Below are 55,775 nucleotides of genomic sequence, written 5' to 3'. Positions count from 1 at the left end.
AGCGACATCCACGCTAGCCGCGCCCCCCGCGCCCGTCTCTGAGGCACGCTGCACCTGTCGCTCGGCGTCGTAGCAGTTGTCTGGCTCTGCCTCCTAGTGTGCTGCCATGAGCACAGCGGACCTGACCGACGAGATGGTCAACCGAGTGACGTGGAAGATCCCCAACGCGCTCGCGCTGGTGGGATCGAGAGCCGGCGACGAGCGCAACGCCATGACCACCAGCTGGATCACTCAACTGTCCATGGAACCGCTGATCATCGGGATTGGGGTCGACAACACCGCCGTCACCCACCGGCTGATCTCGTCGGGCGGCACATTCACGGTGAATCTGTGGGATGCGTCCAACACTCGGCCATTCGTGAAGTTCTCCAAGCCCGCCGCCTACGAGGCAGGCGGCGACGGCAGCTCGCCGGCAACCGGCGCGCTCAACGGCTGGCCGGTGTACGAAGCCGCCACAGGAGCTCCGGTATTCGTCGACGCTGCCGCATGGATGGACTGCGAAGTACGTCACAGCGTGGACCTCGGCACGCACACGCTGTTCATGGGCGAGCTGGTGGCAGCAGCAATCAACGACGACGACGTGCGGCTCGCCTCGATGTCCGATACCCGCATGAAGTACGGCGGCGTCAAGCGCCACTGAGCGGGGGCTCGGGGCCTGCCGCGGGCGGCTTCGAGCCCGCCCGGCTACCATGGGATGCCTTACGTGCTCCGCTGCGGCGGGGATGCAGAACATGCCGCCGACCAGGGAATCCATGTGCCGAAAGTCAAAGACGACGCCATCTTGCTCGAGGGGAAGACCGTCGAAGCACTCAAGGGCGGTCATTTCCGCATCGAGCTCGACAACGGGCACGAGGTGCTGGGGCACCTGAGCGGCAAGATGCGCAAGCACCACATTCGGATCCTTCCTGGCGACCGGGTGCAGGTAGAAGTCTCCGCCTACGACCTCAGCCGCGGCCGCATCACCTACCGCTACAAGTAGATCTCGACGATCCTGAGCGGTTTTGCGGGGGCGGTTGCCCCGCGCAGGGCCACGTGAGCGCTCTACGCTCCGCGTGCGAGGCAAACTGCACGAGCGAGGGAATCGACATGAGCACAACAGCGCAGCCGTCCAACGGCACGGTGAGCTACAGCGTGGAGCGGGATTCTGCGGGGGACGTGGCGACGGTCATGCTCAACCGCCCTGAGACGCTGAATTCCATGAACGACGACTTCATGAACGACATCACAGAGGCGTTCGGGATGGTGGCGGCCGACAAGTCGGTGCGTGCGGTAGTGCTGACAGGAGCGGGACGCGGCTTTTGCTCCGGTGCCGACCTGCGAAACGCGGCTGCCGACGGTGCCGAAGGCGTCGATGCAGACGCAGCAGGGGAGGCGACCACCGACTCCATGGACAACGCATTCCATCCGGCGATCCGTGCGGTGGCTGGGTGCCCGGTGCCGACCGTTGCCCGCATCAACGGCGTGGCCGCGGGCGGGGGCATCGGCTTGTCGATGTCGTGCGATGTCGCCATCGCTGCCAGGTCGGCCTTCTTCGTGGCGACATTCGGACCCCGGCTCGGAATCGTGCCCGACCTGGGCACCACGTGGCAGCTGCCCATGCGCGTCGGCCGGGCCAGAGCATTGGGCATGTCACTGCTGGGTGAGCGCGTCACCGCCGATCAGGCCGCCGAGTGGGGCTTGGTGTGGAAGACCGTCGACGACGACGAGCTCGATGATGCGGTGGCCCAGGTGGTCGACGTGCTCCGGCGCAGCTCGCCGGCCGCCATGGCTCGGATCCGATCCGCCATCGACGGTGCCATGCAGCGAGACCTCGCCGGCCAGCTCGACGTGGAGATGGGCCACCAGGCAGTTCTGATCCCGCGCAACATGTCGCACGGCGCCGAAGCATTCCTGGCCAAGACCGACCCGTCGTTCCCAGGCGAGCGCTACTGACCCATCCGGGCTGCGCCCGCGGCTGCGCAGTGCTGGCAGACTGGCGCGATGACCGACACGCTTGAAGCTCCGGCTGCCCATGGCGCCGCAGATCCCGCCGCTGCGCAGGTTGACGCGGCCATCGACGGGCTGCTCGCCTCCCATGATCCGAAGCAGTTGAGCTACGCGGTGTTTCGCGGGGCACAGTTCGACGCTGGGCTGGCGTGGGTGCACTTCGACGAAGGCCATGGTGGGCTGGGTGTGAGCCCCAAGCTGCAGCGACGAGTGGAAGAGCGGCTGCGGGCAGCGGGTGCGAAGCCCCAGAAGCCCGTCACGTTCTTCATGCACCTCGCCGGGCCGACCATCCACACCCACGGCAGCGAAGACGTCAAGCGGCGCTTCCTGCGGCCGATGTTCACCGGTGAAGAGCTGTGGTGCCAGCTCTTCAGCGAGCCAGGCGCCGGCAGCGACTTCGCAGGGCTGGCAACCAAGGCGGTGGCCGACGGCGAGGAGTGGGTGGTCAACGGTCAGAAGGTCTGGAACACGCTGGCTCACCTCGGCGATTTCGGGATGCTGGTGACCCGCACTAATCCCGAGGTGCCCAAGCACCGCGGGCTCACCTACTTTGCACTCGACATGAAGTCTCCGGGCGTCGAAGTACGCCCGCTGCGCCAGATCACCGGGGAGGCAGAGTTCAACGAGGTCTACATGACCGACGTACGCGTGCCCGACGCGAACCGCGTCGGCGACGTCGGTGATGGCTGGCGGGTATCGCTGACCACGCTGATGAATGAGCGCAACGCCATCGGCGCCGGAGGAGCCGGCCCGCCCAAGCGGGGCTCCGGACCGATATCGGTGTTGGTGAAGCTGTGGAACCAGCGCGAGGAAGCTGACCGCGACGATGTCACCAGGGATCGACTGACCAAGCTCTGGACTCGTGCCGAAGTGCTGCGGCTCACGAACATGCGAGCCGGCGCCAACCGGCGCAAAGGCAACCCGGGGCCCGAGATGTCGATCGCCAAATTGGCGTTCGCCGAACTCAATCAAGCCTTGATGACCTTCGCAGTCGACATGATGGGCCCTGACGGGCTCATCGGTTACGACTACACGTTCCGCCGTCCGGGCGACCTCTCGGTGGACGGCGCCGACGGCGGCGTCCAGCACGGATTTCTGCGGGTACGCGCCAACTCCATCGAGGGCGGCACCTCAGAGATCATGCGGAACATCCTGGGCGAGCAGGTACTCGGCTTGCCGGGCGAGCCTCGCGTCGACAAAGACGTCCCCTGGGTCGAAGTGCCGCGCAACTGAGCAACGACGCTGCAGGCAGACCGTCTACCGGCGCGCCACGCACATCAGCCTTCGCCGCCGCTTTGCCTTTCCGGGGACGCGGCAATGCCGGACCGAGTCGAAACCCGGCCCGGCGATTGCCAGCTCAGATGTAATCAGGCCATATCAGCTCTTCGCCTCGGTGAGCATGTCCTGCACGATCAGACCCAAGTCGCCCATCTGCGGGATCAGCTCCAGCCGCTCGTACACGTCCGGCGGCGGGTAGATGCCCGGATCCTCCAGGATCTCGTCGAGGATGTACGGCGTTGCAGCCTCGTTCGGGCTGCCGTAGTAGGTGTAGTTGGTAAGCGTGGCGCCGTTCTCAGCGTCGAGCAGGAAGTTGATCATGGCGTGTGCTGAGCACACGTTGTCTGCGTTGTGCGGAATGGCCATGGTGTCGACCCAGCGAACGCCGCCCTCGGCGGGGATCGTGTACACGTGGGTCTCGTACGCGTCGGTCTCGAAGAAGGTGGAAGCGAAGCCGCCGCTCCAGCCGTGGGCCACGTCGACCTCGCCGTTGACGAGGTCGTCGCCGTAGGTCACCGAGTCGTACTTCACCAACCGGTCATTCGTCGCCTTGAGCAGAGCTCCTGCTTCGCGGATCGCGTCCTCATTGCCCGACTCGATGACCTCGGCAATGCTGTAGCCGAGGTACTTGAGCGCCGCTGACACGGCCTCGGGAGCGTCGTCGAGCATCGAGATACCGCCGGGCACTAGCGCCGCCGTGTCGGGATCGAAGATGACCGCCCACGACGACTCGCCGCCGATCGCGTCGAGCACGTCATAGGTCATGCCGATGCCCGTGGTGCCCCACTGGTAGGCGACGTGGTACCGGTGCTCAGGGTCGAAGGGAGGCTTGTCCCAGGCATCGTCGAGGTTGGCGAAGTTCGGCAGCGCGTCGTAGTTGAGCGGCAGCAGCAGATCCTCGGAGATCATGGTCGCAACCATGTAGTCCGACGGCACGACCAAGTCGTATATGGCCGCCTCAGATTCCACCTGGCTGAGCATCTGCTCATTCGACTCGTACACCGTGTAGTCGACGCTGACGCCTGTCTCATCCTCGAAGGCCATCAGCAGCTCTTCGTCCATGTAGTCGGCCCAGTTGTAGAAGGCGAGATCGCCGTCGGTCTCGCCGGGCTCGCAGTCATCGGCGCTGTTGTCGCTGCCTCCGCTGCCGCACGCTGCGACGAGCAGAGCTGCGGTCGCAGCGAGTGCCAGCCATCGTTTGCGGTGCTTGCGCACATTGGTCTTCGCAAGGCTGTTCATGGTTCCTCCCTTGTGGACGCCCGGACCGAACGTCGCTGTGTTGCTTGCGTTGTGATCATGGGGTGGTGCTCCTCGGGCGCTGCAGGGCCAGCGATGCCACCACCAGGGTGATCGAAGCGGCCAGCATGAGCGTCGAGATGGCGTTGAGCTCCGGGGTCACGCCTTGGCGGATGGTGCTGAACACATACACCGGCAGCGTCGTGGCGCCAGGCCCTGCCGTGAACGCCGAGATGACGACATCGTCGAGCGACAGCGTCAGAGCCAGCAGGGCACCGGCGGCGATGCCCGGAGCGATCAGCGGCAGCGTCACCCTCCTGAACGTACGCCACGGCGTGGCATACAGATCACGCGCCGCTTCTTCGAGGGTGCGGTCGAACTGATCCAGCCGGGCGCGTACCACCACAGCGACAAACGAAATGTTGAACGCGATATGGCTGAGCGCGATGGTCGTGACGCCCAAAGTGAACCTAGGGCCGATGATGTCGATCAGCTTGAATGCCTCGGCGAAGAACACCAGCAGCATGACGGCCATCGTGATGTCGGGGATGACGATGGGCAGGTACACGGTGCCGTCGAGCGCCCGCCGGCCCTTGAAGCGGTAGCGGTCGAGCGCCAGCGCCACCGCAGTGCCCAGGACTGTGGAAACGATGGTCGAGGTGACTGCCACGACAAGCGACACTCGCAGGGCACTGATCACCTGTGTGTTGCCCAGCGCCTCGCCATACCAGCGCGGCGAGAGTCCTTGCCAGACATTGACACGCTCGGAGTCGTTGAACGAGAAGACCGCGAGCACCACGATCGGCACGTACAGGAATGCGAACACGAACCAGGCGTTGGCCCGCAACAGGTGCCGGGTCGAGCGCTTGGCGCCAGCAGTGCCCAAGTTGCTCATGACTGTCGGCTTGTCATGGAGCGCCAGCCGTCGTGCGCTCGGCATTGGCGGAATTGCGCTGGTTGACAGCAACCGCCACGAGCATGGCCACGATCACCAGCACACTCAGCGCAGCGCCCAGCGGCCAATTGCGGGCAGCTTGGAACTGACGCGCCACATAGGAGCCGATGAGCAGTGTCTTGGCGCCGCCGAGGATCTCGGGCACCACATAGGAGCCGAAGCTGGGCACGAATACCAGCACGCAGCCGGCCACGATGCCCGAGCGGGTGAGCGGCACGGTCACCCGCCAGAACGCCTTCGTACCGCTCGCATAGAGGTCGCGGGCGGCCTCCACCAGGCGCCAGTCCATGCGCTCGAGCGCCACGTACAGCGGCAGCACCATGAAGGTCAAGAATCCGTACACCATGCCCAGCACCACCGCGGTGGGGGTGAACAGGATCCGGAAGGTGCCAAAGCCCATGGCCTCGCTGAGCGCAGACGCGGGGCCGTTCGAGCCGAGCAGGAAGCGGATGGCGAAGATGCGCACCAGCCCGTTGGTCCAGAACGGGATCATCACCAGTACGAGCAGCCGGGCGCGCAGCCGGGGCGGGCGGGTGGCCAAGTAATAGGCGAACGGGTAGGCAACCGCCAAGCACAGCACCGTCGTGAGGAAGGCGAGCCAGGCCGACCGGGCGATGATGCCCAGAATGACGTCGTCGGCGATGCGCTCGTAGGAGTTGAGGTTCCAGCCGCTCAGCGAGGTGCGTCCTGTGGCGGTGCGTGTGGCGAATGAGTACACCGTGATGAGGCCCAGCGGGACCATGAAGAAGATCAGCAGGTACAGCGCCCCGGGCGTGGCGACGAGCGTGCCGATTCGCCGTTGCCTGCGCTGAGCGGCGATCTCAGCCGGTGTCATGGACACAGGCGCGTCAGGCACGGCCGTCGGCTGAGCCGACGCGGGCTTCGCACGACGCAGCGTGGGCATCAGTCCGCCACCACCGTCGTCGATGCAGGGGACCAGCTGACGGCGACCGACTCGCCGGCAGCGAGTGCGGCTGAGCCGGTCTCGGACCGGGCGGTGATGGTGGTTCGGTGGTTGCCCGCACCTGATCCGTGGGCTCCTGCTGTGGGGCCGACCGCCACCGTGTACACGAAAGCATGCCCGAGATAGGTGGCGTCGGTGATGACGCCGCTGAGGCACGGGGCACCGTCGGGCGCCTCACCAGGAGCATGCAGCCGCACCTGCTCGGGTCGAACGCTCAAGGCGGCAGGGGCGCCTGGCGGCAGATCATTCGCGGCCGCGACCACCTCACCGGCGTTCAGGCGCACCGCTGAGGAGTCCTCGGTGACACATTCGAGCAGGTTGGTGCGTCCGATGAAATCGGCCACGAAGCGGTTGGCGGGATGCTCGTACACCTCCGCAGGCGTGCCCACCTGCAGCAGCCGGCCTTCCGACATCACGCCTACCCGGTCGCTCATCGCGAGGGCTTCCTCCTGGTCGTGGGTCACGAACACGAACGTGACGCCCACCTCTCGCTGCAGCACCTTCAGCTCCACCTGCATCTCCTGGCGCAGCTTGAGGTCGAGGGCGCCCAAGGGCTCGTCGAGCAGCAGCACCTTGGGGTGATTCACCAAGGCCCGCGCGAGAGCGACGCGTTGCTGCTGGCCTCCCGAGAGCTGCGACGGTCGGCGCTGTTCCATGCCTTCGAGCTGCACCAGCGCTGTTGCCTCAGCCACCTGCCGATCGGCGTCGGGGCCGCGGATGCCGCGCATCTGCAGGCCGAACGCGATGTTTTGCGCCACCGTCATATGCGGGAACAGGGCGTAGGCCTGAAACACGGTGTTGACCGGGCGACGGTCCGGAGGCCATGAGGCCACTTCCTCGCCGAAGATCGCCAGGCGCCCCTCGCTGGGGATGTCGAGGCCGGCGATCATGCGCAGCGTGGTGGTTTTGCCGCAGCCCGACGGGCCCAGCAGCGCGAAGAATTCGCCGTCGCCGATCTGCAGGTCGACGCCGTCCACGGCCACAACGTCGCCGAATCGCTTGTAGATGCCGTGCATCTCCACGGCGGGCACGCCAGCGTTCATGTGAGCCCGAGCGGTTGGTGCGGCGCCCCGGCGCGCACTGCCTGGGTGCAGATGAAGTCGTGGGCGATGGTGGCCGCGGCGAGTGCGGTGATCTCAGACACGTCGTATGCGGGGGCCACTTCCACCACGTCCATCCCGACGATGTCGAACGCGGCGAGTCCGCGCACGATCTCGAGCGCCTGTGCTGTGCTCAGCCCGCCGGCCACCGGGGTGCCGGTGCCTGGGGCGAACGCAGGATCGAGGCAATCGATGTCGAAGGTGACATAGGCGCAGCGGTCGCCCACCCGTTCTCGCACCACTTCCAGCACTGCTGCGGGCCCGTTGCGATGCACCCAAGGGGCGCCGAGCACGGCGAAGCCGAAATCGTTGTCGTTGTGGGTGCGTATGCCGATCTGCACAGACGCCTCGGGGTCGATGATGCCTTCGCGCAGCGCCCGCAGGAACATCGAGCCATGGTCGAGCCGCCCTTCCTCGTCGGGCCAAGTGTCGGGGTGTGCATCGAAGTGGATGAGCGCGAGCGGGCCGTGCTTGGCGGCATGGGCGCGCAGGAGCGGGTAGGTGACGAAGTGATCGCCGCCGAAGGTCACTGTCTGTGCGTCATGGGCGAGGATCTGCGCCGCGTGGCGCTCGATGCGCTCGACGGCCTCGGTGGGGTGGCCGTAGTCGATGAAACAGTCGCCGTAGTCGACGACGGCGAGGTAGGCGAACGGATCGAAACCGAAGGGGTAGGCGTCAAGCTCGGCGAGACCTGTCGACGCCGCTCGAATAGCACGCGGGCCGAGCCGGGCACCGGGCCGGTTGGAGGTGGCCATGTCGAAGGGGATGCCGGACACGACGATGTTGGCGTCTGCTATGTCGCGGGTGTAGCGGCGCCGCAGGAACGACAGAGCACCGCCGTAGGTCATCTCCGGGAATCGGCCATGCAGATCCTCTGAGCGGAACGCCTGATCGCCGAGCGTCTCGGCGTCGGTGCCGGCGATCAGGCCTCCGCCGCCCGTCGCGGGGTCAACGTTGTCGCTCATGCGCCACTTTGCAGATCGGGGTTGTGCCACACGATCAGCGCCGCCCAGCTGTCGGTTGCCGGATCGGTGATGTAGTTCGGCAGGCCGCACACAGCCTCGAAACCGTTCTCGAGCTGGAAGCTCAGCGTCCGGTCATACAGTCGGCCATCGCGCACCTCGGCGATGTACTCATCGGCTGTCATCTCGGTCTTGTGATTGGCAAAGCCGGGTATGACGCCGCCCGCCACAATCCCGTCCAAGCCCAGATCAATGCAGACCTGCTTGCGCAGCACGTAGAGCTCAGCGCCGATGCCACGGCGCCGGTGGGAGAGCCGCGTGGCGATGCTGGTGCCGTAGTACCAGCGGCCGTCGGGGACATGCCCGCTGCTGCTGTGGTCATCGGGGACGAGGTCGGCGATGGTGTGAATCGGGTTCGCCAAGTCGAAGTCGCAGCGGATGCCGACCCCCATGGCCACTAGCTCGTCGCCGTCGAATCCTGCGAAGCAGCCTTCGGAGAAATCGTGCGCGAGCTGAACGAACTCCGCGGCGTCGTATAGGTCGTGGGGGTCGGCGGTGGGGTGGGAGGCCAATTCCAACGCCTCGAGCTCGGCGGCCCATTCCGGCAGGATCCGGGCGTAGGCCAGTCCCGAGCGTTCGCCCACAGACACGGCTTCGATCTCACGCATGGAAACCCCCACGGGCGCTCGCGGCGCCCAGCTACCGCGCCAGACATTACTGCCGTGCCGAGAGGCAGCTGATCGTGGGGCTAGGTTCCGCGTCATGACGACGAGCGCCGATTCTGAACCGTGGTCGCTGGAGACCGCGTCGACGGTGCCGCTGTGGATCGACCGGCTAGACCCGCCGATTGCGCGCCGGTCCGGCCTCGACGGCGACCTGGACGTCGACGTAGCGATCGTGGGCGGCGGCTTCAGCGGGCTGTGGACTGCGTACTACTTGAAGCGCTTGGAGCCCGCGCTCCGTGTGGCAGTCCTGGAGCGGCACTACTGCGGTTTCGGGGCTTCGGGGCGCAACGGCGGCTGGGCGGTGGGGGAGCTTGCAGGCTCGGTTGGCGACTACGCACAGCGATCCAGCCTCGCTGCGTCGCTGCTCTTGACGCGGGCTGTCTTCGATGCGGTGGACGAAATCGGACGTGTGGCAGCCGCGGAGCAGATTGACTGCGATTACGCCAAAGGCGGCACGATCAGGGTTGCCCGCACCCGCCCCCAAGCCGAGCGACAGGCCACCGAGATTGCCGAGGCCCGCAAAATGGGGCTCACCGAGGACGAGATTCGTCTGCTCGATCCGGACGAGGCGCGTGAGCATTTCAATGCCACTGACGTCCGCAGCGGCATCCTGCTTCGCCCTTCTGCAGTGGTGGATCCCGCCAAGCTGGCGCTCGGGCTGGCCCATGCTGTGGAAGCGTCTGGGGTGGAGATTTACGAGCAGACGTGCGCAACGAGCATCGACGCCGGCACGGTGCAGATCACCGCACAAGGCGCCGCCGAGGCGTCGACGGGCGGTGTCCGCTGCGAGGTGCGGGCCCCTGTGATCGTCCGGGCCACCGAGGCCTACACCCGAGACCTGCGGGGCAAGCGTCGGGACATCCTGCCGGTGTACTCCCGGATGATCGCCACCGAGCCGTTGCCCGCTGCGCTCTTCGACGACATCGGGTTGGCCAGCCGGCCCAGCTTCGCCGACGACCGTCGTATGGTCACCTACGGCCAACGGACTGCCGACAACCGGATCGCCTTCGGCGGCACCGGGGCGCCATACAGCTTCGGTTCCCGCATCGTCCCTGCCGCGGAGTCTCTCGTATCGATGCATCGGCGCATCTGGCGAGTGCTCACCGAAATGCTGCCGCAGGTTGCTGAGGCTCGCATCACCCACCGTTGGGGCGGGGTGCTGGGCATTCCGCGCAACTGGCTGCCGGGCGTGCGTTTCGATCCCCGCACCGGCGAGGGTGTGCTCGGCGGCTATGTGGGCGAGGGCGTGGCGGCGTCGAACCTGGCGGGCCGCACGATGGCCGAGCTGATCGCGCAGCGAGAGACCGAACGCACCAATCTGCCGTGGGTGGGGGTGAGTTCTCGGCGCTGGGAACCCGAGCCGTTGCGTTGGCTGGGCGTGCGCGTCAGCCGAGCACTGCTCGGTGCGGCCGACCGCCACGAGCTGCGCTGGGACCGTCCCGACCGCCTGGCATCAGGGATCGCCAGGCTGCTGCGCGGGGGCCATTAGCACCGAGGCGGCACCAGCGTCGATAGCGGGAGCTATCAGTCGCAGTCGAGGCGGTAGGCGCCCTCGTGGGGGACCATGATGCCTGCGGTGGGTCCGCCGAAGTGGGTGCCGATCACGAGCGTCTCGCCGTCAGCCCAGTCGCCGAACGCCTCGTGACGTGTTCGTCGAGCCTCGTCGGGGTCGGTGTCGAACATTGAGCTGAGATCGGGGTCGGCGAGCTGCATCGGGACATGGGCCATGTCGCCGGTGATGATCCCCCGCTTGCCCCCGCTGGAGATCACCACCGACAGATGTCCCGGCGTATGGCCAGGCGTCGACTGGAATGACACCTCTGAGCAGATGCTGTCGGTGGCTTCCACCATGTTGGCCCGGTCGGCTGCGGCGATCGGCGCGACCGAGTCGTCGAACACTGCGTCGCTGAACAGATCGTCGTGATTGGCCCAATAGTCGTACTCGGGGGCGCAGAACATGTATTGCGCGTTCGGGAACGTCGGCACCCAGTCGCCGTCGGGACCCAAGCAGGTGTTCCAGCCGACATGATCCACATGGAGGTGCGTGCACACCACGTGGGTGATGCTCTCGGGCGGGAAGCCGGCAGCGGTCATGTCATCGAGGAACGGGCCCTGCTGTTCGTGCCAGAGCGGGTTGGAGCGCTGCTTGTCGTTGCCGACGCAGGTGTCGACGGCAATGCGGTGCTCGCCGGCGGAGATCACGCAGGTGTGGATGCGCTGGAGCAGGTAGCCGTCATCACTGACGAAATGCGGGCGAAGCCACGGTGCCGCTTCGGCTCGGGCCAGCACGCCGCCCTTGGTGACCCCGTCGAAGAGGAACCGTGGAGACGTGGGCGTGGCCGACTCCGAGACCGACGTGATGTTGACGTCGCCGATCTGCCAGCGAAGCGGCGCAGGGCGCTCAACGTTTCCGGCGTTTGGCTCAGGGAGCTCGTCTGTATCTGCAGCGCTCATGGCTGGCGTCCGACGTAGGCCAGGTAACGCTGCGCTGCGGTGGCGCCCTCGGGCACCGGCACCTCGTCGGTGATGAGCTTCCACTTGCGCGGTATGTCGCCAAGCGATTTGACCCGGGTGAGACTGCTCACGCACAAGTCCTCCGGCAGCTCAACTGCAATGCCCGCAGACTGGCTGAGATCCCACGAGTGGGTGAGCGGGTCCCACTGCACCATGCCCACGAAGTCCTCGAAGCTCATGGGGCCGAACCAGTACTGGCCTTCGGCGGACAGGTCGGCGCCGTCGAGCGCTTCGGCGAGTCCGTCTCGGGTCTCGATCCAGCGAGCGGCAGGGTCGTCGGTCTCGTCGGCCATCTGGGGCATGTTGATCTCACCGGTGCGGGCGATGTCGGCCAAGGCGTCGAGCACGCCGCACTGGTGGCGCACCAGTGCGGTCGCATTCCACGCCTCGCACGGTGTGGTGTTGCCCCAGGCATCGACGGGCACCTGCGCCACTACTGAGTCGAACAGGGCGACTGCTCGCTTGAAGTCTTCGATGGTCTCGCTCATCGGTGCCTACCTCCCAATCTCGTCGCGTTGCGACGATCTGCAGCGGACGCTGATGGTAGGCCCCTTCGAGCGAGTAGGGCGGGTTCAGTCGGTGTCAGGCCCGAGTTCGATCTGTGTTCGATCTGAGCGATCAGACCATAGTGTCGGCCACGGCCCGTACGGATAGGCGAGCCATCTCGAAACAACGCTTGCTGCTTCCCGTTCTTGCTCCCGAATCTGATGCGACTGGGTTCACGGGCCGCGCGAGCAGCGGCTTCGCCTGCCGGCTCGCCTCCATGGGCCGCGCGGATAGGCACGGCGGCGCTCGGCCCTATTCCTGCCGGCATGTGAAATCGAGCCACCAGCAGTTGCGGCTGCCGCGGCGTAGCCGGGCTGGGGAATCATGGACCTGATGGTGGCAGCGTCCGCACAGCAGGACGAGATTGTCGATGTCGGTACGACCCCGGGCTGGCGGCTGCCACGGGATGACATGGTGGGCTTCGCACCACTGCGGGCCAGCGTCGCACAGCACGCAACGTCGGTCACGGGCGACCAGCGCGCGCCACTGGGCATCAGTGACCGTGCGTACCCGGCGACCGTGCCAGAGAGGCTGTCCGTCGCCGTCGAAAACGATGCCGTAGATGTCGGCGTGGCAGGCCAGCCGCTCGAAGACTCGCTGGGGAAGAGGGCCGCTGTCGCAAATCTCGATGGCGGCGTTGTCGTCGCCCATGACTGCACGCAGATCGGCCACGACAACGACCTGGTTGCGGCGTCGCGGTCCGTCGGATGGGTTGCCCAGCGATGGGCCCACCGACTGGTCGGCACCTGGGTGACCCGAAGCGCACAGCCGATGTGCCTCTGGCAGAGTCAGAGTTCCGTTCGCCGCGTCGCTGGGCAGGTTGCATTGATGGGCCGGTGCCAAAGCGGGCAGGTCGAGGGGCCGGGGGCCTTTCCAATCCACATCGATCCGATCCCACAGCCGGTGCGGGTCTTCGTCGTACCAGCGCTGTGTCGCTCGGTGGGAACCGATGCCCAGCAGTGCTTCGAGCGCGTCCACCCGGCACTGGCCGAAGCTGCGTGGCTCAGGTGCCTCGGGGCTGCGATCGGCACGGTCGGCTTCGAAGAACCGTTGTGCGGCGTCGTCTACCACCGAGCGCAGTGCTGCACCGCCGACATCGTCCAACAGCAGCGTGGCTCGCAGCAAACCTTCGTCGGTACGTCCGAAGCTCATCGTGCGAAGGCGACGCTGGCGCTCGTAGCGCTCGTTGGGTGTGAGACCTTCGCCCCGTTCTCGTACCCATTCGCCGACGACGCGCCGCGTGCGTTCGGGGCTCGACGACGAGGCCACGGTCAAGAGATGTTCTGCGCTGTCTGCCGAGGCCGCGTCGGTCATCTCGGCTGCGGTGATCAGCGCGTCGGCATGTTCAGCGGTGATTTCGCCTGCGGCCAACGCAGCCTCGATGCGCGGCATCTTGTCCAGCATTCGGCCGCGGCGCATCGTCCGCTTCGCGGCGGGAACCGAGCGGCCCAGGCGGTGCAGTATCTGTTCTGTGTTGATGCAGTGGCTGTCGAGACGCTCCGCTTCGGCGATCAATCGAGCTTCGACCGCATCAAGCGCAGAGCGCAGCTTCGAGACAGCAGCCAAGCCAGCGGTGATCTCGTCTGGCGAGCCGCTTTCAACGGTTGATGAACCGATCATCGACGATGCTGCGTTGAGTGCCCCCACGAGAGGACGGGGCGGCGAAGGAATGGTCGCCGGCGTCGAGGCATCGGCCAGCGAGAGCGATGCTTGCCCTGCTCCGTGGTATGCCGACTCCAACATGAGACAAGTATACATACACACGTTCTCGAAAACAAACATTCGCGCGCAATAAATCGCGGGAAGTTTGGAGTTCCGCGTGCAGCGCGGTTGTTGTGGCGCTCCTCGAAACGGCCGGGCGTTGACCCGGTGTCTCAGTCGGCGTCGACGAGATTGACGCGCAGGCCGGCGAGCGCCACCTGGCTGTCGTTGACGTAGCAGTCCTGTGCGTGGGCGGCAGCCAGCACAGATTCACGGTCGACGGTCGTGACGTCGATGCCGCCAAGGCCCTCGCCGCGGCCATCGGTCTCGGGTACGAACCGGAGTGTGGCGTTGTCGAGCTGGATCGTGGGGTGGCCATTGCTGTCGGTTCCGAGGTCGATCTGAGCGATCTGACTCCAGCGCTCGGCCAAGCGGCGGGGATCGGGGCTCTGGAGCTCGGCGGCCGCAATGCTGCTCACCTTGGCCGTGTTGACGTACGGCTCCCAGTAGGCGCCGGCAGGTGTCCACGCGCCGCCGACGGCGTCGCCGGTGGGTCCGGTCATCTGGTCCATCTCGAAGAATGCGCCGCCGGTGTCTGCGGGGTGCAACTGCATGCCGACATGGCCCTCTTCAGGATGATTCATCTCGAATGCGATCCGGATGCCCATCTCGTCGACGTGGGCGCGGCGTGCAGCGACGTCGCTGACTTGGGTGATGACCATGTAGCCGGTGTCTCCGCCTCGCCGCTGCTGGTACCGGCCGGCGGCAGTGTCTGGTTGTGTCGGCGTGACGCACTCGAGGAACTGAGTGCCCACCGGCCAGAGCACGTTCTTGAGGCCGAATATGCCAACCCCCGGATCGGTGAAGCACGGCTCAAGGCCGAGAACGCTCTGGACTTCGGCGGCAGTGCGGGCCAAGTCGCCCGTAGTGACAGCAATCTGACGGAGTCGAATCCACATGCGCGTCACCATAGATGCTGAGTTGACGGCGAATCAGTGGCCCGGGCGACCTGCGAGCGCAGCGGCTGGGGACGGACGGCAAGCGGTTTGTCAACATGAAGGCCCCGCCCATGAGCGCTGCCGCAATGAGCTAACGAACGAGGATGCCTGCGAGGCGGCGCATCGCACCCCCGCAGTACGCCTGGATTCCGGGCTAAGTACCTGAGGCGCTTCGGGGCCGCCTCGCCGCGGAACGAACTGCCTGAGACGGATCAGCCTGATCGGCCTCGATCTGCGCAATGAGCTCGGTGTGCCACAGCAAAGCAGCCTCATGCGCCGACATCACGGAGTCGGGTGCGAAGTCACCAGTCTCGTCATCCACGAATCAAAGCTTGCCACGCAAGCAGGTACGGCAAGCGACAGCACATGCAGCTCGGCCCGGACCTTGGCGTGGCTGCGCGACCTCATGGACCGAGCCGGGCCGGGACCGTTCGCCGCCGGGGTGCTGCTGCACACCGGCCGCCATGCTCTCAAGCTGGGCGACCGCCTGTACCTGCTGCCCATCGGCCAGCTCTGGACCAGATAAGGGGCAGCGCCGTCTGGCGCAGGCGCGTAGCAGCCTGATCTCACAGTGCCCCGTCGAGCCATTGCCCCGGGGTGCGGCGTGGCGTCCGCAGAGCATCGGCGATCGCGTCCTGCGAAGGCACGCCAGCCAGACGAGGACACGCCGGGCGGGCATCTACGGCAATATGCAGAGACGTGTCCGCAGGCGAGTCTGCGGAGGGAGACGTGTCGCGCCCCTCCTGTAGGTTCGCCATCATGGACGACAAGCAGTATTGGGAGGGGCTGCTCGACGATTTCTTGCAGTTCCGGCGCGACGACGGCAAGGCCGATGGAACTGTCGAAGATGACAAGGCCATTGTCGGGCAATGGATCCGCTACGCGCTTGAACAGTCTGTAGAGCCCGACGAACGTAACGATGAGCTACTGCGCCAATGGGTCACAGTGGAAATGGACTTGGCAACCCGGGCGCAGGACAGCTACCGGTCCCATGTGGGCCAATGGTGGAAGTGGTGGTGGGAGGTTGAGCCTCCGCCTGGGGATCCACCCGAGCAGCTTGCGGAGTGGGTCGCGGATTTTCGATCCGATGGCTACAGCCGCGAACGCGACAACGCGCAATTGCTAGCGCGCGAACGTTTCGAGAGAGTGCTGCGCAAGCTCCCGACGATGCCGTGGGCCGACCGGCAACAGCTTAAGGAGTTGTGGCGCAAGAACCGCAACGCCGACTACGGCGGTCCCGGCCAAATCGTTCAACTCAACTCGCTGATTGATGGCGCAAACGAGGCTGAGTGGGAGGCGCTCCGCAACCAGATCACGGCACTGTGCTTTGGAGGGGTGAGCCTCGCCGAGCGGCTTCAGAAGGCTGTCGACGAGATCCGAGGTCTCGGGTGGACTACTGCGACTCGCCTCGCGGCCATCAGCGATCCGGAACGCGTCATCCCGAACTACTCGCTGCACACGAACGGAGCCTGGGCGGGCAAGCTCGACAATCTTCAGATGCTTATGGACGAGAGACTCCTCGAGGCTGACACACGGCGCCGAGCCCAGAGGGTGCTACGAGATCATCCCCAGTCGAAGCCGTCGGGCCGCGCAGTCGTGGAGGCCAACGACCTGCTGCTGGAGATCCTTCGACCGCACTTCACCGACGGCGATGTGGTCGACACATGGGGAATGCGAACCTTCCTGGACTGGCTCAGCCGGTTCGTTGCCGATCACGACGAACCGGCTGAGCCGACTGCTGCTGATGAGAATGACGACGCGTAGGTCGACGAGACCGACTTGGCTGCTCTGGCCGACGATGTGCTGTGCGATGCCAGCTTCCTTGAAGATGTCGTGGCGCTGCTCGAGGACAAAAGGCAGGTGATTCTCTACGGGCCTCCCGGGACTGGCAAGACGTACTTCGCTCGCCAGCTGGCATGGACGCTGACGGGGATTCGAGACGATGGGGAATATGAGGACGATGGTCCGTTCTCGCTGGTCCAGTTCCATCCCGCATATTCGTACGAGGATTTCTTCGAGGGGTACCGGCCCGCAGTTGACGACGACGGGCACATGACGTACCGATTGACACCGGGTCCGCTGGTCCGGCTGGCAGCGCATGCGGCAGAGCACCCGGACGAGCTGCATGTCATGGTCATCGACGAGATTAACCGGGCGAACCTGCCAAGAGTGCTGGGCGAGTTGCTGTTCCTCCTCGAGTATCGAGACGAATGGACTCAGACGCAGTACCGGCCGATCGATGGATTCACACTGCCTTCCAACTTGTGGATCATCGGCACGATGAACACGGCTGACCGGTCCATCGCGTTGATCGACGCGGCGATGCGGCGGCGGTTCCACTTTGTTCCGTTCTTCCCCAACAAGCCGCCGACGGCTGGCTTGCTGCTGCGGTGGACGCAGCGCAATGCGCCCGGGCAAGCGTGGGTGGCTGAGCTGCTGGACCGGGTCAACGGCGAGCTTGAACAGGCGCTCGGCGGCGACCATTTGCTGATCGGGCCGAGTCACTTCATAAAGTGGGGCCTCGACGAGACCAGTGTGCGGCGAATCTGGGAGTACAACATCGAGCCGTTGATCGAGGACCAACTCTTCGGCCAGCAGGAGGTGATCAGCAGATTCCGCTTCGACGCCGTTTTGACACGGCACGGACCTGATGCGAACGCACCGGACTCGGAAGGGAAAGCATCGGCCGGGCCTGTCGACGACCCTGAGGCCCAGCCTGCGCACAACGTGGGCAGTGCGAATCGCGGCGGCGGGTAGATGTCGTCCGACGCGATCGTCGTCAGCTCGGCAGTCGGTGAGAGAGCGGCAGAAGCTGGCGACAGCGAGTGCGTCGTGCTTCACGAGTGGAGCACGGAGCGGTTGCGGCTCGACGATGAGATGGCTCGCTGTCTTGGGGAGACACCGTGGGTGTCGGTGGCGACTGACCCGGAGCTTGGTTGGTGGAAGGTATCGACGCGCCAGTGGGTGGGCGCCTTCACGCTGGGCGATCTGCGCATCCTCGTGCGGCCGAAGATCAAGCCCGAGAACCTGTTCTTCCTGCTGGAAGTGGGGCTTCCGCCTGAGGCATGGCAGGCCGAAGCCATCGACTACGCAACCAATAACGAACTGCTGCCGGCGTTGGTGTCGTTCTTCGCGCGCACCGCAGAGACAACGCTGGCACGTGGGCTGTTCCACCACTACCGGCATGAGGAGGGTGACCTGCTTGCGCTGCGGGGCCGCATTGATTTCGTGCGGCAGTTTCGGCGTGGCGGAGTGCTGGTGCCGATGGCGTGCTCATGGGACGACTTCACCGCCGACGTCGACGAGAACCGCTGCCTGACCGCGGCAGTCCGGATGGCACTGCGTGTGCCCGACGTACCCCACGACGACCGGCGCCGACTTCGACGGCTGCTGGCCGCACTCGACGGCGTGGCCGAACCGACATCGTCGGCGGCGCTGCAGCGCCTTGATCGCATCCAGTACAACCGGCTCAACGAGCACTACCGTCCGGCGCTGCGGCTGGCACGGCTGATCATGGCTAACTGCACCTTGCAGGATCAACACGGCGACACCGCCGCGTCGGCATTCATGGTGGACATGAATCAGCTCTTCGAGCGGTTCGTCACTTCCCGACTGCAGCGCGAACTGCATGGACGGCTCGAGGTCGCAGCTCAATTGCGGCCGCATCTCGACATCGAGGAGCGAATACAGATCAGACCAGACCTCACCTTGCGGAGCCAAGGCGAAGCCGTCGGGGTCGCCGACCTCAAGTACAAGCTCACCGACGGCGACGCGAACGCAGAGGTCGCCGCCGCACCTCTCGCACGCCACGGCGACTACTACCAACTCCTGGCCTACACCACGGCCCTAGGCCTGAGCGAAGGCACCCTCATCTACTGCGCCGATGTCAACCGCGACCAAGCTGCCGAGCAGCAGATCGCCAATGGTTCGCTGGCCAAGTCCGACATCACCGTTCGGCATACGGGAACGAGGCTCCACGCTGTCGCTATCGACCTGTCCGGCAGCCCCAGGCACATCGATGCCCAGATCGCCGCCCTCGCCGAGCACCTCGCAGAAACGACGGCTACGTCAGTCGGTTGAAGATGCGCCTGGCGCGGCGGTGGTGATGCCGAGGGCATCGGCTGCTGCAATCTGGCGAGCGTCGTAGCTGACGAGACCAGCGAGGTCCTCACCGATCTCCAGTGCGCAGGCGAGGTAGATGGCATCCAGGGTCCGCAAATTGGTGCCTGGAAGCCTTCCTGCCGCATCGAGCATCGACGAAGCGATCTCGACCAAGTGGGTCTCGGCGAGCCGCTCTTCGCAGAGATGACGAACATGGGCATCCTCGCTCGCTACGGCTCGCCGAGCCTCGGTGCGTACTAGTGCACTCGAAACGCAGCGTCGCTCGCGTACCCAGGCGTGCAACTCGTTCGATTCTGCTTCGACCTTGATCAGCTTGACGAACGCCGAACCGTCGAGGACCCAGATGTCACCGTTCATCTCGACGCAAGTCCGCGAGTCGCTCACTCAGCGTCGGCACGCCCGGCCGTGCGGCCGGCAACGGTGGGTGCTTGTCCAAGGACGCCGACAGGCCGATGACGTTTGACTCAACGATTCCACGCTCGACGAGTCGTTCCAATGGATCGTCATGGTCCGGCAACGGACCGAGCAGCGCGAGACGCTCGCCGAACCGCGTGATCTCGAACGACTCACCCTCTCCGGCCCGGCGAAGCAGCTCACCGGCATTGTGCAGCAATTGGCTGACGTTGATCCGCTCCATGAACGAAACAGTAGCCATCGAGGCGCGGACGTCGACCTGCGATTATCGAGACCTCAAGCCGGGCCCGCGAGTGCGCGCATGCTCATGGCCGGCGTGCGCCCGGTGCTGGCGGGCGGTGGCGGTCGAGGAGGCTGTTGAGTTCGGCGCCGGCGAGGAGGCCCATCGCCAGCAGGTAGAGCCACAAGAGCAGGCTGAGCGCGCCGCCGAGCAGGCCGAAGACGGCGTTGACGCCGCTCGAGGCGAGCTGTAAGTACGCACCGAAGCCGCCTGAGACGGCCAGCCACCACACCGTTGCCAGCAGTGCGCCTGGCACCTCGCGTCGCCACCTGAGCTTGTGGAGCGGGGCGATTCGGTACACCGTCGCCGCCCAGGCGACCACTGCCACGAAGACGACTGGCCAGCGCAGCCAGTCCCACGCCGTGCTGAATGAGCTGCCCGCGCCCAACCGGTCTGCCAGCTCGGAGCCGCCGCCGAACAGCGGGCCGACCACCAGCATCGTGGCTACCACGACCGCAATCACCAACGTCAGGAATGTCAGGGCGATGCCGACAACTCGGGTCGACAGCCAACTGCGAGCGCCGTGGTGGCCACGAGTCACGTTCAGCGCACGCACCACCGCAATGAAGCCGCGCGACGACGCATACGCGGCCACCGCCACACCGACGGTGATGACCCGTGCGTCGGAACGGTCGAACAGATCGGCCACGGTGGCGTCGAGCGTGTTCTGGTCACCGAACGTGTTGCTGATCTGTTGAAGCAGCCAAGCCTCGGTATCGGTGGCTGCACCCCGGCCGATAAGGACATCCAGCGAGCCCAGCGCCGCGGCGAAAACGATGACCGCTGGGAACAGGCCCAGGAGGGCAAAGAAGGCAATCTCGGCTGACAGCCCACCGATTCGCTTGGCCGCCCAATCGTGGCGGGTCTCGTTGACGATGTTGAGCGCACTGCGAGTCAGCGAACGGGGCGGTGCAGAGTCTTCGGCTGTGCCCTCAGCCGTGCGGGGCGGTGCGGTATCTTCGGCTGCACCCTCAGCCGTGCGGTATCGCGCTTCGTCGCCGGCCGCAGCTTCGATCGCATCGTCCGCAGCGCCATGCTCGTCGTTCAGGGGGAGTCGGCTTTCACTAACTCTGCGGCCCGGGCGACCAGGCCGTTGCGATCAATCTTTGCCGTCGAGGCCAGTGGGATTTCTTCGACAAACCAGACATGTCGGGGATGTGCGTAGGCGGGCCCGTTGGCCAGCGCGTACTGCTTGACCTCGTCGACCGTCAGCGTGCGGCCGGGTTCGACACGCACAAAGGCTGCCGGGAGTTGTCCTTTCAGCTCGTCGGGCACCGGGACGACCACGGCTTGGTGCACCGCGGGGTGCTTCTCGAGCATCTGCTCGACGGCGTCGGGGTAGATGTTCTCGCCGGCGCACACGAACATGTCGTCGACGCGGCCCACGAAGTAGTAGAAGCCGTCGGCGTCGCGGGTCATCAGGTCGCCCGTGTGGTACCAGCCGTCGGTCAGCCGTTCGGACGTGACCTCGGGCAGGTTGTGGTAGCCGGTCATGACGCCGGGCGAGCGCACCCACAACTCGCCGGCGTCGCCGTCCTCACCGGTGTTGGGGTCAACCAGTCGCAACTCAACCTTGGGGTGCTGGTGGCCGACGGAAATCTTGGGCCGAGGCTTGCCCTCGGGATGGGGGCCGAACTCGAGCACGGCCTCGGTGGTGCCGTAGCCGTTGGAGACGACTGCCCTCGGGAGCAGCCGCTGCACTTCGTCGAACAGGGCTTCGGTCAGCGGGGCCGAGCCGATGAATGCGCGCTGCACCGAGGACAAGTCGGGCATTTCCTGGCCGGCGGCGACCCGGGAGGCAATCTCGGCGGTAACGAGGGCGAACATCGTCGGCACGCCTGAGCACATCGTGACGTTGTGATCTGCGATGGCGTCGATGTATTCCGAGGCAGTGAAGCCCGGCAAGAGAACCACAGTGCCTCCGTTTGCGAACGCCAGCTTGGAGGACATGGAAGCGTTCTTGTGGTACAGCGGGGCAGAGACGAGCATTACCTCGCCAGGCATGGCAGCGCCGTACTCGAGCACCGTGAAGGTGACGTTGCGATGGGTCAGCAGGACGCCCTTGGGCCGGCCCGTCGAGCCCGAGGTGTAGATCTGCACGGCGATGTCGTCGTCGTGGACATCGGCTGCGGTGCTCAACGGCTGATGGGCTGTCAAGGCATTCCATTCGGGGGTGCCGATGAGGATGTGCGCCATGCCCGGGGGCACCAGCGAGGCGTGGTCCACATCGGAGATGACCAGTTGAACATCGGCGTCGTCGAGGATGTAGGCCTGGGTCTCGGCGGGAAGCCGAGTGTTGAGCGGCACGAACACCAACCCAGCTGCTGGGGCACCGAACATCACGTCGTAGTACTGGCCACAGTTGGCAGCGAGCAGCCCGACCCTGGTGAACGGCGCCAGCCCCCGGGCCGCCAGGCCCGCCCCGCAGCGGAGTGCTCGATCCCTGAGATCGCCGGCCGTGACGTGCTCAGGCGGTGAAGCCGACCGGTCGATGAGCACGACGGCATCATCGTGTGGCGCACGTTCAAGCAATTCGGCGACGTTCATCGCCATCGCAGGCTACGACGGCGAGCCGCTGGCTGTTTGTGACGGCTCGGATGCGGCTTCGGCTTCGGCGAGTGTGTCGGCAGCGATGGTGCCGTTGGGTGCGAGCTTGACTTCGACGAGCGTGTCGAAGAAGGCCGCAGTGCCGACGTTGGGATCGGGTCCGCCGCGGGCGGCGTTGGTGAGCACGTTGACGGTTCGCCCGGCCGCATCGCCGGCCCACCAGCCGAACGGCACTGTGACGAGCCCCTCTTGCAAACAGTCGGTGATAGTGGCTTCGACGAACAGCTCGCCCCGGTCGTTGAACACACGAACACGGTCGCCTTCGGCGATGCCGCGAGCTTCCGCGTCGCCGGGGCTGATCTCCAAGCGTGGTCGCGGCGGGTTCGGCAAGTGATGGGCAAATCCGCCGTAGAAGCTGTTGAGGAATCTCTGGTGCTGCTTCGGGCTCATGAGCGACAGGGGAAAGCGCCGAGCCAGCGCAGCATCACCGCCGGGCGACTCAGTGGCCGGCTGGTAGCGAAGCGCGCCTAGCTGCAGCGGACCCAGTTGAAGGAACGGTGCTGCGGCGCCGAGCGTTGCGTCGGGTGAAACGTCGCCGACCTCGCCGATGTCGCCGGACACGCCAGTCTGGTCTGCGTTGCGGGAAGCGCCGTGCTCGCCCGCCGGCGCATCGGGTTTCTGCTGGGTCGACAGCGGCACCTCACGCGAATTCAGCGCAGACCACCCTTCGGGCACGGCCAGTCGTGCCCAGCCCTCGCGCTCGAGCCGTTCGTAGGTGATGCCTTCCAGCCAGGGGTGGCCGCTTGCGAGCAGGTCTCGTGCCACCTGTTCGTCGCTGTCGGCGAGGCCGGGGCCATCGAGCTCCAGTGAGCAGGCGAGCCGGCGAAAGATCTCGCTGTTCGCCAGGCACTCGCCGACGGGGTCAATCGCGGGCAGGTTCAGCGACACATACAGGTGACCCCATGCATTCATCAGGTCGAGATGTTCGATCGCAGTGGTGGCCGGCAGCACGATGTCTGCGTAACGGGCAGTGTCGGTCATGAACTGCTCGATCACCACGGTGAACAAGTCGTCGCGTTCGAGACCGGCGATCACCCGGTTCTGATCAGGCGCGACGACCGCCGGATTGCAGCCGTAATTCACCAGCACGGTCACAGGCGGGTCCAAGCTGACGTCGGCAAGCACCTCCCCGAGCGCCGATGCGTTCACGACACGCTGCGGACCCGAAGGCGGGGCGAGATCGGCCAGCGCCGTGTCGAAGAACACCTGCGTCGACCGCATGTAGCCGACACCCGCCACTGCCGCCAACGCAGCCACAGCCCGGTGGATGTCACGGCCGTGCTCGCGGTGCTCCATGCCGATGAGTGCGCGCAGCACGGCAGGCTGCTCGTGCGCGATGCGGTGCGCCAGGCGCGTGATGTCCGTCGCAGCGAGACCGGTGACAGCGGCTGCTTCGTCGAGGCCCAACGCGCGAGCTTCGCTGCGCAGCTCCGGCCAGTCGTCGGTGCTGGCACCCAGGCGAGCCTCGTCAATGAGCTCATCGCGGTCGAGCACCCCGATGAGCCCGAGCACCAGAGCCACGTCGGTACCCGGACGCGGTTGGACATGCCAATCGGCTCGCTGGGCTGTCATCGTGCCGACGGGATCCACCACGATGACCATCGCCCCGTTGCTGCGCGCTGTCTCGATGAACGGCCACATGTGGCGATTGGTGAGCAGTGTGTTGGTGCCCCACAGCACGATGGTGCAGGCGTTGGTGATCTCTACGGGATCGGCACCGAGCGGCAGCCCCAGCACATCGGCAGCGCCGTGCCATGCGGTGACGCCGCAGAAGTGCCGGTTTAGCCTCGTGGCCCCCAGCACGGCGAAGAAGCGGTCGGCGAGCACGCCCCGCTGCACGAGCCCCTGGGTGCCATCCGACGAGTAGGGCAGCACCGTTTCGCCGCCGTGGCGCGCCACAGCGCTGCCGATCCGGTCGGCAATTTCGGCGATCGCGACATCCCAGTCGATCGGCGAGAATCTGCCCGCGCCCTTGGGACCGGTTCGCCGCAGCGGCCGCAGCAGCCGGTCGGGGTGATACACCCGCTCAAGGAACGGGTTCACCTTCGGGCACAACTGGCCGTCGGTGAACGGATGGGCCGGATCACCGCGCAGGTGCACCGCGACGCCGTCGCGGACCGTGACCTCCCAAGCGCACGTATCGGGACAGTCGTGGTGGCACGCCCCTCGGACCACGGTCTCGGCGACGCTCACGACGAGGTGCCTCGAAGCGGCAGTAAGTACATCACCCCTAGCATGGCGTATCGGTACCCGCTCGCCCGCATCCGATTGCGAGCAGAGCGCGAACGAGGCCCTCGCCCTATGTCCCAGACGACGACTACGGCGGCACCCGTCGTCGCCCCGGACCTTGGCGAGCCGACGCTCCTGTTCAGCGGACCGTTCCTGGTCCTGAACATCAGCGCGTTCTTCTCAGCGGTGTCGTTCTCGGCCCTCTTGCCGATGATCTCGCGGCTCGTCACCGAGCAAACCGGCGGAGGGGACCTCGCAGTCGGCTTCGCGATCAGCGTCTTCGCAGTCACGGCGATCGCCGCCCGCCCGACGATCGGAAGCCTCGGCGACCGCAAGGGCCGCCGGTTTCTTGTAGTGACGGGCTGTTTCCTCACTGCGCTGATCACCTTCGGCCACATCTGGGCCAACACATACGCCGCGATCCTGGCGATGCGTCTGCTGATCGGGGCGTTTCAAGGCGCATTCTTCGTCGGCAGCGCGGCAATGGTGAGCGACTTGGCGCCTGAGCACCGTCGAGGCGAGGCGCTGAACTGGTTCTCGGTCTCGATTTACCTCGGCATGGCATTGGGTCCGTGGATGGGAGAGGCAACGAAGGACTGGGGCGACTCGTCGCTCTCCTTTGACGGCTTCGACACAGCCTTCATCGCTGCGGGCGTGCTGATGATGGCCGCAGCCGTCGTGGGCCTCTGGCTTCCTCGCGATATGCCCGGAGCGCTCGCCGGATCTGTCCCCAGCGGCAGCGGTGCCGCTGCGAACGGTATCCCTCAAGCTCGTCTCGGGCATCTGCAGAACCGACTCGCCCAGGCGGCGCGCCCGCTGGTATTCGAACTCGTCGATGGGCGGAACGGCGGCAGCTCGCAACCTGCGGGTGATGCAGTCGAGGCACCCCCTGACTCGCGCAATGTCGGGCGGATCTTCTACAAACCAGCGCTGTGGCCGGGGATCATCCTCGCCATGGGGATCATCATCTTTCCGGCGCTGCAGGGCTTCCTTCCCAAGCTCGCGATCGAGCGCGACCTCGGTGACATCGGGCCGGTGTTCGCTGTCTACGGGTTGCTCGTGCTGGTGCTGCGGGTTCTCGGACGGAAACTGCCCGACACCATGGGCACCAAGCGCACCGCGACCATTGCTCTCATCGGGGCGTCAGCCGGTATGGCTGTCATGGGCACATTCGTGACACCGCTTGGCTTGTACGTGGGGGTGGTGATCATGGCGCTCGGCGGATCGCTGCTGTACCCGTCGTTGATGCTGGCGGCGGTGGACGGCGTGCCGCCCAACGAGCGCGCTCGCGCCGTGAGCACCTTCACGATGTTCTTCGAATTGTCGGCGGGCATCGGCGGCCCAATCCTCGGGATTACCGCAGCGGTTGTCGGCGCGACGGTCGGGGCGTTCTACGCGTCGGCAGCGCTCTCGGCGCTCGGCATCGTGCTGCTGTGGATCTGGCAGCGTGGCCTAGCCGCCAACCCTTAGCAGGCTCGGCTACGCCATCGATCCGCCTTGCGAAATGCGGTCCAGGGTGCTGAGGCTGTGTCAGCTCGTGCCGAGCAGGATCATCGTGGCGACATAGAGCCCCAACAGGGCAACGCCGTCGATGCGCCCGGCGCGCTTGCCGACGAGGGCGCCGAAGTAGGCCAGCAGGACCACGGCCATCATCGCCCCGATGCCTAGGCCGGTGAGCGACGGCGAATCGATAGCGCCGGCGCCCACCAAGCCCATCGCCCCGCCCACGGCGAGGCTGTTGAACACGTTGGAGCCGAACAGGTTGCCCACGATCAGCTCGGTATGGCCTTTGCGGGCAGCTGCGATGACGGTGGCCAGTTCGGGGAGCGAGGTGCCCAAGGCCACCACCGAAAAGCCGATGAACCCGCCGCTGAGGCCCCACTGCTCAGCGAGGCTGGTGGCCCCTTCCACGGCCAGCTGGGCGCCCACGAGGACGCCGAGAAGGCCCAAGAGCGCTCTGGTGAGGTTGCCCAGCAGCCGGCCGGCGTCCTGGGCGAGGCCGTCGGGTCCCGCATCGGTCGTCGGGTCGCCGTGTGACGTGCGAACGAGCCAGATCAGCGTGAGAGCCATCAGCACAGCGAGCAGCCCGCCTTCGAGCCGGCTGAGGTCACCGTCAATCACCAACAAGGCGAAGATGGCAGCGGTTGCCACCGACCACGGAACATCGCGCCGCAGCGCGGTGCGCGAGAACGGGATCGGCACTAGCAGCGCGGCCACGCCGAGGCCCAGGCTGAGATTGGCGACGTTCGAGCCGACGATGTTGCCTACGCCGATATCGGGGTTGCCGTCGATGGCCGCCAGCGATGACACGACCATTTCGGGGGCGGATGTCCCGAAGCCCAGGACCACTGCGCCGATCACAGCGGGCCGCATGCGCAGTGCTGTTGCCAGGCGCGACGCGCCCGCAACGAAGTGATCCCCGGCCACTACCAGCAGGACCAGTCCCGCCAGCAGTGCCAGTAACGCCCAGATCATCGCTGAGCAGTTCTCATCGAACGTTGCCGGGTGCTGCTAATGGTTGTGCCGCGGGGTGCCATGGGTGCGAGCGGTGTCGCGATACTTGACCGCCGGACGCAGCACCATGCCCTCGTCGAACTGCGAAACGATCGACCGCTGAATCTCCTGCCACGGAGTATGCGACGGCGGCACGGGGTAGCCGCCGGCCGCGTCGAGATCGGCACGGCGCTGGGCCAGCTCGTCGTCGTCCACCAGCATGTCAGCGCTGCCGCGCCGCAGGTCGATCCGCACACGGTCGCCGGTGCGCAGCAATGCCAGGCCGCCTCCGACAGCGGCTTCGGGCGCAGCGTTCAGGATCGACGGGGAACCCGACGTACCCGACTGGCGGCCGTCACCGATGCAGGGCAGCGAATGGACGCCGCGTACCAGCAACGCCGCGGGCGGCTGCATGTTGACCACCTCGGCACCGCCGGGATAACCGACGGGACCGGTGCCCCGAACGAACAGCAGGCAGTACTCGTCGATGTCGAGATCGGGATTGTCGATGTTCGCCCGATAGTCCTCCGGCCCGTCGAAGACGATTGCTCGTCCCTCGAACGCATCGGGATGGTCGGGGTCTGACAGGTAGCGCTCACGGAACTCGTCGGAGATGACGCTGGTCTTCATGATGGCGCTGTCGAAGAGATTGCCCGACAGGTTGATAAAGCCGGCGTCGGCCAGCAGCGGCTCGTCTGCAGCTCGGATCACATCGGCGTCTTTGACTTTCGCGTCGGCGCAGTTCTCGCCGATGCTGCGGCCGTTGGCGGTCAGCGCATCGGGGTGCGGCAGCAACCCGGCGCGCATCAGCTCGCCCACCACCGCGGGCACGCCGCCGGCGTGGTGGTAGTCCTCACCGAGGTACTCGCCAGCGGGCATCAGGTTCACCAGCAATGGCACGGCGAAGCCATGCTTTTGCCAGTCGTCGTTGTCGAGCGGCACCCCGAGATGCGCCGCAATCGCGTTCAGATGGATCGGGGCGTTAGTGGAGCCGCCGATCGCAGAGTTGACCACGATCGCGTTCTCGAAGGCCTCTCGCGTCATGACATCGGACGGGCGAAGGTCCTCGCGCACCATCTCCACAATGCGCAGACCCGTGCGATACGCCATCTGCGCCCGTTCCCGGTACGGCGCGGGAATGGCGGCAGAACCGGGAAGCTGCATGCCCAGGGTCTCGGCCAGCGAGTTCATCGTGGTTGCCGTGCCCATGGTGGAGCAGTAGCCCACCGACGGGGCGGAGGACGCCACCAGGTCGATGAAGCCGGTGTCGTCGATCTCCCCGGCTGCATACAGCTCGCGGGCCTTCCACACCACCGTGCCTGACCCCGTCCGTCGCCCCTCGTGCCAGCCGTTCAGCATCGGGCCAACCGATAGAGCGATCGCCGGCAAGTTCACCGTCGCAGCGGCCATCAGACACGCTGGAGTGGTCTTGTCGCAGCCGATCGTGAGCACCACACCGTCGAGCGGATACCCCTGCAGCACTTCGACCATGCCCAGATAAGCCAGGTTGCGGTCGAGCGAAGCTGTGGGCCGCTTGCCGGTCTCTTGAATTGGGTGCACGCCGAACTCGAACGCAATGCCGCCGGCCTCACGGATGCCCTCGCGCACCCGCTTGGCCAGCTCGAGATGGTGCCGGTTGCAAGGCGACAGGTCTGAACCGGTCTGGGCGATGCCGATGATGGGCTTGCCCGACTGCAGCTCCTCACGCGTCAAACCGAAGTTGGCGTATCGCTCCAAGTAGAGCGCCGACATGAGCGGGTCGCCCTCGATATCGAACCAGGCCGCCGAGCGCAGGCCGCCTCGGCCGATGCCTGGATCGGGCCCGTCAGTGGGATGGATCGAACGGGGGTCAGTCGCATGTATTTCGGGTTCAGGCGCCACCGGGCCACACTACGCGCCGCCTGTGACAGCGATGAAGCGCAGAATGCCCAGAACTAGGGTGAACTGCGCTGGAATCGTGCCACTAGGGGGTTCGCATGGATCCGAGTCCGCAAGTACTGCTGGATCTGCACCGGCGCATGGTGCGCATCCGCCACTTCGAGGAAGCCGCCGGCAAGCTCGCCGAGCAGAACCGGTTGCCCGGGTTCCTGCACCTGTACGTGGGGGAGGAGGCCGTGGCCGCGGGGGTCTGCGCCAATCTCGACGACGACGACCAGATCAGCTCCACCCACCGAGGCCACGGGCACCTCGTGGCCAAAGGCGGTGACTACGGCGGGATGATGGCCGAGCTGATGGGCAAGGCCACCGGCTACTGCGGGGGCAAGGGCGGCTCCATGCACATCTGCGACCTCGACCTCGGCATGCTCGGCGCCAACGGCATCGTGGGCGGCGGCGTGCCGATCGCGGTGGGTGCGGGGTTCGCGAACAAGTACCGGGGAAGCGATCGGGTCTCGGTGGTGTTCTTCGGCGACGGTGCCTCCAACATCGGCGCGTTCCACGAAGCCGCGAACATGGCGGCTGCGCTGTCGCTGCCGGTTCTGTTCGTCTGCGAGAACAACGAGTACGGCGAGTTCACGCCGCGTGATCGCACAATGGCCATCACCGACGTGGTCGACCGTGCCGCCGGTTACGGCATGCCCGGCGCAATCGTCGACGGCATGGACGCGGTGGCGGTGTGGGAAGCGGCCAACGAGGCCGTGGGCCGGGCCCGCCGGGGCGAAGGCCCCTCGTTCATCGAGGCCAAGACCTACCGCTTCTACAACCACCACGGCGTGCAGACGCTGGGCATGAAGTACCGCAGCGACGACGAGCTCGAGCAGTGGAAACAGCGAGACCCGATCGAGCTGTTCGAGGATCGGCTCGCCGCAGCCGGCGTGCTCGACGCCAGCGGCGCCCAGGCAGTACACGCCGCAGCCGAGGCCGACATCGAGGCGGCTATCGCGTTCGCCGAAGAGAGCCCGCAGCCCGATCCCGACAGCCTGCTCGTCGACGTCTACACCCAGCCCGCATTCTCAGGAGTCTCGTCATGAGCCAGACAACCGACCCCAACGGGCGCAGCATCGCCTACGGCGCGGCCTTCGCCGAGGGGCTGGCGCAGATGATGGACGACGACCCCGACGTCTTCGTGGCCGGCGAGGATGTCGGCCGGGCCGGGGGAGTGTTCGGCTCGTTCCGGGGGCTGAACGACCGCTTCGGCGACTTGCGAGTAGTCGACACGCCCATCAGCGAGCAGGCCATTGTGGGCCTCGGCACCGGGGCCGCGGTGAGCGGTCTGCGCCCGGTGGTCGACCTCATGTTCATGGACTTCATTCTCGTCGCCATGGACCAGATCGTGAACCAGGCGGCGAAGCTGAAGTACATGTTCGGCGGCAAGGCCACGCTGCCCATGACGATCACCACCAGCGCCGGTGCCGGGCTGTCCGCGGCGGCCCAGCACAGCCAGAGCCTCGAGGCGATGCTGTGCCACATTCCCGGCCTGAAGGTGGTGATGCCGTCGAACCCCTATGACGCCAAGGGCCTGCTCATCTCGTGTATCCGCGACGACAACCCCACTGTGTTCATCAAGCACAAGCGGCTGCTGGGTCTCCAAGGCGACGTTCCCGAAGATATGTACGAGGTGCCGCTGGGATCGGCGAGCACCGTGCGATCCGGCGACGACATCACCGTGGTGACCTACGGCCGGATGGTGCATGAGGCGACGTCGGCCGCGGCCGCGTTATCCGCCGAAGGCATCGAGTGCGAGGTGATCGACCTGCGCACCCTGCAGCCCCTCGATATCGACACGGTGATCGCCTCGGCCCGCCGGACGAGCCGCGTCGCAGTGGTGCACGAAGCTGTCCGGTTCGGTGGCTTGGGCGGCGAGATTGCATCGCAGATCGCTGAGGAAGCCTTCGACTACCTCGATGCACCGATCGAACGCGTCGGCGCGCCGTTCAGCCCGGTGCCGTTCAGCCCGGTGCTCGAGAAGGAATGGGTGCCCAACGCCGAAATGATCGGCGAGCGAATCCGAGCCCTCGCCGCAGCGTGAGGCGGGCACCCGTCGGCCGGGCGGTCTCGCCGGCCGAACGGCTTGCTGAGTGGCTGTCAACGCGATGACGCGGATGGAACGACCGCCCGGCAACACAGTGGGCATCGTTGCCAACCCGCTCGCCGGCAAAGACCTCAGACGCCTGACCTCGGGTGCCACACCGGTCTCGGACGCAGTCAAGATCGGCGCGATCCGCCGTGCCGTCGTGGGTGCAATGGAGGGCGGGGCAAACCGTGTGCTGATCAGCGGCGACCGGGCGCGACTGGGGGAGCGAGCCCTGGCAGGGCTGAGGCTGCCGCGAATTGGGGAAGGCTCCGGTAGCGCTGTGGCGCACGCCGAGGTGCTCGCGGCGCATGGCTGGCATACCGGCCGTGATTCGCAACTGACCGCCGCACAGTTCCGTGACCAGGGTGTGGGGGCGGTGATTGCGCTCGGCGGCGACGGCACCCAGCGCGATGTCACCAAGGGCTGGCGAGACGTGCCGCTGGTGCCGCTGGCGGTCGGCACCAACAACGTCTTCCCGCTCCAACTTGAGGCCACGGTCGCCGGGTTCGCCGCAGGAGCAATGGCGAGCGGCTGGGCCGGCGTAGCCGACGTCACCTCGCAGGCGAAGATCATCGACGTCACGGTGGAGGGGAGCCCGCAGGCCGATGTTGCGCTGGTGGACGTATGTCTGGTGCGCGGATCGTTCGTGGGCGCACGCGCCGTGTGGGAGTCGGCATCGGTGTGCGAGATCGTCGCTGCGATCGCCGAGCCGGACTCGGTGGGGCTGTCCGCCATCGCTGCGGCTGTGGCCCCAGTTCGACGACACGAGGCCGGCGCGGCCCATGTGCGCCTGGGATGTACGCCGGGCTCGGAGTCAGCACCGGGCGACAAGCGAATCCGGGCAGCCGTGATGCCCGGCAGCTATTCCGACATCGACATTGCCCTGTGCGAGCGGCTGGCGTTCGGCCAGCCCGTCACGCTGCGCGGCCCCGGTGTGCTGGCCCTCGACGGTGAGCGAGAGATCGTGCTGGGCGCTGGCGAACGGGCAACGATCACCGTCAACCCCGACGGGCCGCACGTGATCGACGTGGGCGCAGCGGTTGCAGCGGCGCAGCGACGGCGCTACCCCTTCAGCCCCGCGCCCGCAGGACGAGGAGACCTCGATGGCCGTTGAGTTTGCGATGCCGAAACTCGGCCTGACGATGGAGTCGGGCACGATCCTGCGCTGGCTGGTGCCCGACCGCGCCGAGGTCACCGCGGGGCAGTCGGTGCTGCTGGTGGAAACCGACAAGGTCGAGACCGAGATCGAGTCTTCGGGCAGCGGCGTGCTGGCCCAGACCGGCGAGGTAGGCGAGGAGTACCTCTGCGGCGTGAGGATCGGCTGGTTGTTGGAGGCCGACGAGGAACTGCCCACTGATCCTGCGAAGGCTGGCCCGCCGGCTGCGGCCCAAGTGCAAGCCGGTGGAGTTCCGGCGCCCCCAGGCTCCGCCCAACCTGCTGTCGCCCCGGCTGGGCAAGCCTCTCCCCGACCTGCCGCCGCGCCGGTTCGAGCACCGGGTGAGCGCATCCTGGCGTCGCCAGCGGCCAAGCGAATCGCCCGCGAACTCGGCGTGGAGTTGGCAGCGGTTGCCGGGTCTGGGCCCAAAGGCCGTATCACTGAGCGAGATGTGCGAGCGGCGAACGCGGCACTCCAAGCAGGCGATCCGGCAACCGTCGGGGGATCTACGGCGCCCGGGCGAGGCCCATCGGCACCCTCGCCGGCAGCGGGGTCGCCGACGCATGGGCCGGTTGGGTCGGTGCAACCGCCGGCAACGCTCGCTGCGCGGCAGCTTGCCGACCTGCTCGGCGCCGACCTGCGTGCTGTGCACGCCAGCGCTGCCGATGGACGCATTTCACGGGCCGATGTGGCCGCCTATGTCAGAACGCTTCTGTCCGAACTGAGCTCCGGCGCTCCCACCCCTTCGGGGCGGGCCGCAGAGTCTGTGGGCGAGACTTCCCAGCAAGACAAGCCTGCAACCGGGGCCGCGACGCCCGATCCGGTGCCGCCTTTGACGCAGACGCCGTCCGAGCAGATCCCGCTGCGGGGCATGCGAGGCGTGATCGCGGAGCGCATGAGTGCGTCCCTGCGCTCGATGGCCCAGCTCACGCTCACGATGGATGTCGACATGAGTGCCGTCGTGGCGGAACGCAAGTCGCTCGTCAAAGTGGCCCGCAGTGGCGACACCGATGACCGTGCCGATGCCGGCGAACCTGAAAGCGGCGCAGCTTCGACAAGTTCAGTGGTGCCGGGCTACACCGACTTCGTGGTTGCTGCTGTCGCGGCTGCGCTGGGGGAGCACCCGCGGGTGAATTCCCAAGTCACCGACGATGCGGTTGCGCTCTTGCCACACATACATGTGGGGCTCGCCGTTGCGCTCGACGACGGCCTGCTCGTGCCGGTGGTCCGCCATGCCGACCGCCTCAGCCTCGACGACATCGCTGCGGAGACCACCCGACTCGCCACCGGGGCCCGCGACGGCACGCTGGGCTACGACGACTACCAGGGCGCCACATTCACGGTGACCGCGTTGGGCATGTTCGGCGTGGACGCTTTCACGCCGATCATCAACTCACCGAACACTGCGATCTTGGGTATCGGCCGCATCCGCGAAGACACCGTCTGGTCAGATGGCAACCCGGCAGCTCGCCCGACGCTCACGCTCTCACTGACCTGGGATCACCGGGCATTCGACGGCGCTCCTGCCGCTCGTTTCGCCGGGGCGGTTCGAGACTGGCTCGAATCCCGCTAGCACGTGCCCCATCGCCACTGCCGACCGAACTCGGCATCTGGGTCGGTTCAGATGTCGACGTAGCTGCGCTTGGCGACCTCTTCGAGCATGACCTCGGTGGCCCCGCCGCCGATCGGCAGGATGCGTGCATCCCGGCACATCCGCTCGATCGTTGATTCGCGCATGTAGCCCATGCCGCCGTGAAACTGCATGCAGTCGTACATGACGCGGTTCACGACTTCGGCCCCGAATGCCTTGACGCCCGACATCTCCTTGGTGGCGTCAATGCCGTGTTCCCAGAGCCACGCGGCGTGGTACATCGAAGCCCGCACGGCATCAACTTGCGCCTGGTTCATCGCCATGCGCTGGCGGATCGCTCCGAGGTCATACAGCGAGCCGCCGAAGGCCTTGCGCTGCTGGGCGTAGGCATTGGTCATGTCGATGGCGACCTGAGCAGCACCGATGCCCATGCCCACGATCACCATCCGCTCATTCTGGAAGTTCGCCATGGCGGCGTAAAATCCGCGGTGCTCTTCGCCGAGCAGGTGATCGTCGGGCAGCCACACGTCACTCAGCACCAGCTCCGCAGTGTCCGAGCAGCGCCAGCCGTGCTTGTCGAGCTTGCGGGCCACTTCGAAGCCCTCCGCTGCGGTCGGCACCAGGAACATGGAGATCCCGTAGCGGTCATCAGGATTGGTGCGTGCTGCGAGCGCGATCACGTCGCCGTACACCGCGCCGGTAATGAATGTCTTGGTGCCGTTGAGACGCCAACCTTCGCCGTCGCGCACTGCGGTCGTGCGCAGACCTGCCACGTCAGACCCTGCGTCGGGCTCGGTGACTCCGATGCACATCATGGTGTCGCCCGATTGGATCGACGGAAGCCAGTGCTCAAGCTGTGCTTCAGAACCAGCGTTGAGCAGGTGCGGCAACGCCATGTCGGTGTGCACCAAGATGTTCGCCTCGAAGCCGGCGAACGTCGAGGTGCCGAGCGCTTCTGCGAACGCCGCCGAAGCGAGCGGGCCGAGCCCGAGCCCGCCCCACCTCTCGGGAATCCGGAGCGAGAACATCCCAAGTTCGCCCATGCGCTTGTAGATCTCGCGCGGGACCTGCCCGGTCTCCTCCCAGGCATCGCCGGCGGGCGTGACCTCGTTGGCCACGAAGGTGACGGTCTGGGTGTAGATCGCCTGCAGCTCATCGCTCATGTAGATGTTGCGATTGACGGTCATGCTCGCTCACAGCCTCCCCGATGTGCCGTCCGCAAGGCGTCCACCAGCGGCGATCTCACGATACGAGCCAAAGCAGCGATCTCGCCGGGAATCCGAGCGGAGTCCGCGAAAGGACCGCTCAGTTGGCGGCGACTGGAGCGGAGCCCTGCTGCACCAGCTCAGCCAGCGGGTCACCGCGGCGGAAGCGCTCGAGCAGCACATCAGCGTCGAAGAGCACCCCGATCGGGTCCTCTGCGAAGACCGGTCCGTTCATGAACTCGATGCACTCATCCATCGTGGCGAAATTCTCGACCTGGAACTCCACACCGTTGCCGTCGGGATCGGCGTAGTACATCGAGGTGGTCGGCCCGTGGTTGATTGTGCGCACCGGCATGATGCCGGCGGTGCGCAACCGCTCGTAGTGGTCCATCAGGTCACTGAAGCTGCCCATCGAGTACGCAATGTGCTCGAGCGTGCCCTTGCGCGACTCGTAGCGACCCGGCTGGCCCCGGTTGATGAATGCCATCCGGTGATGTTCGTCGTCGTAGGAGATGAAACAGATGAACTCGTTCTCATGGACGACCTGTGCCGCCAGCACAGTGCACCACCAGTCGCGCACCGCCGGAATGTCGTCGGTGCGAAACACGCAATGAGCCATCTTGGTCGGCAGGCGAACGTGCGGAATGGTGGCTTGCGACGCCATGACAACTCCTCTCGGCCAACCCCTGCGGGCCTGCTTCTCGGCGCTGTCGCCATTGGCGACGGCGGCCGCTGCGCGTCAACAGTATCGGGCGTGCCGCGACGTGCTCCGGGTTGGCCTTCGGCCCGAAAGTTCAGCTGAGGTCGATGCCCTCGAGACGGCCAGTGGAGCGCCACTCGTCCAGCAGGCGAAAGAACTTGATCGGTCCGGCGCCATACATCGCCGAAAAGAAACCGTTGGGGTTCCCGAGCTTGCCCTCGTTGTTGTAGTACCCGGGCGTGCACGCCTCGTAGAACTTCACGCCGAGGCGGGCCTTGTCGGCCATCTCGTCCTGCCACCACTGCTCGGCCTCGATCGTGGGCTCGATGCGCACGCAGTCACGGTCTGCCGCTTCGTTGAGCATGTAGACGACATGGGCCGCCTGCTCGCCGAGCGCGTGCGGCACGTTGACCGTCACAGCGCTCTGGGTGAAGCCCAGGAAGAAGCAATTCGGGAAGCCGTGACTGGTCAGGCCGTGGAAGGTCTTGACACCGTCGGACCACTTCTGTGACAGCGTCTGACCGCCGCGGCCGATGATGTCGTAACCGGCACGGCGGGTGTAGGTGGTGCCGACCTCGAAGCCGGTGGCAAAGACGATGCAGTCAAGGGCGTACTCGGTACCGCCGACCACGACACCTTTGGGCGTGATGCGCTCCACGCCGAGGCCGTCGGTGTCGACGAGATGCACGTTGGGCCGGTTGAACGTGGGCAGATACTCGTCGTGAAAACAGGGCCGCTTGCAGAACTGCCGGTACCAGGGCTGGAGAGCCTCGGCCGTCGTGGATTCCTCGACCACTTCTGCAGCCCGCGAGCGCACGGTGTTCATCTTCTGAAAATCGGCCAGCTCCATCAGGCGGCCCTTCTCCGCTCCGGTGAGACGGCGCCCGAGCCGCCGAGCCGCCGTCTTGGCAGCGATGCCGGTGAGGTTGCGGAAGATGTCCGTCCAGCCGTCGGAGACCAAATCGACGTCCTGATCGCCGCCGCTGACCAAAATGTTGAAGTTCTCCATGCGGCGACGCTGCCAGCCGGGCTCCAGCGAAGCAGCCCATTGGGGGTCGGTCTCGCAGTTGTTGCGGACATCGATCGATGACGGCGTTCGCTGAAACACGAACAGTTCCTTGGCCCACTCGCCGAGGTGGGGGATGCACTGCACCGCCGTGGCGCCCGTGCCGATGATGCCCACCCGTTTGTCGGTCAGCTTGGTGAGATCGCCCTCGGAGTTGCCTCCGGTGTAGTCGTAGTCCCACCGGCTGGTGTGAAAGGTGTGCCCCTCATAGGAGTCGATGCCGGAGATCCCAGGCAGCTTGGGCCGGTTGAGGGGGCCGTTGGCCATCGCCACGAAGCGGGCCCGCATGCGGTCGCCCCGATCGGTGGAGATGATCCACTGGGCCTGATCGTCGTCCCAGCGCATCTCGGCTACCGAGGTCTGCAGGCACGCGTTGTCGTACAGCCCGAAGTGGCGAGCGATGGCCTTGGAGTGCTCGAAGATCTCGGGAGCGAACGAGTACTTGTGCTTGGGCATGTAGGCCAGCTCTTCGAGCAGTGGCAGGTAGCAGTACGACTCGACATCGCACATCGCCCCGGGATAGCGGTTCCAGTACCACGTGCCCCCGAAGTCGCCTGCTTTCTCGATGACTCGAATGCTCTCGTAGCCGGCCTTGCGAAGCTCGGCCCCCATCAGGAGCCCGCCGAAACCGCCGCCGATGATGGCGACGTCCACTTCGTCGAAGAGCGGCGCCCGCTCGACGCGCTCGGTGTAGGGGTCATCCACGTAGTTGGAAAAATCGCCCACGACCTCGACGTATTGCTCGTTGGCATCGTCACGCAACCGCTTGTCGCGTTCAACTCGGTACCGGTCGCGTAGCTCGTCGGGATCGAAGTCCATACCGGGCAGGAAGACCTGCTCCAGCGACAGCGGTTCGCTTGCTGGGGCGTCAGCTGGGGAGGGGGTCGGGCTCGTGGTGCTGAGGCTCATGCGGTTCGTTTCCTGCTTCGTGCGCCGGTGGAGTCGGCGGCAATATCTAATCATTCTTAGAAAGGCTCGAGCCACACTATGTGCACAGCGACACGCACTTGGCCCGCTTGGCCGGAGCCTGCAAAACCGCGGTCGCGCGGCAGACATGCCGTCAGGCACTGCTCGCATGACAGACTCGGCGCTCGTGCAGAGGGTCATTGCGTTGGACATGGAGGGCGTGCTGACGCCCGAGATTTGGATTGCGGTGGCTCAGCGCACCAGTATCGACGAACTCAGACGCACGACCCGTGACGAGCCGGACTACGACGCGCTGATGCGGTACCGGATCGACGTTCTGAATGCCCACGACGTATCGCTCGATCAGATCCGCGAGGTCATCGCAGAGCTGCCCCTGTTGGAGGGAGCGCGAGAATTCCTCGACGAGCTCCGGCACCGCTGGGTCGTGGTGCTGCTATCGGACACCTTCGAGCAATTCGACGACCACTTCTTGGAGCTGATGGGTTACCCGCACCTGCTGTGCCACCGGCTCGACGTGGTCGACGGCCGTTTGGCGGGCTGGCGACGCCGGGTGGACGACGCCAAGCGCCGCGCCGTCGAGGCATACCGCGCGCTGAACTACCACGTGACCGCTGTCGGTGACTCCTACAACGACCTCACCATGCTGCGGGCAGCCGACATCGCGAGCCTGTTCCGATGCCCCGAGGCGGTGGCTGAGGCGAACCCGGACCTGCCTGCGGCATTCACCTACGACGAGTTGATGCGTTGGATCGCGAGCGTGCAGGTGCCCGGCGCGCAAGAGGGCTGTGGCACCTGACGCTGCGGAAACGAATCTGCCGATGCAGCCTCGCAAGCCAAACGGGCGGCGCGGATACGCTGCGCACCACATCTTCTGAAGAGACGGAGCAAAACCATGGCGATTGAGGTCGGCGACCAGATTCCCGATGTGACACTGCGAGTACTGGACGATGGCGGCATGCCAGCGCCGGTGCAATCCAGCGAGATGCTGGGCAGCGGCAAGGTGGTGCTGTTCGCAGTGCCGGGCGCATTCACCCCTGGATGCAGCAACGTCCACCTGCCGGGTTACATCGAGGGTGCTTCCGAGCTTGCCGGCAAGGGCGTCGACAAGATCGTCTGCGTCTCGGTCAACGACGCTTGGACGATGGGTGCCTGGGCCCAGGCGCAAGGTGCCGAGGGCATCGAGATGGCTGCTGACGGCAACGGCGAATTTGCCGATGCCATGGGCCTGGTCATGGATGGCTCCGGATTCGGCCTGGGTTCTCGCTCGCGCCGGTACGCAGCGGTCATCGAGGACGGCACGGTCACGGCGCTCGAAGTGGAGCCCGGCGGCGGCATCGAGGTGTCGAGTTGCTCTTCGATCTTGGGGAAACTCTGATCCGCAGCAGGTAACTGCGAGAGTGCGGCGCCTGGGAACGGGTGCCCCAACGCGCATGACAACCGACGCGCCGAGCGCTGCCGATGCGGCAGATGCACTGGTCTCGGCAGTTCATCTCGGCTTCGATGTCGGCGGCACGAAGATCTTCGGCGTGGCGACCGATGGCAGCGGTGAGCTGCAACGGACGCTGCGCGAACCGACGCCCCACGGCGCCGAGCCATTGATAGCCACCCTTGCGTCCATGGTGACCCAACTCGGTACCGGTACGGGCCCTGTGTCGGTCGGCATCGGAATGGCGGGCCTGATCACCATCGACGGCAAGGTGACGGTCTCGCCCAACCTTGTCGGCGTCGACGGCGCAGACATCGGGTCGGGACTCAGCGACTTGCTGGGCCTGGATGTGTTTCTTGACAATGAGGTGAACTGCGCCGCCCGGTGGGAGCTTGCCTCTGGAGCAGCGCAGGGCGTCCGCGATGGCGTCATGGTGTCGCTCGGCACCGGCATCGGCGGCGCTTTCATGCTTGGCGGCGAGGTGTTGCGAGGCTCGAGTGGGCTGGCCGGGGAACCTGGCCACATGATCGTCGAAGCGGATGGTCGCCACTGCGCGTGCGGGCGGCGGGGATGCTGGGAGATGTACGCATCGGGCTCCGCGCTGGCACGGATTGCCGCCGAGCGGTTGGGCACCGAGGTCACCGGTCCGGCGGTCACTACTGCGGCACGTCGCGGGGATGCTGCGGCACTCGACGTGCTCGATGAGTTCAGCTACTGGCTGGCGCTGGGCATCTCGAATCTGTGCATCTTGACCGACCCCGAAATGGTCGTGATCGGCGGCGGCCTCAGCGAGGATTGGGATCTGCTGGCGCAATCCGCCGAAGGCCACGTGAACGCACTGCTCATCGGTCGGTCTGCTGAGTCACGTCCAATAATCGTGCCCTCCCAAGCAGGCGAGATCTCTGCGGCGCTCGGCGCCGCCATGGGCGGAGCGCAGGGCCACAGCGCCGCCATCGGCGGAGCGCAGAGCCACAGTGCTGCCGTAGGTGGCCTTCCTCGCGAGACGTGAGACCTTTGCGCGCGGCCGTGCTGGTGCTGTTGACAGCAGCGGCTGGCCTGCTGCCCACGGTGGCGGCCCTGCGCATGAACGCATCGGCTGGCGATGCTGCGACGTACGCAGCATCGCTGCGTACCCCCGTTCTGACGCCGACGGCCGACGACGGTGCCGCGACCGGGCCGTCGGCGCTGCCGCTGCTGCGGGCCGAACGCGCACCCGGTGCACTGTGGCGAGCAGCGCAGGAGCATCACATCGGCACCGAGATGACCGCGTTCAGCTCGGACTGGCCCGAGCCACACTGCCTCGCGATCTCGATTGACGGCACCGAGGTGTTCTCGAGCAATCCCGATTCGGTGATCCCCGCATCAGTACAGAAGCTCATCACCGCCGCAGCAGCGCTGGCCGTCGCTGACCCCGATGAAAGGCTCGTCACCCAGGTGCTGACCGATGCCGAGATCGTCGACGGCACCCTCGACGGCACCGTCTGGGTCGTCGGCGGCGGCGATCCGCTGATCATGACCCAGTCGTACGCAGATTCTCACCGCCGCCAGCCGCAACTCCGCACGCCGGTGGAAGACCTTGCCGACGAACTCCTTGGGCTCGGCATCGAGACGCTGCGGGGCAATCTCATCGCGGATGAGTCTCGTTACGACACGACACGGTTTCCCGAGACGTGGCCGCAGCGTTACATCACCCAGCTCAACAGCGGCCCGCTGTCTGCGCTGAATCTGAACGACGGCATCACGGGCTTCACGACGACGCTGTCTGCTGCGGAACACCCGGCACGCTGGTTTGTCTCCACCTTGGCCGATCTGCTGCGGGTTCGGGGCGTCTCGGTGGACGTCGAGATCGACGTGTCGGTGGCGCCAAGCGGCATGAGCGAGATTGCTCGGCTCACGTCGCCGCCGCTGGTGGAGATCATCCAGCAGATGCTGCGCGAGAGCGACAACACCACCGCCGAGCTGATGCTGCGCGAGATCGGCCTGCGAAGTGCAGGACAGGGCACCACCCCAGCGGGCGCTGCTGCGGCAGAGCGGATCGTGTCAGACCTGCTGCCTGACCAGTCACGTCCCGCGGTGGTGGACGGTTCGGGATTGGATCGTCAGAACATGGTCACCTGCGGCTTCCTCGTCGCGCTCCTCGATCATTTCGGCACCGAGAGCGAACTCGCAGCGGGGCTGCCGGTTGCGGCGCGCACTGGGACGCTCTCGCACCGCTTCGCCGAACATCCTGCTGCCGGGCGGCTGTATGCGAAAACCGGTCTGCTGCGGGGTGTCAACGCCCTAGCCGGGTTCATCGAGACCGACAGCGGCACGGTGACGTTCGCCCAGATGCTCAATGGCGTGCCGCCCGATGGTCGTGTCGGCTTGGACCTGCAGGAGTCATTGGTCGGCCAACTCCTGCGCTACCCGGTGGGCGACGTCACCGCCCTGCGAGGATTGGCCCGTGGCTCTGCCTGATGACGCACGCGAGCGTGCTGTGCCCGATGACGCACGCGAGCGTGCGATGTTCCCGCTCGGGTCGCCTCTGCTGCCAGGTGGCGTGCTGCCGCTGCACATCTTCGAGCCCCGGTACCGGGCGCTCGCGCGGTGGTGTACCGACACCTCGGAACCTTTCGGCGTCGTGATGATCGAACGTGGCAGCGAGGTCGGCGGCGGCGACGTGCGTGCCGATGTGGGATGCCTGGTCGCCATCGTCGAGCACCAGGAGCTGCCCGACGGGCGCTGGATGATGATCGTCGCTGGTGATCGCCGGATCCGGGTGGTCGAGTGGCTGGCCGACGATCCCTATCCCAGGGCACTGGCCGTCGATTGGCCCGACGAACCCGCCGAGGTGGCCACAACCGAGCGGCAGGCCGCTGTCGCTCGCCTGCGCCGCCTGCGGGCGCGCGCGTCCAAGATCGGTGCCATCAGGGTCACCGCGGCCGAATCGACTGCCGTCGACGATCAGCTCGCGCGCCTGGCCATGACGCCTGGCGACGCTTCGGCCTGGTCGTTCCAGCTTGCATCGCTCGTGCCTGCCGGCCCGTTCGACCGCCATCAGATGCTGTGCTCGCTCGATCCTGCCCGTCGGCTGGCGGTGATCGGGGAGGTCCTCGACGGCGTAGAAGAACTGCTGGGCGACCGGTAGCGTCGCCCTGCGGGGGGCGGGGCAGCCCGCTCATGTCGAGCGGCGACTTGTGCGGGAACCGGCTGCACCCTCGCAGCGTGTGCCCCAGCAGACGGGACCTGAGCGAACTGTGCCTCGACGAGACTCCGGCTTGCGAGCCGAGATTTCCGAACTCCTCGAGATGCTCCGGGCCTATGCCGTCCAAGAGACGGTGGGCCCACTGCGTGGGCTCGGCCGGTACTTGCTGTTCGGGCTTGCCGGCGCCTTGGGGGTCAGCTTGGGCGTCGTGCTTGCGACGCTGGCGCTCGTGCGCGTGCTGCAGGCAGAAGCCGGCATCTTCAATGCGAACTGGTCATTCGTCCCATACCTGGCGGGTGTCGCCTTTCTCGTACTGGCGATCCTGGCGCTGATTCGGGCGGTACGGCCGGGGCGCAACGGTGCCACGCCTGACCTCACCGCACCGAAGGCCGATGGGCACGCCACAGGCGATGACGATGACTGAGGGCAGCGAGGGACTCATGACCGGTTCGGGCACAAATGGCCAGCGCATCACGCCGTCGGACATCTCCGGGCGCGTCCGAGAGATCATGGGCGGGGCAGGCGATACCGTCGAACAGGTGTCCAGCGCCGCCGTCGCCGTGGCCGCGGCGCTCGGCACGGGCCTCGTGCTGGCTGCGTTCTTGTTCGGCCGCCGCCGAGGGCGCCGTCGCAGCACGCTCGTTGAAGTCGTGCGGGTATAGGCCCACCAGCGTGAAGGTCAACGTGGTACCTCGGCGCATAGGCGCCCGTGCTGCGGACGCACTGTGGCGACGGGCGCGCAGCGGCAGCGGGGTGTGGCTGGCGGCGGCGATCGTAGCCAGCGGGCTGCGGCTGTTGCGTCACATCGCCAAGCGCGAGCGAGAAGTGGTGTTTCAAAGCGAGCTTGCGGCTGGCGAGCAGCTCGTGATCCGTCTGGTGCAGCGCGGCGAAGGCGACGACTTGCCCACAGCGGAGGGCACGTGAGCCAGGCGTCGGCTGCATCGCAGCCGGCCGAGCTGCAAGCCGGCGATACCGTGCTGATGATCGACAGTCGCCATCGCCGCTACCTCGTGACGCTGCGCGAAAGCGGCGAGTTCCATACCCATGCAGGCGTCGTGCAGCACGACGCGATCATCAACTCACTCGAAGGCTCGCAGTTCCGCACCGGTTCGGGGGCACGGTTCGTGGTGGTCCGTCCCACGCTCGCCGATCACGTGCTGAAGATGCCGCGCGGGGCCCAGGTGATCTATCCCAAGGACCTCGGCGCGATCTTGATGCTGGCTGATGTCCGGGCGGGCATGGAAGTGTTCGAAACCGGCGTGGGCTCGGGCGCACTGTCGGCAACACTGCTGCGCACGGGTGCCTCCGTCACCGGGTACGAGCTGCGGGAGGACTTTGCCAATCGGGCGCTGAGCAACGTCGAGGCCATTGCCGGACCTGGCGCACTCGAGCGCTACGACGTCCAGCTTCGCGATGCCTACGACGCCGTGGAGGGGCCACAGCATCCGGACCACCCGGGTGCCTCAGTCGGGTTGGCGTGCTTCTATGACCGCGCCGTGCTCGACATTCCCGAGCCTTGGCGCGTCGCGAAACACCTGCCGGGCCGGTTGCGGCGCGGCGGGATTGTCGTGGCCTACAACCCGTCGGTGACCCAGGTGCAGCAGTTGCGCCGCACGCTCTCAGACGGACCTTGGGCCCTGATCGAGACCATCGAAGTACTGCACCGCAGCTGGCATGTCGAAGGAGCGTCCGTGCGGCCCGATCACCGCATGGTCGCCCACACCGGCTTCTTGACGCACGCTCGATTGATCGAGGCGTGACGGGCTTCGCGGCACCCCGACACCTCAGAACCCGAACCCGTGCGCGCAGTGCGTCGGCCGTGGCGTTGTGCGCGGGGCTGTGCGCGCTGATGATGGCGTTGACATTGGTCGGCTGCGCGCCCGATCCCGACGATGCCGGCAGGGCAGGCGAGCCCCCAGAACCCGTTGCACATATTGATGGCGTGAATGGCCCGGTGTGGGTGGGGGCGCCGCCCGCAGTGCTCACGATCAGCGATGAGACGCTCGCTGAGGTCGCCCATGCGGTGGTGCCGCTGCGGGCCATGGGTTGCGCACCCGTCTCCAACGGCACGGCGTTCGCCATCGCCCCGGGTCTGCTGATCGGGGCTGCCCACGTCATCGCAGGAGCCTCAGAAGTAGAGATCGATGTCGTTGCGGGCGAGTCCGCAACGGCGGTGTCTTTCGGTGTGGAAGTGGTGGGATTCTCCGAAGCACGGGATCTCGCCTTGCTGCGAACCGATGCGCCCCTGCCTGCGTTGAGCGTCGATCGTGGCCGGATCGGTGCAACCGCAGCCGTGCTCGGCTACCCCGAAGGCTCCCGGCTGGAAGCGTCGCCTGCCCGTATCGAGCACTACGTGAGTGCGAGCGGATTGTGGGGCGACGGGACCAGGCGACGTGTCTACGTCTTAGCGGTCAACGTGCGTGCGGGGCAATCGGGCGGACCGCTCGTCGATCATCAGGGCAACGTTGTCGGTATCGCGTTCGCCACGGTGCGCGGGCCCGCAGACGTCGGCTTCGCACTCAACCGCGACGAACTGGTGGGCTTCCTCGTCTCGTCCGGAGTTGATGCCCGGATCGACTACCTAGGCCGCACCGTGGTGCGGGCGCAGCCGAAAGAGCTGCGCGAGGTGCCGAACGGAACGTGTTGAGGCCGAGGCCTCAATCTGTCCGTGTTGATGCTTCACTGAGGCTTACGCCTCAATCCGCGTTTGATGCTTCACTGAGGCTTACGCCTCAATCCGAGTTTGATGCTTCACTGAGGCTTACGCCTCAATCCGAGTTTGATGCTTCACTGAGGCTTACGCCTCAATGAAGATGCACTCTCCGGGGCACTCTTCGGCGGATTCGATCACAGCGTCGAGCTGCGAGTCGGCGAACTCTGCGAGACCTTCGACGCCACCCGGTTCAGCGAACACCTTGTCGCCTTCCTTCACGTAGGCAAGACCATCGTCGAGAAGCGTGAAGACATCTGGTGCGATCTCTTCACAGAGCCCGTCACCGGTGCACAGATCCTGATCGATCCAGACCTTCATGGTGTAGCGACCTTCCTATGGAACGGCTCGACCGGGGAACCGAGCCAACTATGAAATCTACCGAATCGGCGCGCGTACTGCACGGCACTGCAGTGCAACGCTCCCACGGCCGGGCTGCGAACGCAGCCGAGCGTCGCGTCGAGACAACGGTGTCAGGGTAGTGTCGGCCGCGCATGGACCAGAGCGAGGACGAGCCACGGCGCACCAATGCGGGCGATGCGGGCGAGCTCCGCAGCCGCGTGCGCTCGCTCGAAGAAGAGGTCACCTTGCTGCGGCGCAAACTGGCCGACACACCCGCCCGGGTCAGCACGCTCGAAGAGCGCCTGCTGGAGGCCAAGGGGCAGCTGTCCGCTGCGGTGTCGCAGAACGAGAAACTGACCTACACGCTGCGTGAGGCGCGCGAGCACATCGCTGCGCTGCGAGAAGAAGTGGACAAGCTGACCCAGCCACCCTCGGCCTACGGAACGTTCCTGTCCCGCAACGACGACGGCACCGCAGATGTGCATGCCAGCGGCCGCAAGATGCGCGTCGCCTTGCACCCTGACCTCGCCGAGACCGAACTCGTCGAGGGCAGCGAGGTCGTCCTCAACGAGTCCTACAACATCGTGCTGGCACGGGGTCCCGAGACCTCGGGCGAGGTGGTCACCCTCAACGAGGTGCTCGAAGACGGATTCCGGGCGCTGGTCACCGGTCGCGCCGACGAGGAACGCATCGTGGAGCTCGCCGGAGATCTGCGGGATCAGCCGCTGCGATCCGGCGACAACCTGCTGCTTGATGTTCGATCCAACATCGTGCTCGAGCGCCTGCCACGGCCCGAAGTCGACGATCTGCTGCTCGAAGAAGTGCCTGATGTCACCTATGAGGACATCGGCGGGCTGGACACCCAGATCGAGCTGATTACCGATGCCGTGGAGCTGCCGTACCTGCACCAGGATCTGTTCCGCACCTACGACCTGCCGGCGCCGAAGGGCATCTTGCTGTATGGCCCGCCCGGGTGCGGCAAGACGCTGATCGCCAAGGCGGTCGCCAATTCGCTGGCGGCCAAAGTCGGCGAGGTGTCGGGCCAGCAGGGCGCCCGCAGCTTCTTCATCAACATCAAGGGCCCCGAACTGCTCAACAAGTACGTGGGCGAAACCGAGCGCCAGATCCGGCGCATCTTCGAGCGTGCGCGCGAGAAAGCCTCCGAAGGCTGGCCCGTGATCGTGTTCTTCGACGAGATGGAGTCACTGTTCCGCACCCGCGGCAGCGGCATCAGCTCCGACATGGAGTCGACCGTGGTGCCGCAGTTGCTGGCGGAGATCGATGGGGTCGAGGGTCTGCGCAACGTCATCGTAATCGGTGCCTCGAACCGCGAAGACCTCATCGACCCGGCGATCCTGCGGCCTGGACGCCTCGACGTGAAGATCAAGATCAACCGGCCTGACGAGCAGGCGGCACTGTCGATCTTCAGCACCTACCTGACGCCGAAGCTCCCGATCGACCAGATGGAGGTGGCCGATCTGGGCGGGGGGGACCCCCACAAGGCAGTGCGAGTGATGATCGAGCGCACCGTCGACGAGATGTATCGCCCCGACGACCTCAATCGCTTCTTGGAGGTCACCTACCAGAACGGTGACAAGGAAGTGATGTACTTCAAGGACTTCGCATCGGGAGCGATGATCGAGAACATCGTGCGGCGGGCCAAGAAGAACGCCATCAAGCGTTCGCTGGCCACCGGCAGCAGCGGCATCCGGTACGACGACCTCATGGGCTCCATCCGCCAGGAGTTCCGCGAGCACGAAGACCTGCCCAACACGACGAATCCCGACGACTGGGCGAAGATTTCCGGCAAGAAGGGCGAGCGGATCGTATTTATCCGCACCCTCGTCGACCCCGACGACAGCGAGGCGCTCGGCGGCCGAGCCATCGAACGGGTACAGACCAGCCAGTACCTCTAGAGTCCCGGGCGGTGGCGGTTCACAAGGTCGTTGGCATCGAGACGGAGTTCGGGATACTCCATCGCTGCAACGGCGACTCCAATCCCGTTGCGGCGTCGTCGATGATCATCAACGCCTACGTCAACGGGTTCTTGTGCCAGCGCGTCAGCTGGGACTTCGAGGACGAGCAGCCGGGCATCGACGCACGAGGTTTCAACGAGTTCGATGCGCTCGCGCCTGAGATCGAGACGCATCTGGTGAACGCCGTGCTGGCCAACGGTGCCCGCTACTACGTCGATCACGCACATCCTGAACTGTCGACGCCGGAGTGCTCCGACGCACGCCAATGCGTCGTCTACGACCGCGCAGCGGAAGAAATCTTGATCCGCTCCATGCAGGCCGCCAACAATCTCCTGCCCGATGGCGAGGAGTTGGTGATTCACAAGAACAACAGCGACGGCAAGGGAAACAGCTACGGCTGCCACGAGAATTATCTGTTGGACCGTGACGTTCCCTTCGGCAGGATCGTGACGCACATATTGCCGTTCTTCGTGACCCGCCAGATTTTCTGCGGCGCTGGCAAGCTGGGCGCCGAAGTACCGATGGGCGACCGCTCGCCGCCGCCCTTCGGAGACCGGCCGTTTCAGATAAGCCAGCGGGCCGATTTCTTCGAAGAGGAAGTCGGCCTTGAGACCACGCTCAAGCGGCCCATCGTCAACACCCGAGACGAACCCCACGCCGACACACGCAAGTACCGGCGCCTGCACGTGATCATCGGCGACGCCAACATGAGCGAGGTCCAGACCTACCTGAAGCTCGGCACCACCTCGCTCGTGCTGGCCATGATCGACGACGACTTCGTGTCCGAGCCGCTCACCCCGCTCGTACCCGTCGCGGCGCTGCGCCAAGTGAGTTTCGACACCGCCTTATCGGGACTCATCGAGCTGGTCGACGGCCGCCACATGCGTGCCATCGAGATCCAGTGGGAATACCTGGATCTCGCCCGCAAGTATGCGCAGCGCCACGGATTGGAGCCAGTCGGCGGCGACGACATCGGCAACGACATCCTTGACCGCTGGGAAGCTGTGCTCACAGGGCTGGAATCGGATCCGATGAGCCTTGCGACGCAACTGGACTGGGTTGCCAAGCTGCGTCTGTATGAGGGGTTCGCCGGGCGGCACGACCTCGACTGGGACGATCCGAAGCTGGCCGCCCTCGACCTGCAATACCACGACCTTCGTCCGTCCAAGTCGCTAGCGCGGCGCGTGGGCCTCGAGCGCATCACCACCGACGACGAAGTGGACGAGGCCGTGTCGGCGCCGCCGCCGACGACGCGCGCCTATTTCCGGGGCCGCTGCCTCGAGAAGTTCGGCGAGGAGATCGTGGCCGCCAACTGGGACTCGATGGTGTTCGACATCGGAACGGATCCGTTGCGCCGGGTGCCGATGCTCGAACCGCTGCGAGGAACCCGGACGCACGTGGGTAACTTGTTGGACGAATGCCGCGACGCAGCCGAGTTGCTGCGACGGCTGGGCAACTAGCAACTCCCCTCGTCCCCAGGCGGCAGTCAGAACGCTTACGCATTCGAGACTCAGTCAATCGAGACCGCAGGAGGCCCGAGATGGCAGAACGCGAGCAGGTACGACGGTCGGCTCCCAGGGAGACCACCGAGACCGCACATCCCGACACGGCGTCGGGGGGGGCGACCGAGCTGAAGGCCGAACTCGACGACCTGCTCGACGAGATTGACGATGTGCTCGAGACCAACGCCGAGGAATTCGTGAAGAATTACGTCCAGAAGGGCGGCGAGTGAATCCCATGCCGTTCTTCGCCCCGGGAGATGATCCCGGAGCGAGTTTTCTCGAACTGCTGCGCCGCACCGGGAGCGAACCGTTTGCGGGGTTCGCCCCCCTCGCAGCGTCTGAGAGCGGCTTCGGTGCCGTCGAGGGTTCCCACGCCACGACCGTGCTCGCCGTGCGCAGTGCCGGCGGCGTGGTCGTCGCAGGGGATCGGCGCGCCACCAGCGGGCATCTCATCAGCCACCGCGACATGCGCAAGGTATTTCCGGCCGATTCGTTCTCGGCAGTTGCCATTGCCGGGGCGGCGGGCCCGGCGGTGCAGATGGTTCGCCTCTTCCAGCTGCAGCTCGAGTACTACGAGAAGATCGAAGGCAAGCCCCTGAGCTTGGAGGGCAAGGCGAATCAGCTCGCCGAGATGCTCAGGGCGCACTTGCCCCAGGCGATGCGCGGCCTTCCGGTGGTGCCGATATTCGCCGGATACGACCCTGGCGACGGGAGAGGCAGGCTCTTCCAATACGACGTGACCGGGGGTCGCTACGAGGAGCAGGACTTCGCCACGGCCGGCTCTGGCAGCTTGCACGCGGGAACGGTCCTCAAGCTCGGATTCGAGGACGACCTGAGCGAACCGGACGCCCTGGCGCTCAGCGTGCAGGCGCTGTGGCACGCAGCAGACGAGGACAGTGCGACTGGCGGACCCGATCCGGTGAGGGGCATCTATCCGGTGCTCGCCGCAATCGACGAGGACGGCTTCCGTCAGCTCAGCGATGCGGAATCGGGCGCCGTCTTTGCGGCTCTGCAGGCCAATCTTGCCGGCAGCGGGAGCGGCGGAGGATCGACCGCCAATCCAGGCGAGGTGTCGCGATGAGCATGCCCGGGATGTACGTCAGCCCTGAACAGCTCATGCAGGACCGAGCGGACTACGCACGCAAGGGCATCGCCCGGGGCCGCTCGCTGGTGACACTGGAATACAGCGACGGCATTGCGCTCGTGGCCGAGAACGCCAGCGCGACCCTGCGCAAAGTGTCCGAGATCTACGACCGGATCGCGTTCGGTGGCGTCGGCCGCTACATCGAGTTCGACCAGCTGCGCATTGCCGGCGTGCGTCACGCCGAGCTGAAGGGCTACCAGTACTCGCGTTCAGACGTCGAAGCCCGCAGCCTCGCCAACCAATACGCGCAGATGCTCGGGCAGTTCTTCACCCACGAACTCAAGCCGCTCGAGGTCGAGATCGTGGTCGTCGAGGTAGGCAGCGGCGACGAGGCAAACCAGCTCTACCGAATCCAGTACGACGGGACCGTCATGGATGAGGAGGCGTTCTGCTGCATCGGCGGTGATGCCGACGCGGTGCGCGAGCGCGTTGCCGAGGGTTACGACCCCGAATTCAGTGCCGCAGCGGCCATCCGCCTGGCCTGCGCAGCGCTGGCCGGGCCCGAACGCGAGATCACTGCACCAGATCTCGAGGTGGCCTTGCTTGAGTCGATCGTTCCCGACGCGACGCACCGCCGCCGGTGCTTCCGGCGCCTCGACGACGCCGAGGTGGAAGCTGCACTCGGCGACGACGCTGAAGAACCCGACGACAGCGCTGATCAGGCAGATTCTTAGCGAGCAGCGCGGGTAGGTGCGTCCGAGTTGGAGGCGGCAGAACCCCCTGCTCCCGCGATCCAGCAGGTCGCAACGTCGCAGAGTCCCCTGCCGCCTCCAACGCTATGGCATCTGTGCCGACCCGTTCGAGCCCTTGGGGGCGAAGTACGGTGAGCGCCGTGCAGCGGCGCATCATGGGTCTTGAGAACGAATACGGGGTCACCTGCACGCTGCGAGGGCAACGACGGCTGAGCCCCGACGAGGTGGCGCGCTACCTGTTCCGCCGGGTGGTCTCGTGGGGCCGGTCGAGCAACGTGTTTCTGGCCAATGGCGCCCGCTTGTATCTCGACGTCGGCAGCCATCCCGAGTACGCCACTCCTGAGTGCGATTCGGTCTACGACGTGGTGTGCCACGACCGTGCAGGCGAGCGGATCCTCGAGCAGCTCGTCGCAAGCGCGACGGAGCGGTTGGCCGAAGAAGCCTTCAACGGCACGATCTTCCTGTTCAAGAACAACACCGACTCAGCCGGCAACAGCTATGGCTGCCACGAGAACTACCTGACCAGCCGCGCCGACGATTTCTCGAACTACGCCGAAGTGCTGATTCCGTTTCTGGTCACGCGCCAGATCTACGCCGGGGCGGGCAAGGTGCTCAACACCGCCAAAGGCGCCCGCTACTGCATCACCCAACGGGCCGAGCACATCTGGGAAAGCGTGTCGAGCGCAACCACCCGCAGCCGCCCGATCATCAACACCCGTGACGAACCCCACGCCGACGCCGAGCGATTTCGCCGCCTGCACGTCATCGTCGGCGATTCGAATATGAGCGAGTACACGTCGTTCCTCAAGATTGGCGCGGCCGCACTGATGCTGCGCATGCTCGAAGACCCAACAGTGGTGCTGCGCGACATGACGCTGGAAAATCCGATCCGTGCGATCCGCGAAATCAGCCACGACATCAGCTGCCGTCGCAAGGTGCGACTCGCGAACGGACGCGAGGTCAGCGCTGCGGACATCCAGTCTGAATACCTCGAACGGGCTCTGCGCTTCGCCGAGACCAATGACCTCACCCCCGAGGAGTCGCGTGCGCTGGGCATGTGGGAACACGCCATGACAGCGATCAACGACGATCCGCTGAAGCTGGACCGGGAGGTGGACTGGGTCATCAAGCACAAGCTGCTCACGGGCTACGCCGACCGCCATGAGACGGGCTTCGATGACCCCCACATCGCGTTGCTCGACCTGCAGTACCACCACGTTCACTCGACACGGGGCGTCTTCTACCTGATGCAACGTGCCGGTCACGTGGAGCGGGTGCTCGATGAGGCTGACGTCAGCCGGGCGATCGAGCAAGCGCCGCAGACGACGAGGGCTCGGCTGCGCGGGGCGTTCGTTCGTGAAGCCAAGGCACGGCGCCGCGACTACACCGTCGACTGGGTACACCTGAAGCTCAACGACCAGGCGCAGCGAACGGTGCTGTGCAAAGACCCGTTCCGGTCCCACGACGAGCGGGTCGACAAGCTGATCGAATCGCTGTGATGGGTGCGGTGACACGCAATGTGACTCTCCGGATTCCGCTGCAGAGCGAATCGCCGCTCAGCCAGCCGTCGCTGGCTGAGGTGACACGCAATGTGATCCGCCGGATTCCGCTGCGGAGCGCCGTCCGGCGCCGACACCCAGCCGGCTGAAGGCGCCAGATGCCGCGCTTCGCGCGCTTTGGGGCCGCTGAAGTGCGTGACGTCAGGCCTGGACTGCAGCGGATGAAGCTCGCCGACGGGAGTGAGGCGTACGCGCTGACGGATTTCTGCGGCCCGGTTGCGGTCGGTGACGAACTGCTCGTGAACACCTCCGCCATCGACCTGGGCCTCGGCACCGGCGGCGCCCATGTCGTGCACACGAATCTCAGTGCTCCCTATGAGGGCGCCGGTGGCGTGGGCCGAGTAATGAAGGCCCGATACCTCGCCGAGCAGCTGCCCGTTGATGCGTACGAGGAAGCTGCATCTGAGGAAGCCGCATCTGACGGGGCCGCGGCGTTGGAGCTGCCCTCGCTGGCGGGCACAAGGGTCGTGCTGTGCGTGCTGCACAGCCATGCGCTGGCGCTGGCTGCCGCGGTCTGTGATGCCACAGCCAGCGCGCCGGGCTATGTCATGACCGACGGCGGAGCACTGCCGTTCGTGCTGAGCGATCTGGCCGCGGCGTGCCTCGAACGAGGCGTGATCGCGACGGCCGTGAGTGCTGGGCAGGCCTTCGGCGCGCCCATCGAGGCGGTCACGGTTGCCTCGGGAGTTGCAGCGCTGGCGCAGCGGCAGATCGAACGTGTGGTGATCGCACCCGGGCCTGGGCACCTCGGCACCGCCAGTCCGCTGGGCTTCTCGGCGCTGGACCTGGCCGGCTACGCAGCAGTGCTAGACCGGCTCGGTGCGGCGACGGCGCTGGCGGTGCGGGCATCATCGGCCGACGAGCGGGAACGTCACCGGGGCGTCAGTCACCACACCCGAACCGTTGCGGCACTGTCTCCGCGGCGCACGGTGGTGCCGGTGCCGGCCGGCGTGGCTGCAACGCCTGACGACGCCGAATGGATCACCTCCCTGGGCGAGCGAGCGGTCTGGTCAGGGCCGGCGGCGGTGGCCGAGGCGCTCGCTGGGATGGACCTGCAGATCACATCGATGGGACGCCCGCTGGCGGGTGACCGCGACACCTGCGACTGGCTCGGTGCGGCGGCGGCGTGGCTGTCGGAGGCACCATGAACTTTCCCGACGAGGCTGACGGCGAGGCTGACGCCGAAGATCGGGATGCACCCGCAGTCCAACGGGATGAACCCGGCGCTGCCGACCTCGACGGCGGGGTGAGGGGCGCACCCGGAGTACGGGGCAGACATCCGCGGCCGCACCGGCCACCGCGCGTGCGGCGGGCCATGAGCCAGCGCTCGCGCAACCTGCTCTCGTGGGGGTGGGTGCTGGCGACGGCGGTGGTGCTCGCTCTGCTGATGCGGACGTTTCTCATCGCCGCGTTCTTCATTCCGTCCGAATCGATGGAGCCGGTGCTCGCGATCGGCGACCGCCTGCTGGTTTCCAAGCTCAGCTACCGCATCGGCGACCCCGATCCCGGCGATGTCGTCGTGTTCCGGACCCCAGAATCGATGCAGCCCTCCGAAACCGCCGAACTCATCAAGCGAGTGGTGGCGGTCGGCGGGCAGACGGTCGGGGCAGAGAACGGGCGGCTCGTCGTCGACGACCTGCCGGTAACCGAGGACTACCTGCCGCCCAACGTGTACACCCGCGACTTTGGTCCGCTCGGGGTGCCTGCGGGCTACGTGTTCGTCATGGGAGACAATCGCGGCTCCAGCCAGGACAGTCGCGTCTTCGGGCCAGTCGCTGAGGGCGAGATTGTCGGTCGAGCGTTCGTGCGTTTCTGGCCGCCCAACCGGCTTGGCGGCTTGTAGTTCTCCAACGGCACTGGTTCAGCACGACTGGGCCCGGGCATCTGATGGTGCGATGCCGGCGAGCAGGCGGTCGACGTGATCGCCATAGAGGCCGTCGAGCCCCATGTTGCGCAGCCCCGACGCCAACCGTGTGTGCTGGACGTCCCACCCGAAACAGAAGCGCTCGAACCGATGGAAGAGAGCTGCGAGGCCGCCCGTCCAGTCCTTGGCGGGCAGGTTGATCGCGTCGATGCCACTGTCGGCCATCGCAGCGGCCCGGCGCTCGGGGCCTTCCTTCATGCGGCGGACCCGGGTGGAGTCGACGATGTGTGCAGTGGTACGGCCGCGCACGTCGACGAGCAGGTCCCAGTCTCCATGGCACAACCAGAGACGGTCTTCTGCGCCGGCGGCGCGGGCGACCTCGATGACGGCGTCGGCAGCAGCGGGGTCCTTCAGGTCGACGGACAGCTCGAAGTCGGTGCCGCACGCCTCATACATCTCCGCCAACGTGGGGACTGCTGTGCCAATACGCTCGCGCGCAAACGAGCTGAACGGGCGGCGAACGCCGCGGTGCCACACGACGCCGTCGTGGTCGAGCATGGGATGACCGTCGCGGCTGAGCCAGACGTCGGTCTCGAGGCCGGTCGCCCCCATGTCCAGAGCCGCGGAGAACGTAGCGAGGGCATTGTCTGGGCCATGAGCCCGCCCGCCGCGGTGCGCGAATGCAATCGGGGGCGTACGCAGTGACGGCAATGGCTGCGAGGGCACACCTCTATCGTGCCATTCATGTCGACGTTGTGGCTGCTGCCGATCGTTGCCTTCGGCCTGCTCGCCGCCGTCAGCGTGGTCATGATCCGGCGGCTGGCACGCGAGCTGCGAACGACGGCGCAGAGCTTGGCGTCGATCGCCGACGCAGCCGCGGCGGTGCGCGCCGACGTCGTGCGTGCACGCACCGCAATCGACAGCCTCGATGTGCCGTCGCTGCGCCAAGCCACCACCGAGCGGGCACTGGGGCTGGCCGTGCGGTGGGCCGCTCGCCGCGTGCTGCCGCTGTGATGCGGCGACCTATGCCGCCTACACGATCAGCCATGCCGGGAGACGGCAGAACCGCCGCGCAGGGCCGGGGTTCTACCATCGAGCCGTGAGCCTGCAGCCCAACGAGGTGCTGATCATCGCTCTCGTGGCGCTGATCGTGCTGGGCCCCAAGCGGCTCCCGGGGGCCATCCGCAGCATCGGTCAGACATTCCGGCAGGTGCGTGAGTTCTCCACGAACGTGCGCCAAGAGATGGACGCCACGCTGTCACCGCCGATCGTCGAGACCACTACACCGACTGAGTCGGACAACGACGCCGAAGCGCCCGGCACGCCGGCTCGGGCCGCCGACGATGCCGAGGCGCCGGGCGAGACTGCCGCTGAGGTGACGGATCGATCAACCAGCGACGGCGCTGCGTGAGGCGCTGGTTGCGGCGTCGGCCGCGGCCGGCGGTCATGGGCTTTTGGGATCACCTCGCCGAGCTGCGCAACCGGCTCATCTGGAGCATCGTGGCCATCGTGCTCGGCATGGTCGTCGGGCTCATCGTCTACGACTGGCTCTTGGAGTCGATCTTCCTGCCGCCCTATTGCCGGGTGCTGGAAGCCCGTGACGCTCCCA

Annotated in this window: 57 protein-coding genes (1 of these 57 cut by a window edge); 35 read left to right on the top strand and 22 right to left on the bottom strand. The window is 66.2% G+C overall.

The window, feature by feature from the left end; translation table 11 throughout:
• The first annotated feature begins 106 nt into the window (after window positions 1-106).
• From ACOOF5_RS14415 to ACOOF5_RS14400, 4 genes are all read left to right on the top strand, one after another.
• A complete protein-coding gene (locus tag ACOOF5_RS14415) occupies window positions 107-640 on the top strand; it encodes a flavin reductase family protein (RefSeq protein WP_420440320.1) in 534 nt (177 codons plus the stop codon).
• 114 nt (window positions 641-754) lie between these two features.
• The gene (gene infA, locus ACOOF5_RS14410; RefSeq protein ID WP_323672860.1) at window positions 755-979 is read left to right on the top strand and encodes a translation initiation factor IF-1; all 225 of its coding nucleotides are present in this window, start codon (window positions 755-757) and stop codon (window positions 977-979) included.
• Window positions 980-1,086: 107 nt separating this feature from the next.
• Window positions 1,087-1,932 (top strand): enoyl-CoA hydratase/isomerase family protein, encoded by an 846-nt coding sequence (locus tag ACOOF5_RS14405; RefSeq protein WP_420440318.1) that lies wholly within the window; start codon window positions 1,087-1,089, stop codon window positions 1,930-1,932.
• Window positions 1,933-1,980: 48 nt separating this feature from the next.
• A complete protein-coding gene (locus ACOOF5_RS14400; RefSeq protein ID WP_420440316.1) occupies window positions 1,981-3,219 on the top strand; it encodes an acyl-CoA dehydrogenase family protein in 1,239 nt (412 codons plus the stop codon).
• Window positions 3,220-3,363: 144 nt separating this feature from the next.
• On the opposite strand, the gene ACOOF5_RS14395 is transcribed toward ACOOF5_RS14400, so the two are convergent.
• The 6 genes from ACOOF5_RS14395 to ACOOF5_RS14370 are packed head-to-tail and all read right to left on the bottom strand — an operon-like array spanning window position 3,364 to window position 9,149.
• Window positions 3,364-4,503, bottom strand: coding sequence for a polyamine ABC transporter substrate-binding protein (locus tag ACOOF5_RS14395; RefSeq protein WP_420440314.1), 1,140 nt, complete (start codon window positions 4,501-4,503; stop codon window positions 3,364-3,366).
• Between the two features lie 55 nt (window positions 4,504-4,558).
• Complete coding sequence (locus tag ACOOF5_RS14390) at window positions 4,559-5,395, bottom strand: ABC transporter permease (RefSeq protein ID WP_420440312.1); 837 nt, start codon at window positions 5,393-5,395, stop codon at window positions 4,559-4,561.
• Window positions 5,396-5,408: 13 nt separating this feature from the next.
• A complete protein-coding gene (locus tag ACOOF5_RS14385) occupies window positions 5,409-6,311 on the bottom strand; it encodes an ABC transporter permease (protein WP_420440310.1) in 903 nt (300 codons plus the stop codon).
• Between the two features lie 47 nt (window positions 6,312-6,358).
• The gene (locus ACOOF5_RS14380) at window positions 6,359-7,462 is read right to left on the bottom strand and encodes an ABC transporter ATP-binding protein (RefSeq protein WP_420440308.1); all 1,104 of its coding nucleotides are present in this window, start codon (window positions 7,460-7,462) and stop codon (window positions 6,359-6,361) included.
• Complete coding sequence (speB, locus tag ACOOF5_RS14375) at window positions 7,459-8,484, bottom strand: agmatinase (protein WP_420440306.1); 1,026 nt, start codon at window positions 8,482-8,484, stop codon at window positions 7,459-7,461. The genes ACOOF5_RS14380 and speB overlap by 4 nt, the downstream gene beginning before the upstream one ends.
• On the bottom strand, window positions 8,481-9,149 hold the full coding sequence (locus ACOOF5_RS14370) for a GNAT family N-acetyltransferase (protein ID WP_420440304.1): 669 nt from the start codon (window positions 9,147-9,149) through the stop codon (window positions 8,481-8,483). The genes speB and ACOOF5_RS14370 overlap by 4 nt, the downstream gene beginning before the upstream one ends.
• A 94-nt stretch (window positions 9,150-9,243) precedes the next feature.
• On the opposite strand from ACOOF5_RS14370, the gene ACOOF5_RS14365 reads away from it, so the two are divergent.
• Window positions 9,244-10,695 (top strand): NAD(P)/FAD-dependent oxidoreductase, encoded by a 1,452-nt coding sequence (locus tag ACOOF5_RS14365; RefSeq protein ID WP_420440302.1) that lies wholly within the window; start codon window positions 9,244-9,246, stop codon window positions 10,693-10,695.
• A gap of 35 nt (window positions 10,696-10,730) precedes the next feature.
• On the opposite strand, the gene ACOOF5_RS14360 is transcribed toward ACOOF5_RS14365, so the two are convergent.
• From ACOOF5_RS14360 to ACOOF5_RS14345, 4 genes are all read right to left on the bottom strand, one after another.
• Entirely contained in the window at window positions 10,731-11,660 is a 930-nt protein-coding gene (locus ACOOF5_RS14360; protein WP_420440300.1) for an MBL fold metallo-hydrolase, read from the bottom strand.
• The gene (locus ACOOF5_RS14355; RefSeq protein WP_420440298.1) at window positions 11,657-12,208 is read right to left on the bottom strand and encodes a TIGR03086 family metal-binding protein; all 552 of its coding nucleotides are present in this window, start codon (window positions 12,206-12,208) and stop codon (window positions 11,657-11,659) included. Before ACOOF5_RS14355 ends, ACOOF5_RS14360 begins: the two co-directional genes overlap by 4 nt.
• Window positions 12,209-12,518: 310 nt before the next feature.
• Window positions 12,519-14,009, bottom strand: coding sequence for a DUF222 domain-containing protein (locus ACOOF5_RS14350; protein ID WP_420440296.1), 1,491 nt, complete (start codon window positions 14,007-14,009; stop codon window positions 12,519-12,521).
• Between the two features lie 131 nt (window positions 14,010-14,140).
• Window positions 14,141-14,926 (bottom strand): hypothetical protein, encoded by a 786-nt coding sequence (locus ACOOF5_RS14345; RefSeq protein WP_420440294.1) that lies wholly within the window; start codon window positions 14,924-14,926, stop codon window positions 14,141-14,143.
• Between the two features lie 310 nt (window positions 14,927-15,236).
• On the opposite strand from ACOOF5_RS14345, the gene ACOOF5_RS14340 reads away from it, so the two are divergent.
• From ACOOF5_RS14340 to ACOOF5_RS14325, 4 genes are all read left to right on the top strand, one after another.
• The gene (locus ACOOF5_RS14340; RefSeq protein WP_420440292.1) at window positions 15,237-15,491 is read left to right on the top strand and encodes a hypothetical protein; all 255 of its coding nucleotides are present in this window, start codon (window positions 15,237-15,239) and stop codon (window positions 15,489-15,491) included.
• A 233-nt stretch (window positions 15,492-15,724) separates the two neighbouring features.
• Window positions 15,725-16,729 (top strand): hypothetical protein, encoded by a 1,005-nt coding sequence (locus tag ACOOF5_RS14335; protein ID WP_420440290.1) that lies wholly within the window; start codon window positions 15,725-15,727, stop codon window positions 16,727-16,729.
• A 15-nt stretch (window positions 16,730-16,744) separates the two neighbouring features.
• Window positions 16,745-17,722, top strand: coding sequence for an McrB family protein (locus ACOOF5_RS14330; RefSeq protein WP_420440288.1), 978 nt, complete (start codon window positions 16,745-16,747; stop codon window positions 17,720-17,722).
• A 75-nt stretch (window positions 17,723-17,797) separates the two neighbouring features.
• Window positions 17,798-19,045, top strand: a complete 1,248-nt coding sequence (locus ACOOF5_RS14325; protein ID WP_420440286.1) for an McrC family protein — start codon at window positions 17,798-17,800, stop codon at window positions 19,043-19,045.
• Here ACOOF5_RS14325 and ACOOF5_RS14320 read toward each other — a convergent pair.
• The 5 genes from ACOOF5_RS14320 to ACOOF5_RS14300 form a co-directional block, all read right to left on the bottom strand.
• The gene (locus tag ACOOF5_RS14320; RefSeq protein ID WP_420440284.1) at window positions 19,034-19,444 is read right to left on the bottom strand and encodes a type II toxin-antitoxin system VapC family toxin; all 411 of its coding nucleotides are present in this window, start codon (window positions 19,442-19,444) and stop codon (window positions 19,034-19,036) included. The genes ACOOF5_RS14325 and ACOOF5_RS14320 overlap by 12 nt on opposite strands.
• On the bottom strand, window positions 19,434-19,724 hold the full coding sequence (locus ACOOF5_RS14315) for a type II toxin-antitoxin system Phd/YefM family antitoxin (protein ID WP_420440282.1): 291 nt from the start codon (window positions 19,722-19,724) through the stop codon (window positions 19,434-19,436). The genes ACOOF5_RS14320 and ACOOF5_RS14315 overlap by 11 nt, the downstream gene beginning before the upstream one ends.
• A gap of 82 nt (window positions 19,725-19,806) precedes the next feature.
• Window positions 19,807-20,619: a YihY/virulence factor BrkB family protein gene (locus tag ACOOF5_RS14310; protein ID WP_420441005.1), complete on the bottom strand. Its 813-nt coding sequence runs from the start codon at window positions 20,617-20,619 to the stop codon at window positions 19,807-19,809.
• 206 nt (window positions 20,620-20,825) lie between these two features.
• A complete protein-coding gene (locus ACOOF5_RS14305) occupies window positions 20,826-22,328 on the bottom strand; it encodes a class I adenylate-forming enzyme family protein (RefSeq protein WP_420440280.1) in 1,503 nt (500 codons plus the stop codon).
• A 12-nt stretch (window positions 22,329-22,340) separates the two neighbouring features.
• Window positions 22,341-24,581, bottom strand: coding sequence for a molybdopterin-containing oxidoreductase family protein (locus tag ACOOF5_RS14300; protein ID WP_420440278.1), 2,241 nt, complete (start codon window positions 24,579-24,581; stop codon window positions 22,341-22,343).
• 108 nt (window positions 24,582-24,689) lie between these two features.
• Between ACOOF5_RS14300 and ACOOF5_RS14295 the strand changes: the two genes are divergently transcribed.
• On the top strand, window positions 24,690-26,087 hold the full coding sequence (locus tag ACOOF5_RS14295) for an MFS transporter (protein WP_420440276.1): 1,398 nt from the start codon (window positions 24,690-24,692) through the stop codon (window positions 26,085-26,087).
• A 60-nt stretch (window positions 26,088-26,147) separates the two neighbouring features.
• Here ACOOF5_RS14295 and ACOOF5_RS14290 read toward each other — a convergent pair whose 3' ends face one another.
• Both ACOOF5_RS14290 and ACOOF5_RS14285 read right to left on the bottom strand, forming a co-directional pair.
• Window positions 26,148-27,092 (bottom strand): calcium/sodium antiporter, encoded by a 945-nt coding sequence (locus ACOOF5_RS14290; RefSeq protein ID WP_420440274.1) that lies wholly within the window; start codon window positions 27,090-27,092, stop codon window positions 26,148-26,150.
• A gap of 36 nt (window positions 27,093-27,128) precedes the next feature.
• The gene (locus tag ACOOF5_RS14285) at window positions 27,129-28,919 is read right to left on the bottom strand and encodes an IlvD/Edd family dehydratase (RefSeq protein ID WP_420441003.1); all 1,791 of its coding nucleotides are present in this window, start codon (window positions 28,917-28,919) and stop codon (window positions 27,129-27,131) included.
• Between the two features lie 167 nt (window positions 28,920-29,086).
• Between ACOOF5_RS14285 and ACOOF5_RS14280 the strand changes: the two genes are divergently transcribed.
• The 4 genes from ACOOF5_RS14280 to ACOOF5_RS14265 all read left to right on the top strand — a co-directional run bounded on the left by ACOOF5_RS14280 (window position 29,087) and on the right by ACOOF5_RS14265 (window position 33,851).
• Window positions 29,087-30,079, top strand: a complete 993-nt coding sequence (locus ACOOF5_RS14280) for a thiamine pyrophosphate-dependent dehydrogenase E1 component subunit alpha (RefSeq protein ID WP_420440272.1) — start codon at window positions 29,087-29,089, stop codon at window positions 30,077-30,079.
• Window positions 30,076-31,077, top strand: a complete 1,002-nt coding sequence (locus tag ACOOF5_RS14275) for an alpha-ketoacid dehydrogenase subunit beta (RefSeq protein ID WP_420440270.1) — start codon at window positions 30,076-30,078, stop codon at window positions 31,075-31,077. The genes ACOOF5_RS14280 and ACOOF5_RS14275 overlap by 4 nt, the downstream gene beginning before the upstream one ends.
• A gap of 73 nt (window positions 31,078-31,150) precedes the next feature.
• Window positions 31,151-32,236, top strand: coding sequence for an NAD(+)/NADH kinase (locus tag ACOOF5_RS14270; protein ID WP_420440268.1), 1,086 nt, complete (start codon window positions 31,151-31,153; stop codon window positions 32,234-32,236).
• Complete coding sequence (locus tag ACOOF5_RS14265; protein ID WP_420440266.1) at window positions 32,226-33,851, top strand: 2-oxo acid dehydrogenase subunit E2; 1,626 nt, start codon at window positions 32,226-32,228, stop codon at window positions 33,849-33,851. The genes ACOOF5_RS14270 and ACOOF5_RS14265 overlap by 11 nt, the downstream gene beginning before the upstream one ends.
• 47 nt (window positions 33,852-33,898) lie before the next feature.
• Here the strand turns inward: ACOOF5_RS14265 and ACOOF5_RS14260 are convergent, their stop codons facing one another.
• The 3 genes from ACOOF5_RS14260 to ACOOF5_RS14250 form a co-directional block, all read right to left on the bottom strand.
• A complete protein-coding gene (locus ACOOF5_RS14260; RefSeq protein ID WP_420440264.1) occupies window positions 33,899-35,056 on the bottom strand; it encodes an acyl-CoA dehydrogenase family protein in 1,158 nt (385 codons plus the stop codon).
• Between the two features lie 118 nt (window positions 35,057-35,174).
• Window positions 35,175-35,738, bottom strand: a complete 564-nt coding sequence (locus ACOOF5_RS14255; protein ID WP_420440262.1) for a VOC family protein — start codon at window positions 35,736-35,738, stop codon at window positions 35,175-35,177.
• Between the two features lie 130 nt (window positions 35,739-35,868).
• Complete coding sequence (locus tag ACOOF5_RS14250) at window positions 35,869-37,659, bottom strand: flavin-containing monooxygenase (RefSeq protein WP_420441001.1); 1,791 nt, start codon at window positions 37,657-37,659, stop codon at window positions 35,869-35,871.
• Between the two features lie 256 nt (window positions 37,660-37,915).
• On the opposite strand from ACOOF5_RS14250, the gene thrH reads away from it, so the two are divergent.
• From thrH to ACOOF5_RS14200, 10 genes are all read left to right on the top strand, one after another.
• A complete protein-coding gene (gene thrH / locus ACOOF5_RS14245) occupies window positions 37,916-38,563 on the top strand; it encodes a bifunctional phosphoserine phosphatase/homoserine phosphotransferase ThrH (protein WP_420440260.1) in 648 nt (215 codons plus the stop codon).
• Window positions 38,564-38,659: 96 nt separating this feature from the next.
• Window positions 38,660-39,142, top strand: a complete 483-nt coding sequence (locus ACOOF5_RS14240; RefSeq protein ID WP_420440258.1) for a peroxiredoxin — start codon at window positions 38,660-38,662, stop codon at window positions 39,140-39,142.
• Between the two features lie 55 nt (window positions 39,143-39,197).
• Entirely contained in the window at window positions 39,198-40,202 is a 1,005-nt protein-coding gene (locus ACOOF5_RS14235; protein ID WP_420440256.1) for an ROK family protein, read from the top strand.
• Window positions 40,199-41,650: a D-alanyl-D-alanine carboxypeptidase/D-alanyl-D-alanine endopeptidase gene (gene dacB / locus ACOOF5_RS14230; protein ID WP_420440254.1), complete on the top strand. Its 1,452-nt coding sequence runs from the start codon at window positions 40,199-40,201 to the stop codon at window positions 41,648-41,650. Before ACOOF5_RS14235 ends, dacB begins: the two co-directional genes overlap by 4 nt.
• Window positions 41,637-42,320, top strand: coding sequence for an LON peptidase substrate-binding domain-containing protein (locus tag ACOOF5_RS14225; RefSeq protein WP_420440252.1), 684 nt, complete (start codon window positions 41,637-41,639; stop codon window positions 42,318-42,320). The genes dacB and ACOOF5_RS14225 overlap by 14 nt, the downstream gene beginning before the upstream one ends.
• Window positions 42,321-42,399: 79 nt before the next feature.
• Window positions 42,400-42,801, top strand: coding sequence for a hypothetical protein (locus ACOOF5_RS14220; protein ID WP_420440250.1), 402 nt, complete (start codon window positions 42,400-42,402; stop codon window positions 42,799-42,801).
• Window positions 42,794-43,039 carry a hypothetical protein gene (locus ACOOF5_RS14215; RefSeq protein WP_420440248.1) on the top strand — a complete coding sequence of 82 codons (246 nt, stop codon included), beginning with the start codon at window positions 42,794-42,796 and terminating at the stop codon, window positions 43,037-43,039. The genes ACOOF5_RS14220 and ACOOF5_RS14215 overlap by 8 nt, the downstream gene beginning before the upstream one ends.
• 10 nt (window positions 43,040-43,049) lie before the next feature.
• Window positions 43,050-43,301, top strand: a complete 252-nt coding sequence (locus ACOOF5_RS14210; protein ID WP_420440246.1) for a hypothetical protein — start codon at window positions 43,050-43,052, stop codon at window positions 43,299-43,301.
• Window positions 43,298-44,137, top strand: a complete 840-nt coding sequence (locus ACOOF5_RS14205) for a tRNA (adenine-N1)-methyltransferase (protein ID WP_420440244.1) — start codon at window positions 43,298-43,300, stop codon at window positions 44,135-44,137. The genes ACOOF5_RS14210 and ACOOF5_RS14205 overlap by 4 nt, the downstream gene beginning before the upstream one ends.
• Before the next feature lie 92 nt (window positions 44,138-44,229).
• On the top strand, window positions 44,230-45,024 hold the full coding sequence (locus ACOOF5_RS14200; RefSeq protein ID WP_420440242.1) for a S1 family peptidase: 795 nt from the start codon (window positions 44,230-44,232) through the stop codon (window positions 45,022-45,024).
• A gap of 150 nt (window positions 45,025-45,174) precedes the next feature.
• Here ACOOF5_RS14200 and ACOOF5_RS14195 read toward each other — a convergent pair whose 3' ends face one another.
• Window positions 45,175-45,408 (bottom strand): ferredoxin, encoded by a 234-nt coding sequence (locus ACOOF5_RS14195; RefSeq protein ID WP_419839112.1) that lies wholly within the window; start codon window positions 45,406-45,408, stop codon window positions 45,175-45,177.
• A gap of 173 nt (window positions 45,409-45,581) precedes the next feature.
• On the opposite strand from ACOOF5_RS14195, the gene arc reads away from it, so the two are divergent.
• From arc to lepB, 8 genes are all read left to right on the top strand, one after another.
• Window positions 45,582-47,345, top strand: a complete 1,764-nt coding sequence (arc, locus tag ACOOF5_RS14190; RefSeq protein ID WP_420440240.1) for a proteasome ATPase — start codon at window positions 45,582-45,584, stop codon at window positions 47,343-47,345.
• Between the two features lie 11 nt (window positions 47,346-47,356).
• On the top strand, window positions 47,357-48,865 hold the full coding sequence (dop, locus tag ACOOF5_RS14185; protein WP_420440238.1) for a depupylase/deamidase Dop: 1,509 nt from the start codon (window positions 47,357-47,359) through the stop codon (window positions 48,863-48,865).
• Window positions 48,866-48,945: 80 nt separating this feature from the next.
• Window positions 48,946-49,137 (top strand): ubiquitin-like protein Pup, encoded by a 192-nt coding sequence (locus tag ACOOF5_RS14180; protein ID WP_420440236.1) that lies wholly within the window; start codon window positions 48,946-48,948, stop codon window positions 49,135-49,137.
• Between the two features lie 5 nt (window positions 49,138-49,142).
• Window positions 49,143-49,988, top strand: a complete 846-nt coding sequence (gene prcB / locus ACOOF5_RS14175) for a proteasome subunit beta (RefSeq protein ID WP_420440234.1) — start codon at window positions 49,143-49,145, stop codon at window positions 49,986-49,988.
• Window positions 49,985-50,725, top strand: coding sequence for a proteasome subunit alpha (gene prcA, locus ACOOF5_RS14170; protein ID WP_420440232.1), 741 nt, complete (start codon window positions 49,985-49,987; stop codon window positions 50,723-50,725). The genes prcB and prcA overlap by 4 nt, the downstream gene beginning before the upstream one ends.
• Window positions 50,726-50,883: 158 nt before the next feature.
• A complete protein-coding gene (gene pafA, locus ACOOF5_RS14165) occupies window positions 50,884-52,242 on the top strand; it encodes a Pup--protein ligase (protein ID WP_420440230.1) in 1,359 nt (452 codons plus the stop codon).
• A gap of 221 nt (window positions 52,243-52,463) precedes the next feature.
• Window positions 52,464-53,450, top strand: coding sequence for a DUF3866 family protein (locus ACOOF5_RS14160; protein WP_420440228.1), 987 nt, complete (start codon window positions 52,464-52,466; stop codon window positions 53,448-53,450).
• Entirely contained in the window at window positions 53,447-54,145 is a 699-nt protein-coding gene (lepB, locus tag ACOOF5_RS14155; RefSeq protein ID WP_420440226.1) for a signal peptidase I, read from the top strand. The genes ACOOF5_RS14160 and lepB overlap by 4 nt, the downstream gene beginning before the upstream one ends.
• Window positions 54,146-54,163: 18 nt before the next feature.
• On the opposite strand, the gene ACOOF5_RS14150 is transcribed toward lepB, so the two are convergent.
• Window positions 54,164-54,892, bottom strand: a complete 729-nt coding sequence (locus ACOOF5_RS14150; RefSeq protein WP_420440224.1) for a glycerophosphodiester phosphodiesterase — start codon at window positions 54,890-54,892, stop codon at window positions 54,164-54,166.
• Window positions 54,893-54,910: 18 nt separating this feature from the next.
• On the opposite strand from ACOOF5_RS14150, the gene ACOOF5_RS14145 reads away from it, so the two are divergent.
• From ACOOF5_RS14145 to tatC, 3 genes are all read left to right on the top strand, one after another.
• Window positions 54,911-55,180 carry a hypothetical protein gene (locus ACOOF5_RS14145; protein ID WP_420440222.1) on the top strand — a complete coding sequence of 90 codons (270 nt, stop codon included), beginning with the start codon at window positions 54,911-54,913 and terminating at the stop codon, window positions 55,178-55,180.
• An 85-nt stretch (window positions 55,181-55,265) separates the two neighbouring features.
• Entirely contained in the window at window positions 55,266-55,577 is a 312-nt protein-coding gene (tatB, locus tag ACOOF5_RS14140) for a Sec-independent protein translocase protein TatB (protein WP_420440220.1), read from the top strand.
• Window positions 55,574-55,775, top strand: partial view of a twin-arginine translocase subunit TatC gene (gene tatC, locus ACOOF5_RS14135; protein WP_420440218.1) — the 5' portion only. Its footprint extends 656 nt past the window's final position; the window shows 202 of its 858 coding nt (coding positions 1-202); its start codon is at window positions 55,574-55,576; the stop codon falls past the right edge of the window. Before tatB ends, tatC begins: the two co-directional genes overlap by 4 nt.

Source organism: Candidatus Poriferisodalis sp. (assembly GCF_965214215.1).
In the GTDB taxonomy this organism is placed as follows: Bacteria; Actinomycetota; Acidimicrobiia; order Acidimicrobiales; family Poriferisodalaceae; genus Poriferisodalis.
This window is presented reverse-complemented; position numbering and strand designations above follow the sequence as displayed.

Bases quoted from the DNA above. Each gene is read 5' to 3' on its own strand.
- ACOOF5_RS14320 (WP_420440284.1), bottom strand. From the start codon at position 19,444: ATGAACGGTGACATCTGGGTCCTCGACGGTTCGGCGTTCGTCAAGCTG.
- ACOOF5_RS14160 (WP_420440228.1), top strand. From the start codon at position 52,464: ATGAAGCTCGCCGACGGGAGTGAGGCGTACGCGCTGACGGATTTCTGC.
- ACOOF5_RS14345 (WP_420440294.1), bottom strand. From the start codon at position 14,926: ATGTGGATTCGACTCCGTCAGATTGCTGTCACTACGGGCGACTTGGCC.
- ACOOF5_RS14290 (WP_420440274.1), bottom strand. From the start codon at position 27,092: ATGATCTGGGCGTTACTGGCACTGCTGGCGGGACTGGTCCTGCTGGTA.
- ACOOF5_RS14235 (WP_420440256.1), top strand. From the start codon at position 39,198: ATGACAACCGACGCGCCGAGCGCTGCCGATGCGGCAGATGCACTGGTC.
- lepB (WP_420440226.1), top strand. From the start codon at position 53,447: ATGAACTTTCCCGACGAGGCTGACGGCGAGGCTGACGCCGAAGATCGG.
- ACOOF5_RS14350 (WP_420440296.1), bottom strand. From the start codon at position 14,009: ATGTTGGAGTCGGCATACCACGGAGCAGGGCAAGCATCGCTCTCGCTG.
- ACOOF5_RS14415 (WP_420440320.1), top strand. From the start codon at position 107: ATGAGCACAGCGGACCTGACCGACGAGATGGTCAACCGAGTGACGTGG.
- ACOOF5_RS14405 (WP_420440318.1), top strand. From the start codon at position 1,087: ATGAGCACAACAGCGCAGCCGTCCAACGGCACGGTGAGCTACAGCGTG.
- ACOOF5_RS14335 (WP_420440290.1), top strand. From the start codon at position 15,725: ATGGACGACAAGCAGTATTGGGAGGGGCTGCTCGACGATTTCTTGCAG.
- ACOOF5_RS14200 (WP_420440242.1), top strand. From the start codon at position 44,230: ATGGCGTTGACATTGGTCGGCTGCGCGCCCGATCCCGACGATGCCGGC.
- ACOOF5_RS14365 (WP_420440302.1), top strand. From the start codon at position 9,244: ATGACGACGAGCGCCGATTCTGAACCGTGGTCGCTGGAGACCGCGTCG.
- ACOOF5_RS14400 (WP_420440316.1), top strand. From the start codon at position 1,981: ATGACCGACACGCTTGAAGCTCCGGCTGCCCATGGCGCCGCAGATCCC.
- ACOOF5_RS14340 (WP_420440292.1), top strand. From the start codon at position 15,237: ATGCGCCGACATCACGGAGTCGGGTGCGAAGTCACCAGTCTCGTCATC.
- prcA (WP_420440232.1), top strand. From the start codon at position 49,985: ATGAGCATGCCCGGGATGTACGTCAGCCCTGAACAGCTCATGCAGGAC.
- ACOOF5_RS14180 (WP_420440236.1), top strand. From the start codon at position 48,946: ATGGCAGAACGCGAGCAGGTACGACGGTCGGCTCCCAGGGAGACCACC.
- thrH (WP_420440260.1), top strand. From the start codon at position 37,916: ATGACAGACTCGGCGCTCGTGCAGAGGGTCATTGCGTTGGACATGGAG.
- ACOOF5_RS14270 (WP_420440268.1), top strand. From the start codon at position 31,151: ATGGAACGACCGCCCGGCAACACAGTGGGCATCGTTGCCAACCCGCTC.
- ACOOF5_RS14305 (WP_420440280.1), bottom strand. From the start codon at position 22,328: ATGAACGTCGCCGAATTGCTTGAACGTGCGCCACACGATGATGCCGTC.
- prcB (WP_420440234.1), top strand. From the start codon at position 49,143: ATGCCGTTCTTCGCCCCGGGAGATGATCCCGGAGCGAGTTTTCTCGAA.
- ACOOF5_RS14145 (WP_420440222.1), top strand. From the start codon at position 54,911: ATGTCGACGTTGTGGCTGCTGCCGATCGTTGCCTTCGGCCTGCTCGCC.
- ACOOF5_RS14215 (WP_420440248.1), top strand. From the start codon at position 42,794: ATGACTGAGGGCAGCGAGGGACTCATGACCGGTTCGGGCACAAATGGC.
- ACOOF5_RS14360 (WP_420440300.1), bottom strand. From the start codon at position 11,660: ATGAGCGCTGCAGATACAGACGAGCTCCCTGAGCCAAACGCCGGAAAC.
- speB (WP_420440306.1), bottom strand. From the start codon at position 8,484: ATGAGCGACAACGTTGACCCCGCGACGGGCGGCGGAGGCCTGATCGCC.
- ACOOF5_RS14395 (WP_420440314.1), bottom strand. From the start codon at position 4,503: ATGAACAGCCTTGCGAAGACCAATGTGCGCAAGCACCGCAAACGATGG.
- ACOOF5_RS14295 (WP_420440276.1), top strand. From the start codon at position 24,690: ATGTCCCAGACGACGACTACGGCGGCACCCGTCGTCGCCCCGGACCTT.
- ACOOF5_RS14260 (WP_420440264.1), bottom strand. From the start codon at position 35,056: ATGACCGTCAATCGCAACATCTACATGAGCGATGAGCTGCAGGCGATC.
- ACOOF5_RS14255 (WP_420440262.1), bottom strand. From the start codon at position 35,738: ATGGCGTCGCAAGCCACCATTCCGCACGTTCGCCTGCCGACCAAGATG.
- ACOOF5_RS14265 (WP_420440266.1), top strand. From the start codon at position 32,226: ATGGCCGTTGAGTTTGCGATGCCGAAACTCGGCCTGACGATGGAGTCG.
- ACOOF5_RS14355 (WP_420440298.1), bottom strand. From the start codon at position 12,208: ATGAGCGAGACCATCGAAGACTTCAAGCGAGCAGTCGCCCTGTTCGAC.
- ACOOF5_RS14390 (WP_420440312.1), bottom strand. From the start codon at position 5,395: ATGAGCAACTTGGGCACTGCTGGCGCCAAGCGCTCGACCCGGCACCTG.
- ACOOF5_RS14275 (WP_420440270.1), top strand. From the start codon at position 30,076: ATGAGCCAGACAACCGACCCCAACGGGCGCAGCATCGCCTACGGCGCG.
- ACOOF5_RS14380 (WP_420440308.1), bottom strand. From the start codon at position 7,462: ATGAACGCTGGCGTGCCCGCCGTGGAGATGCACGGCATCTACAAGCGA.
- ACOOF5_RS14250 (WP_420441001.1), bottom strand. From the start codon at position 37,659: ATGGACTTCGATCCCGACGAGCTACGCGACCGGTACCGAGTTGAACGC.
- ACOOF5_RS14315 (WP_420440282.1), bottom strand. From the start codon at position 19,724: ATGGAGCGGATCAACGTCAGCCAATTGCTGCACAATGCCGGTGAGCTG.
- ACOOF5_RS14195 (WP_419839112.1), bottom strand. From the start codon at position 45,408: ATGAAGGTCTGGATCGATCAGGATCTGTGCACCGGTGACGGGCTCTGT.
- ACOOF5_RS14240 (WP_420440258.1), top strand. From the start codon at position 38,660: ATGGCGATTGAGGTCGGCGACCAGATTCCCGATGTGACACTGCGAGTA.
- ACOOF5_RS14280 (WP_420440272.1), top strand. From the start codon at position 29,087: ATGGATCCGAGTCCGCAAGTACTGCTGGATCTGCACCGGCGCATGGTG.
- ACOOF5_RS14370 (WP_420440304.1), bottom strand. From the start codon at position 9,149: ATGCGTGAGATCGAAGCCGTGTCTGTGGGCGAACGCTCGGGACTGGCC.
- arc (WP_420440240.1), top strand. From the start codon at position 45,582: ATGGACCAGAGCGAGGACGAGCCACGGCGCACCAATGCGGGCGATGCG.